The 55961-nt window shown below is 53.5% G+C and carries 59 protein-coding genes (1 of these 59 only partly in view); 29 read left to right on the forward strand and 30 right to left on the reverse strand.

All coding sequences use genetic code 11. The features are described 5' to 3' along the window. From MLD66_RS08985 to MLD66_RS09005, 5 genes are all read right to left on the reverse strand, one after another. Positions 1 to 1105, reverse strand: partial view of a type III-B CRISPR-associated protein Cas10/Cmr2 gene (locus MLD66_RS08985; RefSeq protein WP_247217111.1) — the start only. Its footprint begins 1907 nt before the window's first position; only the first 1105 of its 3012 coding nucleotides appear in the window; its start codon is at positions 1103 to 1105; its stop codon lies off the left edge, out of view. Between the two features lie 32 nt (positions 1106 to 1137). Then, complete coding sequence (gene csx2 / locus MLD66_RS08990; RefSeq protein WP_247217113.1) at positions 1138 to 2400, reverse strand: TIGR02221 family CRISPR-associated protein; 1263 nt, start codon at positions 2398 to 2400, stop codon at positions 1138 to 1140. Positions 2401 to 2418: 18 nt separating this feature from the next. Further along, positions 2419 to 3120, reverse strand: coding sequence for a Uma2 family endonuclease (locus tag MLD66_RS08995; protein WP_247217115.1), 702 nt, complete (start codon positions 3118 to 3120; stop codon positions 2419 to 2421). A gap of 213 nt (positions 3121 to 3333) precedes the next feature. Next, positions 3334 to 4401: a TIGR03985 family CRISPR-associated protein gene (locus MLD66_RS09000; RefSeq protein ID WP_247217116.1), complete on the reverse strand. Its 1068-nt coding sequence runs from the start codon at positions 4399 to 4401 to the stop codon at positions 3334 to 3336. 275 nt (positions 4402 to 4676) lie between these two features. Continuing rightward, positions 4677 to 5675: a hypothetical protein gene (locus tag MLD66_RS09005; RefSeq protein ID WP_247217117.1), complete on the reverse strand. Its 999-nt coding sequence runs from the start codon at positions 5673 to 5675 to the stop codon at positions 4677 to 4679. A 216-nt stretch (positions 5676 to 5891) separates the two neighbouring features. On the opposite strand from MLD66_RS09005, the gene crn3 reads away from it, so the two are divergent. From crn3 to MLD66_RS09020, 3 genes are read left to right on the forward strand one after another with little or no spacing between them, the layout of a single operon-like run. Then, the gene (gene crn3 / locus MLD66_RS09010; protein ID WP_247217118.1) at positions 5892 to 6815 is read left to right on the forward strand and encodes a CRISPR-associated ring nuclease Crn3/Csx3; all 924 of its coding nucleotides are present in this window, start codon (positions 5892 to 5894) and stop codon (positions 6813 to 6815) included. Between the two features lie 43 nt (positions 6816 to 6858). Further along, positions 6859 to 7797 (forward strand): NYN domain-containing protein, encoded by a 939-nt coding sequence (locus MLD66_RS09015; protein WP_247217119.1) that lies wholly within the window; start codon positions 6859 to 6861, stop codon positions 7795 to 7797. Positions 7798 to 7807: 10 nt separating this feature from the next. Beyond that, positions 7808 to 8395, forward strand: coding sequence for an HD domain-containing protein (locus MLD66_RS09020; RefSeq protein ID WP_247217120.1), 588 nt, complete (start codon positions 7808 to 7810; stop codon positions 8393 to 8395). A gap of 73 nt (positions 8396 to 8468) precedes the next feature. On the opposite strand, the gene aroA is transcribed toward MLD66_RS09020, so the two are convergent. Genes aroA through upp form a run of 3 tightly spaced genes read right to left on the reverse strand, consistent with a single transcriptional unit; the run spans position 8469 to position 10811 of the window. Continuing rightward, a complete protein-coding gene (gene aroA, locus MLD66_RS09025) occupies positions 8469 to 9812 on the reverse strand; it encodes a 3-phosphoshikimate 1-carboxyvinyltransferase (RefSeq protein ID WP_247217121.1) in 1344 nt (447 codons plus the stop codon). A gap of 13 nt (positions 9813 to 9825) precedes the next feature. Next, entirely contained in the window at positions 9826 to 10101 is a 276-nt protein-coding gene (locus MLD66_RS09030) for a hypothetical protein (RefSeq protein ID WP_247217122.1), read from the reverse strand. A 47-nt stretch (positions 10102 to 10148) separates the two neighbouring features. Next, on the reverse strand, positions 10149 to 10811 hold the full coding sequence (gene upp / locus MLD66_RS09035; protein ID WP_247217124.1) for a uracil phosphoribosyltransferase: 663 nt from the start codon (positions 10809 to 10811) through the stop codon (positions 10149 to 10151). Between the two features lie 80 nt (positions 10812 to 10891). On the opposite strand from upp, the gene MLD66_RS09040 reads away from it, so the two are divergent. Continuing rightward, positions 10892 to 11905: an agmatine deiminase family protein gene (locus MLD66_RS09040; RefSeq protein ID WP_247217126.1), complete on the forward strand. Its 1014-nt coding sequence runs from the start codon at positions 10892 to 10894 to the stop codon at positions 11903 to 11905. On the opposite strand, the gene MLD66_RS09045 is transcribed toward MLD66_RS09040, so the two are convergent. From MLD66_RS09045 to MLD66_RS09070, 6 genes are all read right to left on the reverse strand, one after another. Then, positions 11902 to 12897, reverse strand: coding sequence for a pentapeptide repeat-containing protein (locus MLD66_RS09045; RefSeq protein WP_247217128.1), 996 nt, complete (start codon positions 12895 to 12897; stop codon positions 11902 to 11904). The genes MLD66_RS09040 and MLD66_RS09045 overlap by 4 nt on opposite strands. A gap of 2 nt (positions 12898 to 12899) precedes the next feature. After that, positions 12900 to 14045, reverse strand: coding sequence for a hypothetical protein (locus MLD66_RS09050; protein ID WP_247217130.1), 1146 nt, complete (start codon positions 14043 to 14045; stop codon positions 12900 to 12902). A 56-nt stretch (positions 14046 to 14101) separates the two neighbouring features. Further along, positions 14102 to 14701 carry a hypothetical protein gene (locus MLD66_RS09055; protein WP_247217133.1) on the reverse strand — a complete coding sequence of 200 codons (600 nt, stop codon included), beginning with the start codon at positions 14699 to 14701 and terminating at the stop codon, positions 14102 to 14104. Continuing rightward, on the reverse strand, positions 14676 to 15164 hold the full coding sequence (coaD, locus tag MLD66_RS09060; RefSeq protein ID WP_247217135.1) for a pantetheine-phosphate adenylyltransferase: 489 nt from the start codon (positions 15162 to 15164) through the stop codon (positions 14676 to 14678). Before coaD ends, MLD66_RS09055 begins: the two co-directional genes overlap by 26 nt. Before the next feature lie 133 nt (positions 15165 to 15297). Next, positions 15298 to 16503, reverse strand: coding sequence for an FAD-dependent monooxygenase (locus MLD66_RS09065; protein WP_247217138.1), 1206 nt, complete (start codon positions 16501 to 16503; stop codon positions 15298 to 15300). Between the two features lie 80 nt (positions 16504 to 16583). Further along, complete coding sequence (locus MLD66_RS09070) at positions 16584 to 16922, reverse strand: hypothetical protein (protein WP_247217139.1); 339 nt, start codon at positions 16920 to 16922, stop codon at positions 16584 to 16586. Between the two features lie 289 nt (positions 16923 to 17211). Between MLD66_RS09070 and ftsY the strand changes: the two genes are divergently transcribed. The 3 genes from ftsY (at position 17212) to MLD66_RS09085 (ending at position 20440) form a co-directional block, all read left to right on the forward strand. Then, on the forward strand, positions 17212 to 18531 hold the full coding sequence (ftsY, locus tag MLD66_RS09075; RefSeq protein WP_247217140.1) for a signal recognition particle-docking protein FtsY: 1320 nt from the start codon (positions 17212 to 17214) through the stop codon (positions 18529 to 18531). A 300-nt stretch (positions 18532 to 18831) separates the two neighbouring features. After that, the gene (locus MLD66_RS09080) at positions 18832 to 19752 is read left to right on the forward strand and encodes a DNA methyltransferase (RefSeq protein ID WP_281438447.1); all 921 of its coding nucleotides are present in this window, start codon (positions 18832 to 18834) and stop codon (positions 19750 to 19752) included. Further along, entirely contained in the window at positions 19721 to 20440 is a 720-nt protein-coding gene (locus tag MLD66_RS09085; protein ID WP_281438448.1) for a DNA methyltransferase, read from the forward strand. The genes MLD66_RS09080 and MLD66_RS09085 overlap by 32 nt, the downstream gene beginning before the upstream one ends. 49 nt (positions 20441 to 20489) lie before the next feature. Here MLD66_RS09085 and MLD66_RS09090 read toward each other — a convergent pair whose 3' ends face one another. The 4 genes from MLD66_RS09090 to MLD66_RS09105 all read right to left on the reverse strand — a co-directional run bounded on the left by MLD66_RS09090 (position 20490) and on the right by MLD66_RS09105 (position 24645). Continuing rightward, complete coding sequence (locus MLD66_RS09090) at positions 20490 to 20999, reverse strand: pentapeptide repeat-containing protein (protein ID WP_247217141.1); 510 nt, start codon at positions 20997 to 20999, stop codon at positions 20490 to 20492. A gap of 70 nt (positions 21000 to 21069) precedes the next feature. After that, positions 21070 to 21789, reverse strand: coding sequence for a 2-phosphosulfolactate phosphatase family protein (locus tag MLD66_RS09095; RefSeq protein WP_247217142.1), 720 nt, complete (start codon positions 21787 to 21789; stop codon positions 21070 to 21072). Beyond that, entirely contained in the window at positions 21786 to 22445 is a 660-nt protein-coding gene (locus tag MLD66_RS09100; RefSeq protein WP_247217143.1) for a TPM domain-containing protein, read from the reverse strand. The genes MLD66_RS09095 and MLD66_RS09100 overlap by 4 nt, the downstream gene beginning before the upstream one ends. Positions 22446 to 22515: 70 nt before the next feature. Continuing rightward, positions 22516 to 24645, reverse strand: a complete 2130-nt coding sequence (locus MLD66_RS09105) for a polyribonucleotide nucleotidyltransferase (RefSeq protein WP_247217144.1) — start codon at positions 24643 to 24645, stop codon at positions 22516 to 22518. A 75-nt stretch (positions 24646 to 24720) separates the two neighbouring features. On the opposite strand from MLD66_RS09105, the gene MLD66_RS09110 reads away from it, so the two are divergent. The 5 genes from MLD66_RS09110 to MLD66_RS09130 all read left to right on the forward strand — a co-directional run bounded on the left by MLD66_RS09110 (position 24721) and on the right by MLD66_RS09130 (position 27785). After that, positions 24721 to 25188 (forward strand): hypothetical protein, encoded by a 468-nt coding sequence (locus MLD66_RS09110; protein ID WP_247217145.1) that lies wholly within the window; start codon positions 24721 to 24723, stop codon positions 25186 to 25188. A gap of 110 nt (positions 25189 to 25298) precedes the next feature. Continuing rightward, positions 25299 to 25589 (forward strand): hypothetical protein, encoded by a 291-nt coding sequence (locus MLD66_RS09115; protein ID WP_247217146.1) that lies wholly within the window; start codon positions 25299 to 25301, stop codon positions 25587 to 25589. Further along, positions 25586 to 25825 carry a membrane protein insertion efficiency factor YidD gene (yidD, locus tag MLD66_RS09120; protein ID WP_247217148.1) on the forward strand — a complete coding sequence of 80 codons (240 nt, stop codon included), beginning with the start codon at positions 25586 to 25588 and terminating at the stop codon, positions 25823 to 25825. Before MLD66_RS09115 ends, yidD begins: the two co-directional genes overlap by 4 nt. After that, entirely contained in the window at positions 25822 to 26712 is an 891-nt protein-coding gene (locus tag MLD66_RS09125) for an ABC transporter ATP-binding protein (protein ID WP_247217150.1), read from the forward strand. The genes yidD and MLD66_RS09125 overlap by 4 nt, the downstream gene beginning before the upstream one ends. Before the next feature lie 506 nt (positions 26713 to 27218). Beyond that, positions 27219 to 27785 carry a DUF4126 domain-containing protein gene (locus MLD66_RS09130; RefSeq protein ID WP_247217152.1) on the forward strand — a complete coding sequence of 189 codons (567 nt, stop codon included), beginning with the start codon at positions 27219 to 27221 and terminating at the stop codon, positions 27783 to 27785. A 7-nt stretch (positions 27786 to 27792) separates the two neighbouring features. On the opposite strand, the gene MLD66_RS09135 is transcribed toward MLD66_RS09130, so the two are convergent. Next, entirely contained in the window at positions 27793 to 28560 is a 768-nt protein-coding gene (locus MLD66_RS09135) for a hypothetical protein (protein WP_247217154.1), read from the reverse strand. Between the two features lie 93 nt (positions 28561 to 28653). On the opposite strand from MLD66_RS09135, the gene MLD66_RS09140 reads away from it, so the two are divergent. The 5 genes from MLD66_RS09140 (at position 28654) to MLD66_RS09160 (ending at position 34606) form a co-directional block, all read left to right on the forward strand. Continuing rightward, positions 28654 to 30729: an RNB domain-containing ribonuclease gene (locus MLD66_RS09140; protein ID WP_247217156.1), complete on the forward strand. Its 2076-nt coding sequence runs from the start codon at positions 28654 to 28656 to the stop codon at positions 30727 to 30729. Positions 30730 to 30808: 79 nt separating this feature from the next. Beyond that, a complete protein-coding gene (locus MLD66_RS09145) occupies positions 30809 to 32155 on the forward strand; it encodes an SLC13 family permease (RefSeq protein ID WP_247217158.1) in 1347 nt (448 codons plus the stop codon). A gap of 63 nt (positions 32156 to 32218) precedes the next feature. Continuing rightward, on the forward strand, positions 32219 to 32554 hold the full coding sequence (locus tag MLD66_RS09150) for a hypothetical protein (protein ID WP_247217160.1): 336 nt from the start codon (positions 32219 to 32221) through the stop codon (positions 32552 to 32554). A gap of 905 nt (positions 32555 to 33459) precedes the next feature. Further along, positions 33460 to 34137 carry a response regulator transcription factor gene (locus MLD66_RS09155; RefSeq protein WP_247217162.1) on the forward strand — a complete coding sequence of 226 codons (678 nt, stop codon included), beginning with the start codon at positions 33460 to 33462 and terminating at the stop codon, positions 34135 to 34137. After that, positions 34118 to 34606: a DUF192 domain-containing protein gene (locus MLD66_RS09160; protein WP_247217163.1), complete on the forward strand. Its 489-nt coding sequence runs from the start codon at positions 34118 to 34120 to the stop codon at positions 34604 to 34606. Before MLD66_RS09155 ends, MLD66_RS09160 begins: the two co-directional genes overlap by 20 nt. Here the strand turns inward: MLD66_RS09160 and MLD66_RS09165 are convergent. Genes MLD66_RS09165 through dacB form a run of 3 tightly spaced genes read right to left on the reverse strand, consistent with a single transcriptional unit; the run spans position 34566 to position 38236 of the window. Continuing rightward, a complete protein-coding gene (locus tag MLD66_RS09165; protein WP_247217165.1) occupies positions 34566 to 35972 on the reverse strand; it encodes a phosphoglucomutase/phosphomannomutase family protein in 1407 nt (468 codons plus the stop codon). The genes MLD66_RS09160 and MLD66_RS09165 overlap by 41 nt on opposite strands. 27 nt (positions 35973 to 35999) lie before the next feature. After that, positions 36000 to 36767, reverse strand: coding sequence for an FkbM family methyltransferase (locus tag MLD66_RS09170; protein ID WP_247217166.1), 768 nt, complete (start codon positions 36765 to 36767; stop codon positions 36000 to 36002). A gap of 44 nt (positions 36768 to 36811) precedes the next feature. Further along, positions 36812 to 38236, reverse strand: a complete 1425-nt coding sequence (dacB, locus tag MLD66_RS09175) for a D-alanyl-D-alanine carboxypeptidase/D-alanyl-D-alanine-endopeptidase (protein ID WP_247217167.1) — start codon at positions 38234 to 38236, stop codon at positions 36812 to 36814. Positions 38237 to 38672: 436 nt separating this feature from the next. Between dacB and MLD66_RS09180 the strand changes: the two genes are divergently transcribed. Both MLD66_RS09180 and MLD66_RS09185 read left to right on the forward strand, forming a co-directional pair. After that, complete coding sequence (locus MLD66_RS09180; RefSeq protein WP_247217168.1) at positions 38673 to 39110, forward strand: PIN domain-containing protein; 438 nt, start codon at positions 38673 to 38675, stop codon at positions 39108 to 39110. Next, on the forward strand, positions 39100 to 39324 hold the full coding sequence (locus MLD66_RS09185) for a hypothetical protein (protein WP_247217170.1): 225 nt from the start codon (positions 39100 to 39102) through the stop codon (positions 39322 to 39324). Before MLD66_RS09180 ends, MLD66_RS09185 begins: the two co-directional genes overlap by 11 nt. A 337-nt stretch (positions 39325 to 39661) precedes the next feature. Here the strand turns inward: MLD66_RS09185 and MLD66_RS09190 are convergent, their stop codons facing one another. Beyond that, complete coding sequence (locus MLD66_RS09190) at positions 39662 to 41422, reverse strand: NADPH-dependent assimilatory sulfite reductase hemoprotein subunit (RefSeq protein ID WP_247217172.1); 1761 nt, start codon at positions 41420 to 41422, stop codon at positions 39662 to 39664. A gap of 143 nt (positions 41423 to 41565) precedes the next feature. On the opposite strand from MLD66_RS09190, the gene cysH reads away from it, so the two are divergent. Together cysH and MLD66_RS09200 are read left to right on the forward strand one after the other, a co-directional pair. After that, positions 41566 to 42294, forward strand: a complete 729-nt coding sequence (gene cysH / locus MLD66_RS09195) for a phosphoadenosine phosphosulfate reductase (RefSeq protein WP_247217174.1) — start codon at positions 41566 to 41568, stop codon at positions 42292 to 42294. 86 nt (positions 42295 to 42380) lie between these two features. Further along, the gene (locus MLD66_RS09200; protein ID WP_247217176.1) at positions 42381 to 43304 is read left to right on the forward strand and encodes a CHAD domain-containing protein; all 924 of its coding nucleotides are present in this window, start codon (positions 42381 to 42383) and stop codon (positions 43302 to 43304) included. Here MLD66_RS09200 and MLD66_RS09205 read toward each other — a convergent pair. The 3 genes from MLD66_RS09205 to MLD66_RS09215 form a co-directional block, all read right to left on the reverse strand. Then, complete coding sequence (locus tag MLD66_RS09205) at positions 43237 to 43704, reverse strand: tellurite resistance TerB family protein (RefSeq protein ID WP_247217178.1); 468 nt, start codon at positions 43702 to 43704, stop codon at positions 43237 to 43239. The two genes, MLD66_RS09200 and MLD66_RS09205, sit on opposite strands and share 68 nt — an antisense overlap. Before the next feature lie 359 nt (positions 43705 to 44063). Then, positions 44064 to 44891 carry a sulfate ABC transporter permease subunit CysT gene (cysT, locus tag MLD66_RS09210; RefSeq protein ID WP_247217180.1) on the reverse strand — a complete coding sequence of 276 codons (828 nt, stop codon included), beginning with the start codon at positions 44889 to 44891 and terminating at the stop codon, positions 44064 to 44066. Next, a complete protein-coding gene (locus MLD66_RS09215) occupies positions 44891 to 45883 on the reverse strand; it encodes a sulfate ABC transporter substrate-binding protein (protein ID WP_247219048.1) in 993 nt (330 codons plus the stop codon). The genes cysT and MLD66_RS09215 overlap by 1 nt, the downstream gene beginning before the upstream one ends. A 78-nt stretch (positions 45884 to 45961) precedes the next feature. Here MLD66_RS09215 and MLD66_RS09220 point away from each other — a divergent pair, with 78 nt between their 5' ends. Beyond that, on the forward strand, positions 45962 to 46312 hold the full coding sequence (locus MLD66_RS09220; protein WP_247217182.1) for a hypothetical protein: 351 nt from the start codon (positions 45962 to 45964) through the stop codon (positions 46310 to 46312). On the opposite strand, the gene sfsA is transcribed toward MLD66_RS09220, so the two are convergent. After that, positions 46279 to 46992, reverse strand: a complete 714-nt coding sequence (gene sfsA, locus MLD66_RS09225) for a DNA/RNA nuclease SfsA (protein ID WP_247217184.1) — start codon at positions 46990 to 46992, stop codon at positions 46279 to 46281. The two genes, MLD66_RS09220 and sfsA, sit on opposite strands and share 34 nt — an antisense overlap. 36 nt (positions 46993 to 47028) lie before the next feature. Then, entirely contained in the window at positions 47029 to 47649 is a 621-nt protein-coding gene (locus tag MLD66_RS09230) for a Uma2 family endonuclease (protein WP_247217186.1), read from the reverse strand. A gap of 425 nt (positions 47650 to 48074) precedes the next feature. Here MLD66_RS09230 and MLD66_RS09235 point away from each other — a divergent pair, with 425 nt between their 5' ends. Further along, positions 48075 to 48218: a YbaN family protein gene (locus MLD66_RS09235; protein WP_247217187.1), complete on the forward strand. Its 144-nt coding sequence runs from the start codon at positions 48075 to 48077 to the stop codon at positions 48216 to 48218. A 34-nt stretch (positions 48219 to 48252) separates the two neighbouring features. Here MLD66_RS09235 and MLD66_RS09240 read toward each other — a convergent pair whose 3' ends face one another. Next, complete coding sequence (locus MLD66_RS09240; protein ID WP_247217190.1) at positions 48253 to 49035, reverse strand: ABC transporter permease; 783 nt, start codon at positions 49033 to 49035, stop codon at positions 48253 to 48255. Between the two features lie 141 nt (positions 49036 to 49176). On the opposite strand from MLD66_RS09240, the gene MLD66_RS09245 reads away from it, so the two are divergent. From MLD66_RS09245 to MLD66_RS09255, 3 genes are all read left to right on the forward strand, one after another. Next, positions 49177 to 51093, forward strand: coding sequence for an FAD-dependent oxidoreductase (locus tag MLD66_RS09245; protein WP_247217192.1), 1917 nt, complete (start codon positions 49177 to 49179; stop codon positions 51091 to 51093). Positions 51094 to 51345: 252 nt separating this feature from the next. Then, positions 51346 to 52221, forward strand: a complete 876-nt coding sequence (locus MLD66_RS09250) for a prephenate/arogenate dehydrogenase (protein WP_247217193.1) — start codon at positions 51346 to 51348, stop codon at positions 52219 to 52221. Positions 52222 to 52604: 383 nt separating this feature from the next. Then, a complete protein-coding gene (locus MLD66_RS09255; RefSeq protein ID WP_247217195.1) occupies positions 52605 to 52799 on the forward strand; it encodes a DUF751 family protein in 195 nt (64 codons plus the stop codon). Between the two features lie 138 nt (positions 52800 to 52937). On the opposite strand, the gene MLD66_RS09260 is transcribed toward MLD66_RS09255, so the two are convergent. Next, a complete protein-coding gene (locus MLD66_RS09260) occupies positions 52938 to 53369 on the reverse strand; it encodes a hypothetical protein (protein ID WP_247217197.1) in 432 nt (143 codons plus the stop codon). 180 nt (positions 53370 to 53549) lie between these two features. Between MLD66_RS09260 and MLD66_RS09265 the strand changes: the two genes are divergently transcribed. The 3 genes from MLD66_RS09265 to MLD66_RS09275 all read left to right on the forward strand — a co-directional run bounded on the left by MLD66_RS09265 (position 53550) and on the right by MLD66_RS09275 (position 55771). Then, complete coding sequence (locus tag MLD66_RS09265; RefSeq protein ID WP_247217199.1) at positions 53550 to 54044, forward strand: NYN domain-containing protein; 495 nt, start codon at positions 53550 to 53552, stop codon at positions 54042 to 54044. Positions 54045 to 54072: 28 nt separating this feature from the next. Beyond that, complete coding sequence (locus MLD66_RS09270) at positions 54073 to 54540, forward strand: DUF4079 domain-containing protein (RefSeq protein WP_247217201.1); 468 nt, start codon at positions 54073 to 54075, stop codon at positions 54538 to 54540. Between the two features lie 226 nt (positions 54541 to 54766). Next, the gene (locus MLD66_RS09275; protein WP_247217203.1) at positions 54767 to 55771 is read left to right on the forward strand and encodes a saccharopine dehydrogenase-like oxidoreductase; all 1005 of its coding nucleotides are present in this window, start codon (positions 54767 to 54769) and stop codon (positions 55769 to 55771) included. The last annotated feature ends 190 nt before the right edge of the window (positions 55772 to 55961 follow it).

Consider the following 55961-nt stretch of genomic DNA (forward strand, 5'->3'; position numbering starts at 1 on the left):
CCCAGTAGTGTTGCCATTGATGTTCTAGCCAGCCTTGCCAAGTCAAGTCCGATTCATCCAGCCTACGTTGCATCCAATATCTCTCTCGTAAAAAGTTAAATGTTAATTTGCCTAAATGTAGCCACTCTTCCCGTAATGTTTGCTGAGCCATTTGCATAGCGGCTTTAACTTTGTCCTCCGGTAACAACACCATAATCACATTCGGAAATCCGGCTGTTAGCAATTTTTCCGCCGACGGTTTTTTAACTAAATCTGAGAAATCTGGGTACTTCTCTAGTAACCAATAATCAATCAAGGGCTGAGCATATAAACTCGGATAAAGTAAGCAGTCCGGCCCGTATTTTAGGGCTAATTTCCAGCAAATTCTGGCTGATAGATAATGCAATAACCAAGACCCTGCCCAAAAGTCCCGCATTTTGCGACTGGCTTTGATGAGTTCTTGGATGGGACTGAAGGTAAATGTAGCCAGATAGGGACGGGTTTTCTGAGGCTCAGTATATCCTGCCAAACATCCCGCTAGCGCCGAGGTAATACTTGCATGACTCCAAATAGAACCATCCGGTAAACGCGTTTCCGCAGGCATGAGCATTAAACTATCGTCATTAAATTCTCGGCAAATTGCCTCTGGAAAACACCGCCAAAACCACCAAAAGACCTGTGGATAATCATTTTCTTCTTGTTTGATCCAATCGGGAACGACTGATTCCTCTCGTTGCCGTAAATACTCGGCACGATTCCCAGCTCTGCTTAAATCCCTATGGTTATCAGGTTGTAATTCCCAAAAAATTGTTCCTGCTGATAATAAATGGGTTATTTCCAGTCCAGTTCCAAGTGTCAAACCCCGGTCAATCGTTTGGTAATCAATAGCAACAGGTAAATTGCCAATCGCTGAACGGTCACTAGCAGATGCAACCAAATCCGCATCACCAATATATTTTTGATAATCAGAAGCATCACTCGATTTGGGAGAAACCCAATCCTGCATAACCTGTAATAACCGCCAAACTCCTTCCCTTCCCCGACCCGAAGCATCATGGAGAGCTTTCAAGGCTGGGTCATGCAGTAGTCCCCATATTTTGGCTTGCCAGTAATGTTTTTGAGACATGGTTGCTCCTTTTGGTTTCATGTAGTTTTAGATTAACAGTGATTAGAATCAACCTCTTCCAATTGCGATGATTGCGTTAAAGAAGGGAAAAGGGATTGTAGGGTGCATACTAATTTTTCTTGGACAAATTTCTCTAAAGCCTGACTATTGAGTGGCGATTCATTCATCTGCACATGGGCAATATCATTACGGTATTGAGTTAATTGTGACCAAAAGTTTGCTAGAGCTTTAGCGTCTTTGACGTGGGAAGCAATAGGTTGTTTAAGAGTAGGATTTTGATAGTCAATCATTTTGCCAAGTTGCTTTTCCACTGCCTCACGATGCTCCCGTTCTAAGTATTTATCACGTCCATCTAATAAGCATAAGGCAGAAACGACCCACTCCCGTGCCATTAATAGTGCATGAACGGTAAATCGCTTTTCTACATACCACTGCAAAAGCAAAAATTGCTTGTATATTTCCTCTTTTTTATCTGCATTAGCATTAGATAGAGCCAATGGCGTATAGCTCTGGCGCACCTGTTCTAACATCAGACCAAATGGCTTAGAAAATACCCCAATTTCTTGTTCGAGTTCTGGCGTGGAATGCCTTATCAATTTTGGCAAATCTTCCTGAAGTAAATGCATAGGTCGTATCAATTCAATCGAACGAGAGACATTATGAATCGCTCGACCAAAATTTTGTAATTTAGTTGGTTTCTGCATATCCATTGCCAGTTTTTGAGGACGGTAGAAATCCTGCTGTACTGTATCTAACAAATTCCCCAAATCAACCGAAGAACCCGTAGTAATGAATTTGTCCGTAGCGGTGAGCCAATCTAGTAAGGACAGGGCTGGGGTTAGGTCAACAATTGGACTTTCAGATGCCTCGCCACGATAGAGACCATAGTATAAACCTTGAATTTCCACATTTTTCGCCTTGCGTAATAATGCTGCACCTAGAAGCACCAACACCGGAATCGAACGAAACGCATGGGTAATATCAAAGATAATCTGGTCTTGGGGATCAATACTGTCAACTAATATTTCAAAAATGCGCCAAATTGCCTCTTCTGTTTCAAGCGAAGGTATATGGCGGTCTTGTACCTGAACCGTTGGCGGCAAACAGGATTTCAGAGATTCCCAATGTTTTTGTCGGGCTTCGGAAGTGAGTAGAACGATTACCTTTTCAATGGGAAAGATTTGACAGAAGGCTTGGGCAACATAACAGGTTTTTGCCGCTTTTTGGTCAGCAAAGTGATAAATTGTCGGTCTGTAGTCACCTGTGCCGATGGTGGTTAAAAGGGTTTTGGTCATGGTACACCGTGCTACTTTTTAGGATTCAGGGAGATTGATGCCGTGTTCCCGCAATAAACGTAGGTAATGGTCAGCCCGTTGCCGTTCAATTTCAGCCTGTTCTTCGCCAGTTAATAACAGGTTCCCATCTTCGTCACACCACCGTAGCCATTCGACGGTAACACCTTCATATTTACCGTTCCACAAAGTTAGCCCCAATCCTACCTTGGGCATCCAATTGGACTCGTACGGAACAAACGCAGTACCCTCCCGTTCAAAAATGGTTAAGGACGCCCCCTGTAACTCGGTTAATTGATGTAAAGGATCATAGACAATGTAGTAACCGACTCCGGCATGGGCATAGTCTCTCAATTTGCGACCTAGCTCATGACCCTTGCGGTTCGAGACAATTTCAATGACCACATCCGGCGGTTTTCCCATTTCCCAAACAAAGTAGGTGCGGTCTTCTTTGCGCTCAAAATTTTCCGGGCAAGAAACTTCTAAACTCACCATCACATCCGGTACCAAAGGAGGTGCTTTGAGGGTGTAAAAAAGCCCCACATTCGCCGTAACTAAAAAAGGAACCCCTGGTTTGAAGGAGGCATACAGAGCCGAGGTCAACAGCCGTTGCAACTTTTCGGAGTAAAGACTATCCACAGGCTGATCATCCTCAATCACCACATCACTAATGTCAGGGCGGACAGGAATAACCGCAAGCTCTTCAGCAGGGGGCAGTGTCATAGCAATTATTACGGGGGATAATTTTATGATACTCTAAAAAAAACACCAGTGGGTACTTCTATCAAGTCGGAATATTATCAATTCAGAATATGTGGTCGCAGAGCGACGCTAACTTGGTTCTAAATAAGATTTGATTATGATTAAAATAATTTTTTTCTAAGTGCCAACAAATGCAGGCATCCTGATGCTTAATATTAATTTTAGTATTGTTTTTTAACGCCTGTATAGGTCGAGTTCCTGAATTGCTTCCTGACGCATTTGTTCTCGCAATTTTGAGGGAGCAATCACTTCGCCGTTGGGTCGCCAATCCCGCAAACGCATCGTTAAATCGGTATCACCCAGCCGCACCTGAGCTTGATAGTAGGCATCATTCGCAGAACGTTGTTGCAAAATCTGTTGAATGTATTGCCGTTCTGGGTGATTACGAATTAAGTATGGAATTCTTTGGTAAGGAATTCTCTGAAATGTTGGGTGTCGTTCGGTTCCGTCAATATAACGGCGGGCAAAGTCTGGCTTAAACCGTAAAATCATCAGGGCTTTTTCCAGATAAAAATCAGTTCCCCAAGCCTCATACCAAGCCATTTGTACCTGTTCGGGTGTAGGTAATTTTCTGCGTTCTCTTAAGTTTGATAAATCTGGCATGATTCGAGCATCTGACCAGTCTAAAACCTTAAGTTTTTTTGATGTAATTCGGTCGAGACGAAAGTTATACCAACCTAAAGACTGATTCGGTGTTGTGCCGTAAGCACTCAAATATTTGGCTCTACGGGCATAAAATAAACACACCGGATAGGTAATCATTGGTTGTTGACCGTTCTGGCGGGTATTGTAGATAAATTCGATGGGATTAATCTCTGGTTGTGACCATATTTCATTGAGTTGATATTGGAAGTCGTCCACTTGGTCTTGGGTATTGGGTGAAAAAATAAAATCCAAGTGAATAAAAATCCGTTGCTCTTGCTGGTTATTCTCTTGTAAATTAGCAAGTAACAAGGATATACGGGGGTCAACAAAGGCAATATCATTTAACACATTAAGGCTATAAATTAGAGATAGTGCTTCAGAGTTATGTCCACGGGGTAGTTGGGGTAAATTATCTAGGGATAAGCGCATAAATTTAGCATTGGGAAGGGATTTTAGCCAGCCACTTTCCACTAAATGAGGTAAGGTTTTGCGAAGGGTGCGATGGGAATGGTGAAAGGGTTTTTCTACCAAATATTCTTCCCAGATTGGTTCAGGTATCGCTAGGGCGTGGCGTAGTTCATCAGCAATCGGTTCCACCCAGTAGCTTAATGGGATATGACAAATACATTCTGCATCAGGACAGAGAATTTTTTGTCCCTGACTGGGGTCTTGCCGGGGATGGGCAGGTGATAGTAACCGATCCCGAATATCGGTGTAGGTGAATGCTTCGGGTAAATCACTCCAACCCTGGTCAGAATCGTCATAAAGTTTGTGCAAAAGTACCCATAATCGCACAGAAAAACTCAATCGCTCGGCTAAACGATGCCCGGATAACCAATCCAAAACTGAGACGCTTAACGGTAAGTCAAAAGTCATCCGTGTAACCCCTTATCGAGCTTGTCAATCACAAAAATATCATGCTCAAAATGACCAAAGATACGTTTTGCATCCAAGTCACTCCAGGCATCGCATTCATGGGTTGAGGGTGGACAGGGATTCTTCTTAAGTGCTTTGAAATCTAGGGATTTGGGGTTATAATTTTGGTTTGTTTCCAAACAACGACTCAGTTGATCTAGGCGTTCGTTAACGATTTTTTTCCGGTCTGGCGATAGGGAAGCAAATGTTTTTTGGAAGGTTTCTGAATAACGGATTTTTGGGCTAAGAGGTTCGAGCAACTGTTCACTATAATAGTCGTCTTTGCAACGGTTCCAGAGTAATTTACCCCACTCAGAAAGTTCGACTTCATCCCCAACTTGATAAAGCAATGTTTCAGGAATGGCACGACACATTTTGAGGGGCAGAGTTTCACCTTGGGCTAAGCGACGAAAGATAGATAAATTTTCACGAATAATGCCCTCTGGGTCAAGTTTTACGGGCAGACGGGGAATCCGCAACAATTCGCTGGAGCTTTGAAAAATATACACACATTCATCGGCGTAAAACATTCCCATCGCCTGCAAAAAGCCATTCACACTTTTGAACCCGCCTGTGAGATTGAATACAATTTTATAATTACTTTTTCGATACCCTGGTAAGGTATTTTCTGCCCATTCAACTAACTCACTCATTGCCAAACGAAAATTTTCCGTATTATTCACATTTAAGTATTCAGAAATGCTCGCAATTTGGACGCAACACCCATATTTTTCTAACCAGGATTGAATGATGCCCGCCGTCTTTTGCCCTTGATAGGTGGCAGTTGCTAATAAAAAATGTATGTCTGTTTTGGGAGGAATCTGCCCCTGATAATAACTTAAAATGCCATTTAACTCGGCACTCCATTTGCGTACTTTAGCAATACTAGCTTGCAGAATTTCTGACCGTCGCTGATCAATGTATTGTTCTAAAATTAATTGTTGTTCTGGGGTCAAATCTTGCTCTTGGCTATCTGCGGTTTTATTGAGCAGTTCTCTTATCTCACCATCGGCTTGGTTCGTAAGGGTACTGGTGCCGCAGGGGGAAATCATTACAGTATGAGACATGGTTTACCTGCCTTTTCAGTTCTATCATCATAACCAGAGTACAAAGGGTTAGAACCATATCCTTCCAGAAAACTTTATGATTCCCTCTAGATTACACATTTGGTAATGATGATGTCCTCGCCTACGGTCTGTTTGCATTGGCGCCCGGATGTGACCCAAACGGGTTTGGCGTGTCAGGTGGTGGAAATTGAATTGTTGCGACCAGATCGGCTGATGTTTCCGCAGGATTTGTTGGAGTTGCGCCTGCCGTCTGAGTTGGAACCCCGGCGGGGCGTGATTCTCACGGGACGTGCCCCGATTTGGCTGTACGGTTGGCTGGTTCATGCCTGCCATCACACCCGTTGGGTCGCCTGTTATGACCCACGCCTGGGGGCAGTGGTTGTGAGTACCCATCACCCGGAAGTGCGGCTGGGGGAGGTGCTGTGGCTCCAATCCCAAGGGCAACGGACTCGGCTGGCGGCGGCGGTGATGGTCGTGGGTCCCCCGAACAGCGGCAAAAGTCTCCTGAGTCATGCCCTGTTTCAAGCCCTACTGCCCACCTGCCCCGAAGTGTACCTGCAACGGGCGCACTGGGATGGGGAGGGCAATTGGTTCCTGGAAATCCCCGACCCACAGCAGGGGCAAGCCCTCAAACAACAGTATCGGGGAACCGAAACACGGGAGTTTTTCCCAGTTCAAGCCCAAGCGATTCTCAATTTACGGCGGCAAAAACAACTGGTAATTGTGGATGTGGGGGGTAAGGTTGACCCAGCCAAACAACCGATTCTGGAAGCCTGCACCCACTATCTCATCGTTAGCTGTGAACCCCAAGCCATCCCCATTTGGCATGAATTTTGTGCGGAACGGGGCAATTTACAACTGCTGGGCATTGTCCATACCTACCTGGGCAAAGGTCAACGGGTGCGCCAGGAACTTCCCTATGTGGAAATCGAGTTGGGAATGCCCCTCGATACGGTGCCATCGCTCCTGTTCAACGTGATCCGCAATCTGGCTCTGCCCATGAAATTAGAAGGGTATATTTCCAATTAGAGGTATAAAGGGATTGTGGTAATCGTTTTATTGAGGAGGAACTATGAATGCGGTCGCAAAAGTGGGATGGTGGGGTGGTGCGCTGTTGCTGACCCTGTGGACAAGACAAGTGGTGTTTGGGCTGTTGCCGGTAGCAGTTCTTTTCCAGCGGCGGCAATGGCAACAAATTCACCATATTGTTGACCAAAAGATTGCTCAAGAATTGGGAACCAATCAGCATTTAATGACCCAATTGGCTGACCAAATTCACGGGTTACAAATCCAAGTGAATGATTTAACTACCAATGGTCATAGCTCTGCGGCAATTCGGCAGAATACTGTCCCGATTATTCAGCAAATTCATTTGATTCAGCAACGATTGCACCAAATGGAAGTGACAACAACGCCCCAAGTGCAACAGTTAAACAACCAAATGATGCAATTACACGCTCAAGTGGATATGCTGGCGCAGGGGATGATTCCTCGGCAGGGTGTGGGCGTATTTATTGATGGGGCAAATCTCCACGCCAGTGCCCGCCAAATGGGAGTGGATTTGGACTACGCTCAACTGCTTCCCCGTTTATTACCTAAGAATACCCCCGCCAGTGCCATTCACTTTTACAGCGGTTATGACCGGAATAATTTACAACAACGGCGCTTGCATCGGGATTTAGAACAAATGGGGGTGCAACTGCATCTAAAAGAAGTCACGCAATTTGCCAACGGCGCTACCAAAGCCAATTTGGATGGGCAAATAATTGTGGATTTGCTAATCAATACCTTTGCCCATGTGATTCTGATGAGTGGGGATGGGGACTTTGTGCCTGCTTTGGATCATTTACACCGGCAAGGGGTACAAATTACGGTGGCGGCTTTTGGGAAAAATACCAATCAAGAGTTACAGCAAAAATTCCCCTTCCGGGATTTAGCCAAATGTTGCCCAACTGCTGGCAAAGTCATTCCGTTACCGGCAAAACAAACCCGCAAATACGCTCATTCATGAGGTGGTCATCATGCTCAGTTCTCGTTTTTCCCAAGCCTTGGTTTATGCCCATGAATTGCATCAAAATCAGGTGCGAAAAGGCACTTCCATTCCCTACATCAGTCATTTGATGGCTGTGAGTGCGATTGCCCTAGAGCATGGGGCGAATGAAGACCAGGCGATTGCCGCTCTTTTGCACGATAGTTTAGAGGATGCTCCCCAATATAGCGGTCGTTCTCGCTGTATAATTGAACAGGAAATTGCCAATCAATTTGGCACACAGGTATTAGAAATTGTAAGGAATTGCACGGATACCAATAGTGAGGGGGAAAAAGAGGATTGGTGGGGAAGAAAAAAGGCTTATCTTCAACATTTAGAAGCGATGGATGATGCGGTTTTGCTCGTATCGAATGCGGATAAATTGCACAATGCCCAATGTATTTGGCGGGATTATCAAAACTTGGGAGAAACCCTTTGGTCACGATTTACGGCTGGCAAAACGGGCACACTATGGTATTACCAAAATTTGGCAGAACTATTCAACCGCCGCCGCCCGTCCCAACTGGCAACCGATTTGCAAAAAGTTGTGAACCAGTTAACCGATGCTTTGCCTGAATGATGTTAGGAGTGTAACTAACACTATCACATAGATAGATATGAAACACGCTGTAATTTGGTTACTCCGAAATAATTTATACTGCATCTGATGGAGTGGGGTTATTTTGGCACAACTGCTGGAGGGTTTCCCAGAATTGGGGATAGGAAATCTGGACACAACCCGCAGGGGCAAGGCGGGAGGCTCCCTGGGCACGGAGTGCGGCAATTGCCAACGCCATCGCAATCCGATGGTCATCATAGGTCTGCAATTCCGTACCCATTAAAGACTGGGAACCGCCGTGAATCGTCAAACCATCCGGGTGTTCCTCCACCATGACCCCCAGCCGGGTGAGTTGGGTCGCCATCGCCGTTAGCCGGTCGCTCTCTTTCACCCGCAGTTCAGCGGCATCCCGGATCACGGTTTTTCCCTGGGCAAAAGCCGCCGCCACCGTCAGAATGGGAATTTCATCGATCAAACGGGGGATCAACGCTCCGCCCACCGCTACGCCTTCCAGGGCACTGTACTGCACCCGTATATCCGCCAGGGGTTCCCCCGCCACCATACGTTGATTGTGACAGGTGATCTGGGCACCCATCGCCTCGAGGACTTCTAAAATGCCGGTGCGACTGGGATTGACCCCCACATTGGTGAGTAGAATATCCGCCCCCGGTGTAATGGCTCCCGCCACCAGCCAAAACGCCGCCGAACTCATATCCCCCGGTACAACCACCGACTGCCCCCGCAGGACGGCTCCCCCTTGTAAGGTTACCGTGCCATGTTCCCAGGTGATGTCCGCCCCGAAGGCACGCAACATCCGCTCCGTGTGATCCCGGGAGGGTGCCGGTTCCCGCACCTGGGTGATGCCATCACAGCCCAAACCCGCCAGGAGAATGGCTGATTTCACCTGCGCCGAAGCGATGGGACTGTCGTAGGCAATGGGTTTTAGCACCTGACCCTGTACGGCTAAAGGTGCCCGGGTGCCCCCTTGACGTCCCCAAATCTCTGCCCCCATCTGACGCAAGGGCGTGACCACCCGTTGCATGGGGCGACCCCGCAGGGAATCATCCCCAGTCAGACAAAAAAATTGCCCCGCCCGCCCCGCCAGGAGTCCCAACAGCAGGCGCATGGTGGTGCCCGAATTGCCGCAATCCAATACCTGCAACGGTTCCCGCCACTCCCCTGGTTGTACCAGCACCGGGTCAGCCGTCAGGGGGGAAATCTCATGCCCCAAATCCCGCAAACACTGCGCCGTACTCTGGGGGTCCGCACTGGGTAAGATGCCGGTAATGGTGGTGGTTCCCTGCGCCAAACAGCCCAGCATCAACGCCCGGTGGGAAATGGATTTATCCCCCGGCACCGCCACGGTTCCCCGCAAGGTCAGGTCAGAGGAGGGGTTAATCTGTACCCACTGCGGGGTGAGTTGGATCGGGGCAGGCATGGGCGGGTTCCCCTCAGGAGGGTTCGGCAACCGATGCCGGGGCGGGTTCGGGTTCGCTCGCCTGTGCCAGTTGATCCCGTACTTGCTCAATGGTTTCGTTGAGTTGGCTAATTTTTTCCTCCAGGTTTTGCCGCAGGTTCGCCGTGCCCACCCCGGACTTGACCCCCTTGGGACGGGATTCGCCACTCATGCGATTGGCAATGATCACCCCCAAGACACCGCCAATCACCCCGCCCAGGAGGGTGCCCACCACCAACCCTTTGCTAAATCCATCGCCACGGGGTTCCATGCCATCGCCTCCCATCACTAATACCAGTTTACATGGCTTGCATGGCTTTATCCGCCCTCGGTACCAAAACTCCGATCCCCCGCATCCCCCAGCCCCGGTACAATAAACCCCATTTCATTGAGGGTTTCGTCAATCCCGGCGGTGTAAATCTGCACCTGCGGGTACTGGCTGGTGATTTTTTGCAGGGCAGGCGGCGCCGCAATCACCGCTACCACCCGAATATGCGCCGGTTGTGCCCCCCGTGCCACCAGGGCTTCCAGGGCGGACATCACCGTGCCCCCGGTTGCCAACATGGGGTCAAGCACCAGCACCCGGGTCTGGGGGTCGAGTTGGGCGGGCAATTTATTTAGGTAAACCGTCGGTTCTAAGGTTGTTTCATCCCGCACCACCCCAAAGTGATACACCCGTGCCAGGGGTAAAAGATTTTGGCTCCCCTCCAACAGGGTCAACCCCGCCCGCAAAATCGGCACCAACACCACCGGCACCGTTGGGTCAATAAATGTAGCCACCGCCGTTGCCAAGGGGGTTTCCACCGTCGTCGCCGTCAGGGGCAACCAATCCCGCCGCACCGCCTCGTAGGTCAACCAACGCCCCAACTCACTCAGGGCTGGACGGAACAACGCCCCCGGGGTATGGCGATCCCGCACTACCCCCAACCAGTGCTGAATCAGGGGATGGGGGGGCACATAAACCGTCGCTCGCAGGGTCACAGGGGTAGGAAATACAGGGCTAAAAACATTATCCCCCAGGCGGTACAATCAATTCGCAAGCCATTAGGAGCGCAGACCGGGTGAATCGCCAGCGACGCTTACCGGCGGAATGGGAACCCCATCAGGCCACCTGGTTCTCCTGGCCCCACAACCGGGACACCTGGCCGCAACGGTTAACCTCAGCCACAGCGGCACTGGCTGAAGCAGTCAAGTATCTCAGTGGTGATGAAACGGTACATATTAACGTCCTGGATGCCCAACACGCCGAACAGGTGCGGGCACAGGTGGGAGAAAGTGATAACATTATACTGCATATTGTCCCCACTAACGATGCCTGGTGTCGGGATCACGGGGCAATTTTCATCCAGGAACAAACGGCGCAGGGCTGGGCATTGGTGGCGACCCATTGGCAGTACAACGCCTGGGGGGAAAAATACCCGCCTTGGGGGTGGGATCAACGGGTGGGACGGGCGATGGCGGAGATTCTACAGGTTCCCTGTGTTTCGTTAACGCCGGTGTTGGAGGGCGGGGCGATTGAATCCAATGGGGCGGGGATGTTATTGGCTTCCCACGATTGCCTGCTCCATCCCCGGCGCAATCCCGGTTTGACGACTCAAGATTGGGAGGGCTATTTCCGGGATTATTTCGGAGCAGAGCGGGTGATTTGGTTAAATGCCGAGATTCAAGGGGATGACACGGACGGCCATGTGGATGTGACCACCCGGTTTGTCGCTCCCGATACCCTGGTGGTGGCCCTGGAGACGAACCCGGATGACCCGAATTACCCCTCCCTGCGGGCGAATTGGGAACGGTTGCAATCCCTAGCACCGGCATGGCACTTAACCCTGATTCCCCTGCCCATGCCCCAGCCGGTCATCCACCAGGGGCAACGGCTCCCCGCCAGTTACGCCAATTTTTACATCGGCAATCGGGTGGTGCTATTACCGATGTTTCATGACCCCCAGGATGAGGTGGCTCGGGCAATTCTGCAAAAATTATTTCCCGAACGGCGGGTGGTGGGGATTGACAGCCGGGGCATTATCGAGGGGCTAGGGGGCTTGCACTGCCTGACCCAACCGGTACCGGCGGTTTAGTTCATGACCCGGCCATCGGGCATGGTGGCACCCCTGAGGTTGGCACCCGTGAGATTGGCACCGCCGATGTCGGCCTTGAGCAGATTGGCTTGGCTTAAATCCGCATCCCGCAGGTCGGCCTTGGTGAGGTAGGCTTCGTGGAAGACAGCCTGTACCAATTGCGCCTGCCGCAGGACTGCCAAGCTCAAGTCCGCCCGGGTAAGTTTCGCCTCGTGCATCTGGCACCGCAGGAAGACAGCTTTACTGGCTTTCGCTTCGGTGAGGTTGGCTTGGGTGAGCCGGGCATCGGTCAAATCCGCTTCCATCAGCACCGCCCGCACCATTTGCGCCTGGTGGAGTTGGGCACGGTTCAAAATGGCTTCGCTCAAGTCCGCATCGTTGAGGTTGGCCTCATGCAAAATGGCGTTGCTCAGGTTGGCATTGGCCAGGTTGCTGTGCAGTAATTTCGCCCCCTTGAGGTTGGCCCGGCGCAGGTCTGCCCAGGCGAGGTCGGCCCCTTGCAAATCCGCCCCCTGCAAATCCGCCCCTTGTAAATCCGCCCGCCGCAGGTTCACCCGGTCGCCCCCTTTGCGTGGGGAACTTAAATTGGCCTGGCGCAAACAGGCACCCCGCAGGTTCGCACTGGAGAGATTGGCACCCCGCAGGTCGGCTTCCACCAGGCTGGCATCCAGGAAATTGGCAAAAATGCCGTTGGTGCGGGAGAGGTTGGCCCGGTAAAGGACACTGCCGTGGAGTTGGGCCGTATTCAGGTCCGTGCCTGCCAGGTTGGCTTGGGCGAGATAGGCACCGCTGAGGTTGGCGTTATTCAGTTTGGCTCCCTGTAAATTCACCCGGCTCAGGTAGGCAAAGACCAGTTCCGCCCCGTGCAGGTCACACCGGGACAGGTTGATATTGATCAAATCCGCCTGGTTGAGGCGAATCCCCCGCAGGTCCTCCCCGGAAAAATCATTTTTCCCCTCGCTGTAGCTTTGCAGGAGTTCCGCCGCATCCATCCCTACTGCCCTCGCTCTTCTAAACGCTGGAGAATTTGGGCAAACCGGTCGGCCATGTCCTGCACCTGGGTGACAAATTGCTTCAGGTAACGGTAGCGGGTGGCGGGGGGCAAATGGCGGGTGGCGGTTTCCAAATCCGCTTCTAAATTCCGAAACACCTGTTCCATATCCCCAATCACCTGATGCACCGCCGTGGAGACCAACCGCCGCAGTTCCGCCTCAATCGAAAGTTCCTGCAATTCCCGCTGAAATAGGTCGCTCACCCGGGCCACCCCCGGTTCTGGCATGGCTGGTTCGGGAATATCGGGAATGTCTGCAATGTCTGCCACTACCGGCTCGATGGGGGGGGACTCCGGCTCGGGTACAGTTCCCATTGGTTCCACAGCCACCACTTCCGGCTCCGGGCCAACGACGACCACCGCCTCGACCGCTTCCCCAGCCGGGGGCGACCAGTTGGGCACCTCCGCATCCGAGAGGGTTTGGAGTTTGTGCAACCGTTGGTACACCGGTTTTAGCACTTCCAACAACGTGCCCACCACCTGTTGGTACTCCTCCGGTTCCTCCAACTGCGGGGCGATGGTTTCCAGGCGTTGACAGAGTTCCCCATAGTCGGGACAGGCCAGGAGTAAATCCGGGAGCAGGCGTTCCAGTTCCAGCCCCTTGACCGTCAACCAAGGTGCAGTGGGGGTCACGTCCCCTTGACGCAGGGCCCGGGCGATGAGGATTTTGATCCGCAGGGGGTTGGTGCGATTCACCAGTTCCAGCCGCAAATCAAACCACTCCTGGGGCGGCAAAACCGAGGTCTGGGGGCGGGGGGTTTGGGTGCGAAACCACTCGGTCGGGTCCTCATCCGGGTAAAGGGCGGCAATCGAACGCAAAATCGTTTCCGCCACCGGCAGGTATTCCACGGGTTTATTCAAACTGCGTACCAGATTTTCCAAAGTGGGGCGCAATTCCCGCATGGTGGGACGCACCTCCAAGGTCTGGGCGACCAAATCCCGCAGGTCAATCGCCGCCAAACGGTCAGGATTGGTTTCCCAAGTGCCGGTACAGGTAAAAATCAACAGTTTTTTGATCCGCAGGTAATGCGGACTCTGCTCCAGTTGGGCACTGACACTGGCAATGGTTGGCGCCTCGGCAAGAGTCATGGGTGAATTTCCTAACCATCCCTAATCTACACCGGGGCTGGAGCCAATGACTGCTTTTATTGGGAATGGCGTTGTTGTAATTTCTGCCGTCCCTGCTGTACCCGTTGCAGGTTTTCCCCCAATACCTGCTCCAAAAGGGTAAGTACTTGGTTGGCGTAGGTTTCCGCCCCCTGGATCAACCGTTGCCGCTCCGCCTCCGTTTGTTGGCGCAGTTGGGCGAGTTCCGCCTCGGTTTGCTGGCGTAAATGGTGCAGTTCCGCCACCGTATTTTGCCGGAGGGCGGCGCATTCCTGCTGGACCTGTCCCCGCAATCGCTGGGCTTCCTGTTGCGCCTGTTGGGTCAAAAGATGCTGGTCAAGGATGCGGGCGGCCTGCTGTTCCGCACTCAAGACGATCTGCTGGGCTTGGGTCTGGGCGTGGCGCAAAATCTCCTCCCGCCGTTGCAGTACCTGTTCCGCCTCCAACACCATCGCCGGTAACTGGTGCCGCAGGTGGTCCAATTGGGCGAAAATCATTTGCTCATTCACCAACACCCGGCCACTCAGGGGCACCCGGGGGCTATCTGCCACCAGGATTTCCTCCAGGCGGTCCAATTCCTGACGCAGGTGCAAAATCGCTAGTTGGGTCACATCATTCACGGGGGACGGGGAAAGCATCGTGTATCTCCGCAACGAGGGATGGGGGAACCAAATGGTCAACATGGCCGCCGAAGCGGGCAATTTCCTTGACCAAACTGCTACTTAAAAAACTGTACTCGGTGGTGGTGGTGAGGAACACGGTTTCAATCTGGGGAGCCAAACTGCGGTTGGTGTGGGCCATTTGTAGTTCATACTCAAAATCCGACAACACCCGCAGACCTCGGAGGATCACCTGCGCCTGACAGCGTTGGGCATAGGCCACGGTCAACCCATCGAAACTGTCCACCTTCACATTCGCCAAATGCGCCGTCGCCTGCCGAATCTGTTGCACCCGCTGTGCCACGGAAAACAGGGGCACCTTGCTGGGATTGGCCAAGACCGCCACAATCACCTGGGCAAACAGGCGACTACCCCGCTCAATGATGTCGAGATGACCAAGGGTAATCGGGTCAAAACTGCCCGGATAGACCGCAACGACCACAAATCCTACAAAAATACTGCGCTTAGCATAACATCTTACCCCCGGCAATACCAGTACAATTTTCTAAAAAAATCCTGCCCTCCCCCTGGGATAGGTGGGGATTAGGTAGGCAATGGCAGGGAACCACATCCGCCTACAAATTATCCGGCAGTCTGCCCCATAAACCGGCCATAAAGTGCAAGGAGAGACGGCGAAGCCCCCCCACCCTCTGCATCAGTCGCAACCCTGCCGCCCGGATGGACACCAACGGCCACCAGCCCTGGGAAAACACCCGGTTCAAACTATCAATAAACATCAGGGAAAGGAGCACCTGCGGCCATCGCCAGCGTTCATACTGATGCAGGACTTTTAACTGACCAATATCTTCACCCCGTTGGTGCGCCAAAACCAAAACCTCCCCCAGGGTCGCCGCATCCCGCAGACCCAAATTCAACCCCTGCCCTCCCACCGGATGACACCCATGCGCCGCATCCCCCACCAGGGCCAACCGGGGTTTGACATAACGGCTCGCCTGCCGCCAACCCACCGGGAAGCACCGCCGTTCCCCCGCCAAGACCATCTGCTCAAACGGCCCATAGGGAACCAACTGCGCCAAAAATTCCGCTACCGGAACCGCCACCAAACCCGCCGCCTGGGCATGGGGCAACGTCCAGACTATCCCCCACCGCCCCTGGGGCAAAGGCAAAAATGCCAGGGGTCCAGACGGCCAAAATCGCTCGTAGGCCACCGGGTCAGCGTTCGCCTGGATCACCGTCGTCAGACAGGATTGCCCATACCGCCAGCCCCACGTGCCGATCCCCGCCTGTTGTCGCACCTGGGAAGCCGCCCCATCCGCCCCCACGATCAAGCCCACGGTCACGGACAGGGACTGATCCGCCCGTTGCATACGGACTGTAACCTCTGTCGGCGCCGAATGAAAATCAACCAACTGGGTGGCATCCCAATAAGTAACGGTGGGAATGTGGGTCACGAACTCCCGCACCACCGGCCAGACCGTACCATGCTCCGCCACATACCCCAGAGCGTGCTTCCTGCCCAAATCCGCTGGCGTAAAGACAACCGCATGACGACCCTGATCCGATAAATCAATCCGGTTGTAGGACTGCACCCAGGGAACCAGCCGTGACCACAGCCCCACACTTTCCCAGATCATCTGCGTTAGGGGCATCAGGGCATAAACACGAGCCGGGGCCCCCGCCATCCCCCCTTGTGCCTCAATGACCAAAACCCGCAAGCCATTTTGCCCCAACCAAGCCGCCAGGGTCAGCCCGACCAGGGAACCACCCACAATCAGTACATCGTAATCCCAATTTTTATGAGTGTGATCTAGCCCCGTCATAGTGCTGACCGGATATTAACGAAGTTTCTTAATATAAATAATTATGACAGAATCAGCAGGAAATGCGGAGAATGATTGCCCTAGCGACTGCTGTGAATGCGGCAGGCCACCAGTTGTTCCTCCAGGGTAGCGATCCGGCTGTAGGCCGCCGTCAACTGGGCCATCAACCGCTGAATCTGCATTTCCGGGGGCAAATCCTGCCCGTCTTGGGCGTAGTTTTGTTGGGGTAGGGACTCGACCAAAATATCCCGATGCTCAGACATTCCCCCTAGATAATTGGTCTGCGGGGCGGACGGCGCCGGATGGTGTGCCAAGTCCAGGGAATTTAACAGTTCTAAGCGGAACCGTTCGATGAGTCCCTCCAAGGCTTCAACTTTTTGGCTGAGTTGTTCCAGTTGCGCTTCTAGGTGCCCTTGCATGGCAAACCCTCATATTAGGCTTGAATTTATCCTAGGCACTCATCCCCAAAATTCCCTCAGAATCACGGAATCATTTAACCTTTATATGGATACGTTATGGACACCTTATATCCCATCCCACCCAATTGGTGAACCAATATTTGCGATATTTGCGAGAACCCAGCCCGTCGGGAATGCCTGCAACCCCTGATTCCCCATTCATCATTCCTCATGTTCACCCGTGTTGGACACCAGGGGAGAAGTGGGTGGGTATGCTAAAATCTGGTCACACCGGGAACCCGATTGCCCCATGAGCTTGAACTGGTTTGAACGGGGTATTGCTACCGCACCCACCGCCGATGCCCCAGCGGATTATGTGGCCTGGGCAAAGCGAGCCTATGAGCATATCCGGCAACAACAGCAGAGCGAACCCGCACCAGCACCCCCAGCCGAAGCCCCACCCCCCCCGGAGGAGGCTGAATCCCCAGCGCCCACTTCGTTTTTAGCCCGTGCCGCCGCTTTGCGTCAGAGTCGGTTGGCGGCCTTGAAAGAATCCCTGGCACCCCCAGCCCCCGCTCCAGAGGAGGCACCCCCCCAGCCCGCCCCAGTCCCCCCCGCCGTCGAATTGGATGAGGGGTTTTTGTGGTCGGCGGAAATTTTAGCCGCCCAAGGCCGGAAACCGGAGGAAGTCACCCTTGAGGAAATCAACTGGCTCCAAAAACTGCGCCAGGGCTTAGCCAAAACCCGCCGCAATCTGCTCAACCAACTCAAAGCCATTGTCGGACAAGGCCCCCTAGACGAACGGGCGGTGACGGAACTGGAAACCCTGCTGTTGCAAGCGGATGTGGGGGTGACGGTCACGGACTGGGTGATTCAGCAAATCCAAGCCCAAATTCGCCAAGAGGCATTGCCCCCCGAGGTCGCCCTGAAACTGATGGGGGGGTTACTGCGGCAGGTGTTGGAACGTCCCTACCAGCAGGGGCATCCCCGCAATTTAACGCCACTGCCGGGGCAGTTGAACCTCTGGCTGATCACCGGGGTGAATGGGGTAGGCAAAACCACTACCATTGGCAAGTTGGCCCACCTGGCGACCAAATCCGGGTACAAGTGCCTGATTGCCGCCGCCGATACCTTCCGAGCCGCCGCCGTGGAGCAGGTCAAGATTTGGGGAGAACGAGCCGGGGTAGAGGTCATCAGCAATCCCAGCCCCAATGCCGACCCCGCCGCTGTGGTGTTTGATGCGATCAGTGCGGCGCAAGCCCGGGGGGTAGAATTACTTTTGGTGGATACGGCAGGACGGTTACAAAATAAGCAGAATTTGATGGCCGAATTGCAAAAAGTCCGCCGCATTATTGATAAAAAAGCGACCAACGCCAAAGTAGAATCTCTTTTAGTTTTAGATGCCACCCTGGGACAAAATGGTCTGCGCCAAGCCCAAGTCTTTACCGAGGCGGCGCAATTAACCGGGGTAATTTTAACCAAACTCGATGGTACCGCCCGGGGGGGGATTGCCCTCGCCATTACCCAGGAATTGGGTTTACCCATTCGCTTCATTGGTGCCGGGGAAGGGATGATGGATTTACGCCCGTTTTCGAGCTATGAATTTGTGGAAGCGTTGATGGGAATTTAGGGGTGGGTTTGGTCTAAATTTAAGCCACAGTGGGCGCAAAAATTAATCCGCCATCGCCCGTGACCATTGGGACGTAAATGGGACGATTCCTGTGAGTAATAAGGCTATATAGCAATCCTAACTAAGTTTAGAACACGGGTCGCAGGGGCACCGCCCCCGTAAAAGAAGCACCTGCGGTGTATGGTTCTGGAGAATTCCTGTTGCGTCATGGTTGAGGATTGCTATATTTTGGATATGACATCCTTGACATCCTTGGGAGACTTGGAACAATGGTTGGCTGATGTTGTTGGTTAAAGATAGATGCCAAATCAATTATTTTATGGGGATAATTTAGAAGTTCTCCGCCGTCATATCCGGGATGAAACGGTGGACTTATGTTATATTGATCCGCCGTTTAATTCTAAGCGCAATTACAATCAAATTTACTTGAATCAGGGCAAAGAAGACCAGGCACAAGCCCAAGCATTTATTGATACTTGGACATGGGATGACCATGCCAATCAAGGGTTAGGGGAAATTCAAGAGAATACTCAAGGGCGATTTACAGCGCAACTCATTGCGTTAATCAGTGGGTTGGTGAACGTGTTGGGGCGGGGTTCGTTATTGGCATATTTGATCAGTATGTCTCTGCGAATTGTGGAAATTCATCGGGTGTTGAAACCAACGGGGAGTTTTTATTTGCATTGCGACCCAACGGCAAGCCATTACTTGAAATTGATTTTAGACGCAATTTTTTGTCCGCAAGGTGGCGACTTTCGTAACGAAATTATTTGGCATTACAGAAGGTGGACAGGAAAAGCTAAAAAATTTCAAGAACTGCACGACGTTATTTTTTACTATACGAAAAGTAAAAATTATACTTTTAATGTTCAGTACATAAACTATACAGAAGGTTCAAAAGACAGAAAAAAGCAAGGTGTTTTACACAGATTTAAAAAAGGTGAAGAACCTTATTTGGTTAGTAATGGAACATTAGATGAAAAAGGAGTTAGAGATAATGATGTTTGGCAAATTCCATTTATAGTAATTTCAAACAAGTTTGCGACATTCGCCTTTACCTGCAAACCCTTTCCTAGAAGGGGATACAGTGATTACCAGTGCTTCAAAGTGTTGCATTTTCTTGTGAAACGACTATATTGCCCCATCAGCAAAGGAAAGATTAGGTTATCCTACTCAAAAACCCGAAGCATTGTTAGAAAAAATAGTAAAAACAAGTTCTAACGAGGGAGATATTGTTTTAGACTGTTATTGTGGTTGTGGCACCACTGTTGCCGTAGCGCAAAAATTGAACCGGCAATGGATTGGCATAGATATTACCTATCAGAGTATTAGTTTGATCCTCAAACGCCTCGAAGATACCTTTGGCAAGGGCGTATTAGATACGATTAACATTGCTGGCATTCCTAGAGATATGGACTCTGCCATCGCACTAGCGAATAAAAAAGACGACCGTACCCGTAAAGAATTTGAAAAATGGGCAGTTTTAACCTATTCCAACAATCGAGCCGTGATTCAACAACGCAAGGGTAAAGACCAGGGCATTGATGGGATTGCTTATTTTAGTTCTGATCGTGATAAACAAGAAAAGGTGATTTTTCAAGTAAAATCCGGGAACGTCAAATCCGGTGATATTCGAGATTTACGGGGAACGATGGAACGAGAAGGGGCGGTCATTGGCATTTTTATCACCCTCAAGCCTCCCACCAAAGATATGCTCAAAGAAGCTAAAGAAGCGGGCATTTATCAAAGTCAATACATGAATCAACCCGTGGATAAAATTCAAATCGTTACCGTGCAAGAAATTATCGAAGAACAAAAACGATTTAATATTACCCTGATGCTAGAAGTCCTCAAATCTGCGGAACAAATTACTGAGATTGGCACTCAAAAAGAACTGGATTTAGAATGAAATTAAATGAGGTAATCCCCTGATGACCCCTAATTTTTTAGCTCCCACCCTAGGGCAGTAATGCCCCATCCAATAAAACTTGTTTCAAATCCACCCCGGTCAATTTGGCACCCCGCAGGTCAGCCTCGGTCAAATCCGCCCCCCGCCAGCGCACTTCCGTCAGATTGGCATCCCGCAGGCGAGCCAGTTTCAGCACCGCATCCCCCAGATTGGCACTGCTCAGGTCGCATTCACTCAGGTGGGCACGGGTGAGATTCGCCCCCCGCAGGTAGGCACGCCGCAGGTCAGCCCCCCGGAGTTGGGTGTCAATCATATTCGCCCCGCTCAGGTTACAGTTGTACATCCGTGCCAAGTTGAGGGTCGCCCCCTGAAAATTCGCCCCCAAAAAATTGGTACCGGTCAGGTTCGCCCGCTCCAGGTAGGCATCCACCAGGATAATCCGGCTGAGAATACAGTTGCTTAAATCCACATCCCCCAGGTAAGCACCACTGAAATCCCGCTCCCCTTCCGCATAGCGTGCCAGTAACTCTTCTCGGGTCAGGTGTCGGGGCGCAGGCATGGATGAGGTCAGCAACCCAAGGCGAAATTACCCAAAAAGTATAACATCCGCAGGCTCCCAGTGATTTACATCACGCCTCAGCGGTCAGAATGCCCGGTTCACTTTGGCGGGGTACGGTGGTCAAAGTATCCATCTGGGCACAGAACTCTAAATCCGCCCCCTGCCCTAACCCCAATAGCCGCTGACCGTGGCTGGCTCGTTGGAGTAATGGGAGTAAATCATTTTGCCATTGTTGGTACAAGGCGAGGGCACTCACCGCCTCGTCATTGCCGGTCGAAACCTGACTGCCCAACCCCGCCAGCAGGGCACCAGCGCACACCGTGTCCTCCAGGGAAAATGCCCCTTCCCACCCGGAAGCCACCACCCAGACCCGCTCCGGTTGGTGTTGGTGCAAACGGGCTACCACCGCTTGGCGGTTCACCAGGGCGCAGGTGAGTACTTGGGGGGCAGACTGAACCCGAGTCAAGGCCCGGGTGCCATTGGTGGTACTCATGAATAACCGCCGCCCTTTCACCCGTTCCGGGGTGCAATCCAGGGGAGAATTGCCCAGGTCAAAGCCGTTCACCACCTTGCCGCCCCGTTCCCCCACCCGCAAGCGTTGCGCCTCTGGCCAAGCCTCACTCACCTGAAGCAGTTCCTCCAAATCCGCAAACACCTGCACCGCCGTTGCCCCCGCCGCCAAGGCCACCGCCATCGTGGTCGTCGCCCGCAGGACATCCACCACCACCGCACAGTCGGGCAATTCCCCGGTGGGCACCTGCTCCGGGGTATGGTACACCCAGAGTTTCATCGCAGGACGTACCAGTAATAGGTGACCATAGGAATCACGGTCGCCAAAATCAGTAAAACAATCACCACGGCTGTGGAAAAATCCTTCTGTTTACGGGTTTCCTCGATGGTGGCAAAATTCCCTGCCGTGGGTTCCACCACCTCCGGGGGCGGCCCGGGGTCGGGTTCGCCACGCAAAATCAAGCTCAACCGTTGCACCGTGTCCACCAGGGCTTGGTTGTAAATGTTCTGGCGCACGGGTCGGAGCAGGGTTTCTTCAGTGATACTTAGGGCGGTGGCCGGGGGAAGTAGGGGTACCACCTCCGCACCGGCTTGCAAGTCGGCGGTGGCCGTGCGGGCAACCAGCGTGATTAATACCTGTTTGGCACCCCCGTCGGGAAACCAACGTTGAAACAGCTTTTCCCCAAAACTGGTAGCCGTCTCCCCGTAATCCAATCGCCGCAGGCTGACCAACCGCACCTGCACCCCTGTATCCTGGTTGAGTTGGGTCAGGGTGCGATTCACCTGGTTGACCGTGCTGGGGCTGAAGACCTCCCCCTGGTCTAATACCCATTGGGGCGGGGTGGCGGGCAATTCACTCACCGCCGTTGCCCAGGCGGCTCCCATGTTGCCAACCAGTAACATCAGGGCTAAACCCAACCCCCATAGCCAGCGCATTGCTCCTCCCCCAAACTTTAACTGAGAATCCCTATGACAAAGTATAAAGTCTGGGGGGTCATCCTGCGGGTTAGGTTCCCTGGCGGGCGGTGGCGGCCTCATCCGGGTGAATCCCCAAACGGGTCAGGTTGATCCGACCCCGGCTGTCAATCTCCCGTACCCGTACGATCACCTCATCCCCCACGGAAACCACGTCCTCCACCTTGCCGACCCGGTGTTCCGCCAACTGGGAAATGTGGATCATCCCCTCTTTCCCCGGCAGGATTTCCACAAAGGCACCGATGGGAATAATCCGGGTCACCCGTCCCGTATAGACCTCCCCTTCGTTCAAACGCCGGGTCATGCCGTCAATCAACCGGTAGGCTTTTTGCGCCCGTTCCTCATCAGCGGCACTGATGGTCACCGTACCGTCATCCTCGATGTCGATCTTGGCACCGGTTTCCTCCGTAATCCCCCGGATGGTTTTGCCGCCGGGGCCAATCACCGCCCCGATCAACTCCTGGTCAATCTTAAGGGTCAACAGGCGTGGGGCATAGGGGGACAGTTGGGAACGGGGTGCCGCCAGGGTGGCCAGCATTTTTTCCAGGATAAACAACCTGCCCGCCCGGGCCTGCTTGATCGCCTTCCCCAGGGTCGGCACATCCAGACCGGTGATTTTCATATCCATTTGCAGGGCGGTAATCCCCGCATCCGTGCCCGCCACCTTGAAGTCCATATCCCCCAGGAAGTCCTCGATGTCCTGAATGTCCGTCAGCACCTGCACCTGGTCCCCCTCTTTGATCAAGCCCATCGCCACCCCACTCACCGGGCGCAGGAGGGGCACCCCCGCATCCATCAACGCCAGGGTGGAACCACACACGGAACCCATCGAGGTGGAACCATTCGAAGATAAAACTTCCGACACCACCCGCAGGACGTAGGGAAACTCGGTTTTGCTGGGCAAGACCGGCAGTAACGCCCGCTCCGCCAAAGCCCCATGCCCAATCTCCCGGCGCGACGGTGCCCGCATCGGTTTGGCTTCCCCCACGGAATAGGGCGGAAAATTGTAATGGTGCAGGTAGCGTTTTTCGTCCTCCGGGTGCAGGTCATCCGCCAAATCCTGGGCATCCCCCGGCGTCCCCAACGTCACCGCCGAAAGCACCTGGGTCGAACCCCGTTGGAAGACCGCCGACCCATGCACCCGCCGGGGCAATACCCCTACCTCACAGTGAATCGGGCGCACCTCATCCACCTTCCGACCGTCCACCCGGATGCCTTTCTCCAGCACATGGCGGCGCATGAGTTTCTTGGTCAGGGATTTGAACAAAGCCTCCACGGTTTTGGGGGTACCCGCCACCCGCCGGGGGTCTTCCTCCGGCAAAGCTTCCAACGCCGCCGTCACCTGGGCTTTCACCGCTTCTAGGGCTTGATTCCGCAGTTGCTTATCGGCAATCGTCTGATCCAAAACCGCCTGAATCCCCTCTGCCGCCGTTTCCTCCAGCAAGCGCACCAAATCCGCCGGGGGTTCCGGGGGGGGAGGCACGGTCAAGGTCACCCCCAGTTCCGCCAAAAGTTCCTGTTGCGCCCGGATCAACTCCTGGATCGCCTCATGCCCAAAATCAATCGCCTCGATCATGTCCGCTTCCGGCAATTGATTCGCCCGGCATTCCACCATGATCACCCCCTGGGGCGACCCGGCCACCACCAGGTCCAATTCCCCCGCCTCCACTTCCGCATAGGTGGGATTGATGATAAATTCATCCCCCAGGAGTCCCACCCGCACCGCCGCCATCGGTCCCAGGAAGGGAATCCCCGCCGTCGCCACCGCCAAGGAAGCCCCCAAAGCCGCCAAAATATCCGGGGGCACCTCCTCATCCAGGGATAGGGTCGTCGCCACCACCTGCATATCCTCCCGCAACCAATCCGGGATCAGGGGACGCAGGGGACGGTCAATCAAGCGGCTGGTCAAAATCACCTTTTCGGGGGGACGGCCTTCCCGGCGCAAAAACCCCCCCGGAATCCGTCCAGCGGCGTACAACCGTTCCTCGTATTCCACCATCAGGGGCAGGAAATCCACCCCCTCCCGCGCCGTGCCTTGGGTAGCGGTCACCAATACCGCCGTATCCCCGCACTCGACCAGCACTGAACCACCCGCCTGCGGGGCCAACTCTCCCAGGCGCAGACGGATTTCCCGTCCGTCAAACGTGATTGACTTTTGCATTGTTTGCTCTCTTTTTTAATCAATCGTTATCCTAACATTGGATGAGCGGGGGACTCCATCACCCCGGGAGGGCAAATGTCGCTGATCCGTCAGGTTTGGTCAGGGGTGGGGGTAAACGCCTGGAGTTGGGCTGTTTGGACAACGCTGGCGTTAATCGCCTGGATGCCCCCGGTGGGGGGGACAACCGTTTATCTCAATCGCCGGTGCCAACGGGTCAACAGCCCCCAGGACGCTTGGCGGGTGGACTTCCGGCGCAACCTGTCAGCGGGTAGCAAACGCTATTGGTTTTCCCTGGCTCGCTATCTGGATGGCTCAGCCCTGTTGTGTTTAAGCCAACCCAATTACACCCAAGGGCAACCCCTGGCGGTGCCAACCCTGCAACATCAATTTATCCGAGAGATCCAACAGGAACAGCCGGAAACTTCCTTTTTAATCACCGTAGCCGACGGCAATGGTCGCAACGTGCGCCTCACCCAATTTCGTCTCCAGCTCAACAATCCCACCCAACCCGCCCTGTCCAAGGTAAAAGAATGGCGCAATTAACCGGGTGGGGTTGATTGCCCTTATGCAACCCCAAACCCAGGCATCGCCAGAGTATGATATATGGATAGGTCAGTATCTGCTACTGTCATCGTTTTGGAGCCGGAAAAGCCATGACCTTTTCCACCCCGTCCGCCCCCCCTGCCCCACCAGAATTTGCCCAGGGCAGTACGGTTTACCTCAAAGATGACCATTGGTCCCACGAAGGCCCCTGGGTCATCCTGGATACGGAAGAAACCTCCCGGCACATGGTTCTCTGCCTGCGCCAGAAATTTTACCCCCAAGACCTGTATCGCTCCGTCTGGTTACGGCGGGAACTGCTTTCGGCCCAACCCTGGCCCTCGGAATCGCCCCGCCCCCGTCCCACCGCCCCTGTTAGAAAACCGCCACGCCCGACCCCATGAAATCCTTGTGTTTGGGGGCAATCCGGGGCTACCAACGGTGGATTTCTCCCCTCAAGCCCCCCAGTTGTCGCTTTTATCCCACCTGTTCCTGCTATGCCTACACGGCTATCGAACGGTTTGGTGTGGTGGCGGGGGGCAAGCTCGCTTTAATGCGTCTGGGGCGATGTCATCCGTTTAGCCCTGGGGGATATGACCCCGTACCGGCCACCCTGTCTGAAGGCAAGGAGCCAGGATGAACCCCAGTCCCCATCCCCACCTCAACTGCCAAACCTGCGCCACCGCCGTTTGTTTGCAGGGGGTTTACAAGGTTTACAACCGCAAACCCGTAGTGCAAGATTTAACCCTGGCGATTGAGCGGGGGGAAGTCTTTGGGTTGCTGGGGCCCAACGGGGCAGGCAAATCCACTACCATTCGCATGGTCACCACCCTCACCCGCCCCAGCGAAGGGGATATTTGGGTCGCCGGGTGCAATGTGGTCAAACAGCCCTTGGAGGTACGCCGTCGGATTGGCGTGGTGCTCCAACAGGTGAGCGTGGACGGGGATTTGACCGTGTGGGAAAACATGGAATTTCACGGTCGTCTGCACCATATTCCCCTGGCGGAACGGCGGCGACGGATTAATTATTGGCTGGACTATGTGGAATTGACCGAGCGGCGGGATGATCCAGCCAAAATCCTCTCCGGCGGCATGAAACGGCGACTGCAAATTGCCCGTGCCCTCTTGCACCAGCCGCAAATTTTATTCCTAGATGAACCGACGGTGGGACTCGACCCCCAAACCCGCCGGAAGTTGTGGGCCATCATTCGCCAATTGAACCAGGAGGGCATGACCATCGTTTTGACCAGCCATTACATGGAAGAAGTGGAATATCTCTGCCAGCGGGTGGGCATCATTGACGGGGGAAAATTAATTGCTCAGGGGAGCGTGCCGGAATTACGGCGGCAGTTGGGGGAAGGGTTGGTGGTGAAACAGTTGGGCGACCGTTGGGAACATAAATTTTTCCCGGATTTGGCCGCCGCCAATGCCTACTTAGCGACTTTTGAAGACAAAACCGGACTGCTGGTTCGCCCCTCCAACCTGGAGGATGTGTTTGTGGAATTGACTGGCCATCAATTGGATTAGGGATGGGAGCGCAGGGTAGATATATAGCAATCCTAAATAAGAATGGAACAGGGGTCGCAGGGTATCGCCCCGTGCTTGCTTCTTAGGAATCTGGTTCTTTCTACCAATCATCTCAGATTGTCCTAGGAGAATAGGGGTCGCAGGGCATCGCCCCGTGCTTGGTTCTTAGGAATTTGGTTCTTTCCATCAATCATCTCAGATTGTCCCAGGAGAATAGGGGTCGCAGGGTATCGCCCCGTGCTTGGTTCTTAGGAATCTGGTTTTTTCCATCAATCATCTTAGATTGCCGTACAGCTATTTCCCAATTCTGGAGGATGACTTATTCACATTGTTCAATTTAGTAACTTTAGGGCACTTCTAAGAATGGGTCGCAGGGGCGTAGCTCCCGTTGTTGGTTTTCGATAGCATGGGCATTTTAGCTAGGTAACCGCCAATGGGTGCAAACAAATAGAGGTGCCCTTTAGTAAATTAGCTATCCTAGAATAACCAGGTTAATTTCAGCAGACATGATACCGGTATTAGCCGTGTTGGCGGCGGCGGCGGCGGGTGGATTTCGTTTAGCAATGCCCCTGTTGTTGGTCTTAATTTTACGGCGGGAAGATGGGTGGGAACAAGTGCCGATTTTGGGGCAATTTTCTCCGCAGGTGACCCTGGGCATCCTCAGTGCTTGGACGGTCTGGGAACTGTTAGTGACGATACAGCCCTGGGGGATGCGGTTGATGCAACCTTTGCAGGTGTTGTTTAGCCCGTTTGTGGGCTGGATATTGGGGGTGATGACGGCGCAGGTGGTGGGGATTCCTACGGGTCTGTGGGATGTGATGGGACTGATGGGAGGTGCGCTGGCGCTACTGTTGCAGTTGGTGCAGGTGGGGTGGTTTTACCGATGGGGACGGTTCCCCGCCTGGGTGATTTTGGTGCAGGATAGCCTGTGTGGTTTGTTAGCCGTATTTGCCCTGCAAGCCCCGCAACAGGGGGGGTTGATTGCCCTGCTCCTGCTCTGGTTGGCTCTGCGGATGTCGAAGGATTGGCAACGGCAGTTTCAACGCCACCGGCGGGCACAGGCTCCGGATTAGGGAGCGTTCACCATTGGGGATAGCCGGTTTTGGGGTCCATCGGTTGATACCGTTCTGGGGGGGGCAAGTCCCCCGGTTTCGCCACGTGCCAAGCCACTTCCCCCCGCTTTTTCCCCACCCGCACAAACACAAACCCGGAATCCTCAAACAGTTCCCCGTGTTCGGTGATGGTACGAGGGGAGACCCGCAGGAGGTGCGCCACCTCGGACGTGCTCAAAATCCAGCCATTGCGATGGGCTTCTTCCAGGGTGCGGAGGTATTCCAGGGGGTCGGTGGTGGGTTGGAGTTGAGCCAGACGGGTAGCGACCGCATCGGCAATCACCCCGGCGGTGGAGCGCATACTGGTGACCACGGCTCCGGCCACCGCATCGGCAACCGTGCCAATCAAATGGCTGAGATTGACGGGAATCTCCGTGCGGTTGAGGCTCAATTCGGTGGGGGGGGTGGGTTCCTGGGCGAGAAAATCGTTGATGGTTCCCCCCTGTTGCAGATGGCTGTGCAGTTGATCCAACCGTTCCAATTCCTGGGTGGTAATGTAGGCCCGCCGACTGACTTTGAAGGGTTTGATCCCCAAGCCCTTGAGCCGGTTGTACAGGGCATTGTGCCCCAATTGGTAACGGTCTTCCAGAAGTTCGACGGGGAAACTGTCAATTTGGGTGTCGGAATCAAACCCGGCGGGGTCAATCCGATTGTCCGGGTGATGTCCATTGGCTGGGGCAGGCATGGCACTCCTCGGTTGGGTAGCATGAACGGGATGGGTGATGGGAATTCCCATATCATTTCCCACTATGGTAGCAAGTGGGGAAGAATCTGCCAAGATGGGGGGATGGGAATGGTACAGTGAAACCAGGAAGATGCGGGGACAGCTATGCCGTTTTCGATTGCTGAGTTATTAGGAAATCTGCCGGAAGACAAGTTAATTGCCCCCAAGGTGTTGGCGAAAAAACTCTTTTGTGAGGATGAAAACGACCGTCTGCGTTTGAAAATTGCCCTGGATGCCCTCACCAAGTTAGAGTTGGTCACGGAGGAGTTTGGCAAATACCGGCGGGTGACTGTGCCGGATGTGGTCAAAGCCCGGTTGCGGTTTTCCCGGGGCAGTTTTTGGGCGATTCAAGAGGAACCGGGGGCGGCGGATATTTACATTCCGGCCCGCTACCTGGGAACCGCCTGGCATGGGGACCGGGGGTTGATCAAGGTGATGCGGAAGGGGCGCAACCGCCGCAGTCCCGAAGGGGAAGTGTTCGTGGTGTTGGAGCGAGCGATTACGGCTCTGGTGGCGCAGGTGCAACGGACAGAGACGGGCTATGTGGCCAAACCGATGGATGAACGGTTGAATATCACGGTCGCACTGCCGGAGACGGTGGCCGAATGGGAGGAGCAGTTGGTCTATGTGACGATTGCCCGTTATCCCCTGGCTCAACTCCCGGCCCAGGGGGTGGTGAAACGGGTTTTGGGGCCAGATGCGGGCAGGGCCGACCCCGCCACCTTGGTTTTGTGTAAACACAACCTCCTGTCGGAAATGCCGGAGACTTTGCCCAAGACGTTGGCGCCGACGGGGGATGAATTGCCCCGCCAGGATTACCGGGAGCGGGTGACGTGGGGGCTGGGGCATTTGGCGGTCTCCTGGGAACCGGGGGCGGATGGGGGGCGTTTGCTGGGAATCCATATCCCCGATGCCACTGGGAGTATCCCCCCGGAAACCCTAGTGGATTGGTATGCCAGCCAGCAGGGGGCGAGTTTTGGTTTGGCGGAAACCCGAGTCCCCATGACTCCGCCTCTGCCGGTTCGCACCGAATGGCCGAGCCTTTCCCTGTGGGTGGCGGTGGATAGCACGGGGGAAATTGGTACGTACCGCCTTGAACCGGGGTGGGTACGGGTGACCGCAACGCCCCCAGCAGAATTGGTTCAGGGGGTGACCGAGTGGGTGATGGGTACCCAAACGGCACCGGGTTTGACCTTGGCGGAACCCCAACTGACCCCGGATGAGCATCCCACCGGGTTTCCCTTGGCTCAGTTAACCGGGGAGCAGGCGGTGGCCCAGCGGCTGGCAATCTTGGCGAATCATCTCTTGGCACGGCACATGCAGGCGTTACAACTGCCGGGTCTATTCCGGGTGCAACCCCCACCGGATGCGGAAGCCTGGGAACGGTATCGCTTTCTCTTGACGGAATTGGGGCTGAACCCCCCGGAGCAATTGGATACCCGCATTCTCTTACCGATGATCCAAGCGCATGAATGGGCACCCCTACTCCAGGATTTGTTCCTGGAAATCCTCAAGCCTCCCACCGATAGCCTGCAACCGGGGGCGCATTTTGGGGTAGGCAGGGAGCCGTATTTGCATGGGGTGGCCGCCTTTGACCGCTACGCCGATTTACACAACCAGCGGGTGCTGTGGGCCCTATTTACCCAGGGGAAAGACCGGAAAAGTCCCCGCTCGAAGGAGACGATTGACCCCCGCAGTAGCACCTGTCATGGGCGGGTGGATTGGCCGGTACTGCCCCCCAGCGTCCAGGAGGAGTTGTACCACCGGGCGCAACAACTGCTCCCCCAACTCCAGGAACGGGAACGGGCCCACCGGCAGGCACGGGAGGACTACCGCCATCTGGTGTGGTTGCATCGCTGTCAGCTCAGCCCAGGGCAGACCGTGCGGGGCTTGGTGGTGGGGGTGGAATCCTACGGCTTTTTTGTGGCAATTCAGCATACACCCCTACAGGGGCTGGTGCACGTGACCGCCTTGAAAAATGACTGGTACGAATTTCGCCCCAAACAACAGGCCCTAGTGGGACGGAAAACCAATGCGACCTTTGCGGTGGGAACGGTGCTGGAGGTGGTGGTCAAGGGCATTGACTATTACCGGCAACAGGTGGACTTGGTACTGCCGCCGGAGATGACCACACCAGCGGAACTCCCGGATGCCATTCCCCCGGATACAGCCGCCGAGTGATTGACGTTTCCCAGCGGGACTGGCTAACGTAACGACAATTGGCAGAGACGGTTTCCACCCAGGCACGCCAGGGAGGTTTATGGCAACGTGGCAGATAACGGTGACAGGCATGACGTTCCTGCTGGTCTTGGTGCTGATCATGACCGAGTGGGTGCATCTGACCGTGGCGGCACTCCTGGGGGCAATGGTCTTGGTTTTTGTCCATGTCCTCAGTTTGGGGGAGGCGGTGGGCTATATCGGCCAAAGCTACAGCACCCTGGCCTTGTTTTTTGGCGTGATGGTGTTGGTACGGGCGTTTGAGCCGACCAAAATTTTTGAATACTGGGCGACCCAGATGGTGCTATTCGCCCGGGGGCAGGGAAAACGCCTGCTGTTGGGGGTGGTGGGGCTGACAACGGTGGTGACCGCCTTTTTGCCCAATGCCACGACGGTGATGCTCCTGGCTCCCCTATTCCCCACCTTGGCGGAGGAGATTGGGGTGGATTGTGTCCCCCTGTTGATTTTGCTGGTGATCACGGCCAACAGTGGCAGTTTATTGACCCTGGTGGGGGACCCGGTGACCTTTATCATCGGGGATGCGATCGGCATGGGTTTTCTGGAGTATTTCTGGCGGTTGAGCCTAGCGGGGGTGGTGGCGGTGGGAACTATCTTGGTGATGTTGCCCTGGTTGTTTCCCAAAACCTGGCGCAAGCAGTTGACCAATTTGGAGCAGTTGCCCCATCCCCAGGTGAATCATCCGCTGATGTTGACGGCGGGGAGTGTAATTGTTTTATTTGTGTTGGTCTTTTTTGTGGTGGGGGAATATTTGCCCGTGCCCATGACCCCAGCGGGGGTGGCCTTGATGGGGGCGACCTTAGCCCTGCTGTTGGCGCACAATAGCAAAATTGATACGGTACACAACATTCTGCGGGATGTGGATTGGAGTACCCTAATCTTTTTCATGTCTTTTTTTGTGTTGATTGGCGGTCTGGAAAAAGCGGGAATTATTCAACAACTTTCCCAAGTCATGGCGCAGGTATTGGGCAATAATATGGCGTTGAATGCCCTATTGATTTTGCTATTGACGGGGGTCCTTTCCAGTTTGGTGCCCAATATCCCCTTAGCAGTTGCCATGCTGGCGTTGCTCAATGCCTATTTGGTGCAGGAGGGGTGGGTGAGTGCGGCGATTTTAGAACCCGGGGCGCAGAGGGAACTGCCGGCGGCGGTACAGCCCCTCTTTTTCGCCATGATGATCGGGGGCACCTTGGGGGGCAATGGCACGTTGATCGGCGCTTCCGCCAATATCGTAGCCGCTGGGGTGGCGGAACAACATGGCCGTCGCATTTCCTTTGGCGGTTTTTTGCTCTACGGTCTGCCCGTGATGATTGCCCAGTTGGGCACGGCGGCGATTTTTTTGTTGGTGCGGTTTTTCCTCCTGCCGAGTTGAGATTGTCCCCGGTGTCCCCTTCCGCTAAAGTACAGGTAGTCCTGCCCCTGGGGAAGTTTGCCAATGCTTGAGCGTTTCAAAAAGTTACTTAGAAAAGACCCGCCACAACCGGCTCTGCAACCCCAACGGGAAGCCCTGGTGGATTTGCTTTTGTTGGGGATGTACACGGATCATCTGCTTTCGGTGGCGGAGGGGGATTTGTTAGCGGCAAAACTGGGGGATTTACCCTGGGAATCGGGGCAAGCCCTGAGCATTTATCTACAGGTCAATATGCCGAAAATTCGCATGGCCTATGAAAATTTGCCCAGCCGGTTACAGCTTTTGCAGTCCATTCGTGACCGTTTGCCAACCCTGGAAACTCGCCAGGGGATGCCTACCAAAAATTGCAGGAATTTTTAGCGGTAGATGGGGTCGCTAATAATGAACAGGAATTTTTGACCCAAGTGCGGACGGTTTTGGGAATTTGAACAAGTTCGATGATTTATTATTTAGGGCACCTCTATCAATTCAAAGTTAGCGGTCGCAGTGCCCTTGGTTCTGGGTAATATGGACATTCCCACGATGGGATTTATGATTGGTTCAAATAAATAGAGGTTCCCTTTATTTATCTGATTGGCAATCACCTTGGAATGGCTAGAGAAGTTGGCTCTCTTAGATTTAGGGTGATAATTTTTTCTAATGAGAGAATGGGGCTAAGGTGCTCGCCCGGAAGTTGTCAAAATTTGAAAAGCTATGGGCTTGTCTCTTAAGGGCACTTCTAAAAATAGGTCGCAGGGGGCACCCCCGCCCTTGGTTCTGGAGAATTTCTATATGCCTACGGCACGCCAGCTAACGTTAATCAAGTCGGATTGCTATATAGAGCAATGCTAAATGAGAATAGAATAGGGGTCGCAGGGGCACCGCCCCCGTCCTTGGTTCTGGGTAATATGGGTATGCCAAGGATGAGATGTTAGCTTGGCTCGAATAACATAGAGATGCCCTTAATAACAAGAGTGAACATGAGCCGTTTTTTTGCCAATGGCTCTATTAATTCCCATGAAAATTTCCATTTTTTAGGATGTTTTAATCCTCTCACAACTTAACTACGAAATGTTACAGTTTTGGTAGCTCCCATGCTGTATTATGTTCTAACGGATTAACAATTTTTTATCTCATGGACCTACCCCTCGATTTATGATTGGCAGTGGTCAGGAACCAGATGGTCAACTTTCAGTCTTGCTTTCACAGTAGTACCATGATGTGCCATGCGTTTGTGCCCAAAGACCGGTATAGTAGCAGATATTTGGGCCCCAGGAATCACCCCTATGACCGAACCTAGTGCGGCCCGTATCTTGCTCGTCGTTGGGGATAGCACCCTGCGGCAACGCTTGATGACCGACCTGAGCGAAGCGGGGTATCCCTGCCAACCCCTGGCGGAACCCAGTGAGGTGTACCCCTATTTGGCTACGCATTCCGTTAGTTTGCTCATTGTAGCCACCAGCCCCGCCGGGTTGACCCTCTGCCAGCAGGTCAGCAGAACCCATCCCCCGTTGCCGATCCTGCTCCTCACCGAGGGGGATACCCTGGAGGAACGGGTGACTTGTTTGGAGTCTGGGGCTTGGGACTACCTCAGCCCGCCCTATCCCCGCAAGGACCTGCTCCACTGGCTCAAACTTTATGTGCAACCCCAGACCGACCCGGCGGAACGTTTGACCTTTGCGGACTTGACCCTGGATTTGAATACCCGCATTGCCCTGCGCCAAGAACGGCAAATCCAACTGACGATGAAAGAATTTGACCTGCTCAAATTTCTCATGCAAAATCCGGGGCGGGTACTCACCCGGGAAGAAATCATGGAACAGGTGTGGGGTTACCAGTCGGTGCATGAATCCAATGTCATTGAAGTGTATGTACGTTATCTGCGCTTGAAACTGGACCAACCTGGGGAAAAGCATCTGATTCAAACCGTGCGGGGGGTGGGCTATGTCCTCCGGGAACCTTAAATCCTGGCTGTGGGGGGCTCTGCTCTGGGGTTGGCTGGGGGGGAGTTCCATCGCCTTTGCCCAAACCCCCCAAAATTTGCCGGTGCGGGCCCAATTTAAGCACAACGGCCAGCAGATTCTCCTGGAAGTGGCGTGGACACCGGAGCAACAAGCCCTGGGGTTGATGTACCGGGAACGCCTGGAACCCAACCGGGGGATGTTCTTTCCCTTTCAGCCCCCCCGGCCGGTCAGCTTTTGGATGAAAAATATGCGTACCCCGATTGATATGGTTTTTCTCCATGAGAATAAAATCCTCGCCATTTTCCCCAAGGTGCCGCCCTGTACCACCCCCCGTTGCCCCACCTATGGCCCGGATGGCTTGGTGGATAGCGTGATCGAACTGGCACCCGGTCGGGCAGAACAGTTGGGTCTCAAGGTCGGCGATACCCTCATCGTGCGCTGGATTCCGCCCAGTGGCGTGCCCAAGTGAGCATGGTTTGTCCCTGTTCTGGGGTCGGCGATTCGCAGTACAAGCGCAGGAGTGGTTCCGTGCCACTAAAGCGAATGAGCAACCAACTTTGGTCATGGAGATAAAATTTATACCCATCGCCACTCCAGGTTTTGACGACGGGCAGACCGGCAATTTCCGTAGGCGGTTGGGTCGCCAGTTGGGCGAGTAAAGCATCCCGTACCCCCTGGTCGGCTAAAGGCACATCAATCCGGTTGTAGGTACTGACAAAGTTTAGCTTTTGTTGGAGTTCCTGGTACTGCACCTCCAGGGGTTTTTGGGTGACGGCAATGGCTTCGAGCAGATACAGCGCCGACAGCAGAGCATCCCGTTCCGGTAGATAATGCCCGTACCCAATGCCGCCGGATTCCTCCCCGCCCAACAGCACCCCCCCCTGGAGCATTTCCTGGGCAATGTACTTAAACCCAATGGGGGTTTCCACCACCGGCAACCCGTAATACGCCGCCGTTTTGGCAATCAATTCCGAACCGCTAATCGTTTTCACCACCCGCCCGGTCAACCCCCGGTGTTGCGCCAAATGTTGAATCAAGATGGGAATCAGCACCTGGGGCGAGAGAAAATTTCCCTGCCCGTCCATCGCCGCAATCCGGTCCCCATCCCCGTCAAACACCAGCCCCACCTGGTTACCCGGATGACTTTGTAAGGTACGCCGCAATTCCTCCAAATAAGCAGGCAAGGGTTCCGGCGGATACCCCCCAAACAATACATCCCGCTGGGTCCGCAATTCCTGTACACAGGTTCCCAGGATGCGGGTCAACCCCCCTGCCGCCGCCCCGTGCATGACATCCACCCACACCCGCCAGTGGGTCAAACCGGCTTGAATCTGCGGTACATCCACCTGCTGTTGTAAGGCATTTAGATAATCGGGCCAAGGGTCAAACGGCTGAATCCCACCGCCAGAACGCTGGGGGAGCATTTGTTCTAACTGGGCTTCGATTTGCTTGGTAATTTCCGGGGCAACCGAGCCGCCAAAACTGCCTTTGACCTTCAACCCGTTGTATTCCGAGGGGTTGTGGCTGGCGGTGATCACCAAGGCCCCCATCGCCTGTTGCTGGCGCACCTGATAACTCAACGCCGGGGTGGGAGCCGGTTGGGTCGCCAAACGTACCGGGAATCCGGTTTGCGCCACCGCCTGCGCCGCTGTTTGGGCAAATTCCGGGGACAAAAACCGCCGGTCATAGCCGACCAAAATTGGTGCTGTGGTATCCCCGTAGGTTTGGGCTAAAACGGTTGCCGCCGCCTGTGCTACCTGGGCGAGCCGGGCGAAGGTAAATTCCCGGGCGATCACCCCCCGCCAGCCATCCGTTCCAAAGCGAATTGGTTCCATGTGCGTTGCTCCCATACCGAATTGATTTTATTTTAAGCATTTATTTTTGAGTAAAACATCACCACTAAAGCGGTAAATTAATTGGAAATTAGGTAGTAACCGAAGCATATCTCGCAGGCAAACCTGTCCTTCGTACAACTCCTCATTGGCATATTCCGTATAAAAATAACGGGTGTGCGCTAAAGCAGTCTTGCCGCCTTGAATCAGATCAATTTCTGCCCCCTGGACATCTGCCCAAATAAAATCAATGTGTTGAATTCCCGCCCTTTGCAACCAGGTGTCCAAGCGATGGGTAGGGACTTTGATTGTTTGCTCAAAGGTACACCAGGGAAATACTTCCAGATGTTTTTTGGGTTTTCTAATGGAGCTAGACATATCCCAGTGAGCAGGTATATGTTCCGATGGTCTGCTATCGCTCATAAAAAAATCAATTTCCCCATCTATTGCAGAAATCGCTATCTTTTCTAACACGACCCTGGGGTCAGTGCCTAATCTCTGCTGAAACTTCTCACACGCACGGGGATCAGGTTCAAAGGCATAGATTTTCGCCCTGGGAAAAAGTTCTAAAAACAGAGCCGTATGGCTCCCATCATTGGCCCCAACTTCCAAGATCACCGGGTCATCGTTACCTAATAATGTCACCAATTCGTCTAGGTCAAACGTCCCGCTGGTGATTGGGGTTAATTCGGGTCTGAAAATACTGGCAATTTTGAGTAAGTTTCTTTTGATGCTTTTCAAAACCTGCTTGATATAGGGAAAATGATTGAGCCAATTTTTTAAGGTCTTAACCAGCATGGGGTACCTCTATTTATTTACATGGCAAGCAGATCAAGATTATTTTATTTTGTGATCAGAAATGCAGACAATGCCTGCCCATAGGTGGCCTGGGCACAATTTCCCCATTGGTCAGGGGGAGAATTTTCCGCCCAATCATGCACCGCCATCACCATCTGGTCAATGCCCCGCCGGAGGTTCGCCGCCGGTTGTTCCGACAGGTTCACCACAATTGCAAATACCAATCGGGGACGATGGCGGGGTTGTAGATAACCCGATAGAGCCGCAACCCCCGCTAGGGTGCCGGTTTTCGCCTGTAGGTCAATGTCCGTCTGGGTAAACCGCCGACGTAGGGTGCCCGGCAGTCCCGGAACCGCCAAAGAATCAGCATAACTGGGATGGGCAACCGCCATGCCCTGCAAGAGCTGTACCAACGCCAGGGGTGTCACCCGGTTGTGGCGAGATAACCCGGAGCCGTCACTTTGGAGTACCCCGCCAGGGCTAACCCCCAGACCCGCCAACACGTTTTGTACCGCCTGAATCCCGGCGAAATCACTGGGAATCCGGGGATTGCTGACCGCCCCCAAATGCCGCAACAGGGCTTCCGCATACAAATTGTCACTGAGTTGATTGGTCTGGGTTATCAACTGCGCCACCGGCACCGATGCCACCGCCGCCACCTCCGTCCCCAAATTGGCTGGCAGTACCGTTCGTCGCAAGACCACTTTTTTGTTAGGAAAAAGCCGGGTCACTGTCTGCATAAGATACTGATCCGTATCCAAAATAGGCACAGTAAAACTCAGGGGTTGCGGGGTCACATCCCCCCGCAGATGCAACTGGGGTAACCCCGGCGGAATCCAAATGTTCACCGGCTGGGTGGGCGTGGTAGTACTGCGGGTGGTGTTGATAATTTGCCAGTAACGCCCCGCAATCGGGTCAGACCAGACAACCCGTGCCGGTTTGCCGGAAGTTTGTGCCACCAGCCGCACCTGACTCTCATTGCGATTCAAAATTAAATTATTCACCGGCACCATATCAGTAGTGAGAATATCCTGCCATTCCCATTGGTCATTAAAATTAGGGCCTTGAAAATAGCCGGTTTGAATCACAACGGTATCAAAAGTTTGCCGTTGACTGGGGGTAATTTTTTGCGCCAATTGTTGCAATTTAAGGGTTGTCAAAGTCGGGTCGCCCTGCCCCACCAAATGCAACTGCCGCCCCTGTTGATAAAATACGGTTCGCAGGCGATGTTCGCCCCCCAAACGGACAAAAGCCGCCGCCGTAGTCAGGAGTTTAGTAGTAGAAGCAGGTAGAAAGAACCGCTGGCTTTGGTGGTCATACAACGTGCGGGGTGGATTTTCCTGGGTCTGAATTAAAATTCCCCAATGCGCCTTTTGGTACTCCGGTTGCTGACGGATTTGATCCAATGTATTGGTTAAAGAGGTGCGACACAATTGTACGGGCGTGGGTGGATTAGCAAGAAACATCATGACTAGCTCAGCAGATATAGCAATCCTACTTGATTTACATTAGCTGGCGTGCCGTAGGCATACACAAAGTTTCCAGAACCAAAGACGGGGGCGATGCCCCTGCGAAACCCTGTTCCCAATTCATGTAGGATTACTATAGCCCATACATTGTACCAGTGATGATATACTCCACGTTGTGAAACTCTTGTGTAGCCTAAACAATAGTCTCTATCTTCCACGACGTAGCTCCTTTTGATACTCTCTAGCCTCCCTCCAGGGCACGGACTGATAGCCCTCAGAACGACTCTTATCCACTTGCCAATGCTAATAAACGCCCGGTGATAGAAAATATATGTAGAGAGGCAGGATACCAACCCTCGATTATCGGTACACCAAAGGTAATGTCAGGGGAGGTTCGGGTAAAAGGTGCTGAGAAAATGGCGGAGGAAGTGCTGTAGTGAGGGTTTACCTAGACACTAGCGTTTTTCACCGCCCATTTGATGACCAATCCCAAGCTAAAATCTTTTTAGAAACTCAGGCTATTATATTAATTTTTCAAGCCATTGAGAGTCGACAAATAGAACTTATCATTTCTGAGGTATTAGAATATGAAATCAGCCGTAATCCCAAACCAGAGCAAACCTTATTTGTCCTTACATATTTTCAGTTTGCCACTCACCACCAGACACTTACACTAGGGATTAGAGATCGTGCTAAAAAACTACAAGAAAGAGGAGTAAAAGAATTAGATGCCTTGCACATTGCCTGCGCTGAAGCCGCAAACTGTAACTATATGCTAACCTGTGATAAACGGCTCATCAACCGTTGTACGAGCTTGACCATTTCCGTTCTTAATCCAGTAAATTTTATTTTGGAGTTGGGCAATGAGGGTTAACTTAGCAGACGATCAACAAATCCTAGCAGAAGCTCTAAAAATTTTAGTCAAAGAAATGGAGCCTTGGAAAGTTGCCCGTTTTGTTGCTTATTTAGGCTTAGGAAGTGGCGACTATCTCCAAACTAAAGATAAACTATTTACAGGCGAAACGGTAGATAGTTTGTACGAAAAAATCCAAGCCTTCGCACAAAGAAAACAAAACAACGGTGAATAACACGGCGATTCACTTCTTACCCAAGCTGATGTCAGGGGAGATACGGGTAAAATCTGTAGAGAAAATGGCGGGGTCAATCGCTGTCTTTACAGTCACACTCATCATACGTCATAGAATCTAAGACTCCTAAAGCTTAACATCTAAAACTTTGTTGTTGGTGTGCTTTTTTCCTTGTCGTGTAGTAAGATATTGGGGTCTCCAGAATGCCCCTGCGAAGCCCTATTCCCTTCTCATTTGGTATTGCCATAGAGCCATTGCCCCTGAATGGTCATAAGGGTTTAGAGCAAACCGTACCCCGCCCTGATTCGGAACCGTATTTTTAGGGATGGTTATCTGGTTAACCGCTGACGCTGGGGGCAAACCGCTGTTGCAATTGGCTCAATCCCACCCGGTGACAAAAATCCCCAAACCGCTCACCCATGTACCGCTCTTGTTTGTAAAATGTAAACACTGGTTTCAGGGCTTGGGTTAAATTTTCTAAGGGCATTTTTTCCCAGAGCACCTGGGCGAGACGGTCCCCATTGGCACTGGCTCCCACCCACACCTGGTAATAGCCGGGCAAGGCACCCACCAAACCCAATTCCGCCAAGTAGGGACGGGCACAGCCATTGGGACAGCCGGTCATGCGGATAATCAAGGGGGTATCTGCCAAACCCACCTCGCCCCAGAGGGTTTCCACCTGCTGTACAAAATCCGGGAGTACCCGCTCGGATTCGGTGATGGCCAAACCACAGGTGGGCAGGGCAGGACACGCCATCGCCAAACGGGTGAAGGGGGACAGGTCATCCGGCAAGGGCACCCGATGCTGACGGAGTATGGCAGTGATTTTCTCCCGCCACTGGGGGTCAATGTCCCGGAGGATCACATCCTGGGTGGGGCTGAGTTGCAGGGGTAGGGCAAATTGCTCATTGATCAAGCGCAGGGCGGTTTTCAGTTGGCTGTCCTCGGTGTCCCGAATCCGCCCGTTGGGAATGGAAAGACCCAAAAATAACTTGCCGTCCCCCTGGGGTTGCCAGCCGAGGTAATTCAAGCCTGCGGGAAAGGGGGGAATTTTGTGCCAGGGTTTGAGTTTTTGCCCCGCATATTCTTGCACCACCTGGCGGAATTTACGAATGCCCCAATTGTGGACAAGATACTTCATGCGGGCTTGTTTGCGGTCCTGCCGGTTGCCGTGATCCCGTTGGACAGCCAGGATTGCCTGGATCACCGTTTCAATCTGTGCCGCCGGGACAAATCCCAAGGGTTGCCCCAACAAGGGGAACGTTTCTTCTTTGTTGTGGGTGCGCCCCATGCCCCCCCCGACCAGGATATTAAAGCCCCGCAATTCCCCCTTGGCATCGGTGATGACGATCAAGCCAATGTCCTGGGAATAAATGTCCACCGAATTGTCATCCGGGACGGTAATGGCGCATTTGAATTTGCGGGGCAGGTATTGGTTGCCATAGAGGGGTTCCACCGGGTCGTCCAAATGGATTTTGGGCAAAGGGTTTAGCGCCGGTAATGCCGGAATGTCCACCTCCTGGTCGTCAATCCACAACTCGTAATAACTGCGAGTGCGGGGCAACAGCAAATCCGATAACCGCTGGGCGTAGTCCTGGGCGTGGCGATAGCTGGGGCGGTTCAAAAAAGGTGCCGGGGGTGCCATCACATTCCGGTTAATATCCCCGCAGGTGGCGAGGGTCGTGCCCATGTTCCGCACAATTGCTTCAATCACGGTCTGCACATTCGCCTTGAGCACCCCGTGCATCTGAAAGGTTTGCCGGGTCGTCACCCGCAGGGTACCATTCCCATAAGCATCCGCTAGGGCATCTAGGGTGCGGTAGAGGGGTGCCGGGACGTAGCCCCCCGGTTGACGGGTGCGGAGCATCAAGGAAAAATCCCGCTCTAACCCCTGTTGGCGCAATTCCTGCCGTTTGTCCCGGTCATCCTGCTGGTAGGAGCCGTGAAATTTCAAAATCTGCACCGCCGCTTCGCTGAAATGGGTGGTGGGTTGGCGGGCTTCCGTGGCAAGGGGTTCCCGGAGATAATCGCTGGCAACCTTGACCGCCTCACTCCGGGGCAAACGCACCTGCGCTTCGGTGGGGGGAATGGAAGTCATTATGTCGCTAATTCCGGTCGGGTTTTGTTGGTTTCTCTAATGTATCATTTTTTTGTGGTCACACTCTTAAGGGAAGCTAAATGAATCCGGCTCAGTCAATCCAGACCCCGTATGGTGGTAAAACGAATGCCCCTACGGAGCAGATGATGTTCGCTGAAGTGATGCAAAAAGTACAGGCTTTAGATTTGGCGGTGCTCAACCAGGAATTAGAGGCGGCGCAACCCCGGGAAATTTTAGCCTGGGCGACCGAGACCCTGCCGGAGGGGTTGGTGCAAGCCAGTGCCTTTAATGTGGATGACATGGTGATTACCGACCTGCTTTACCGAGAATTTCGCCCCCGGCATCCGGTACCCGTTTTATTCCTCGACACCCTGCACCATTTCCCGGAAACGCTGGAGTTGGTCGCCCGCAGTACCCAGCACTACGATCTGAACCTAAAAATTTACCGGATCATGACGGTGGATTCCCGGAGCGCCTTTGCCCAACGCTACGGAGACAAACTCTGGGAAACGGATATTGAGCAGTTCCATTACCTGACTAAAATTGAACCCCTGCAACGGGGGCTGGCGGAGTTGGGGACGGTGGCGTGGATCACCGGGCGCAGGCGGGATCAGGCGCACACCCGCTCGGATATGCCCATTTTGGAGTGGGATAAACAGCAACGCTTGAAAATCAATCCCCTGGCTAACTGGACCCGTACCCAAAGCTGGCAGTACGTGATGGAGCATCAGGTGCCCTACAACCCCCTGCACGACCAGGGCTACGCCAGCATCGGCGATGAACCCCTGACCACCCCGGTCGCCGAAGGGGAGGATGAACGGGCAGGGCGCTGGCGGGGTACCGGCAAAACCGAGTGCGGCATCCACATTTAAGGAACCAACCCATCTGGCGAGTCCCCCATGCCCTATCTATAATGAACGGATATGGGATTAACCAGTTCTTAACCTTGGGGGGAGCGATGACACCAACGACCCTGGGACAGTGGTTGCATCCCCATCTCCGCCGGGCTTACCAGCGGTGGGGCAAGCAGGAGGCGGGGGTGCGCCGGGGGGATGACCCGGAGGCGATTCACCAGATGCGGGTGGCGCTACGGCGGATACGGGCGGCGATGACCGGGTTTGAGGCTGTTTTAGACCTGCCCCGGGTGACCCGCAAGGTGGGGATGATCAGCCGGGTCTTGGGGCAGGCGCGGGACGGGGATGTGATGTTAGCCCGTTTGGAGCAGGATTATCTGCCCGGATTGCCCCCTGAGGAACAGGCACCGCTCCGGGATTTTATCCGGGGTTTGCGGCGGCAACGGCAGGACGTGCAACGGGAGGTGGTCGCCCTGTTGAATTCCGCTACTTATCAGCGGGTCAAGGAAGCCTGGGGGAAATGGCTGGATCATCCCCGCTGGCAGTCCCTGGGGAATGCGTCGGTGGCGGGAACCGTACCGCACCTTTTGGCAATTGCCTGGGGGGAACTGGCACTGCATCCGGGCTGGCGGGTGACAACCCCGGAGGCTGATCCAGAATTGCTCCACGACCTACGCAAAGCCATCAAACGCACCCGTTACCTGTGGGAATTTGCCGACAACTCCCTGGATATTGGCTTGAGCGAACCGTTGGGCTTATTGCGGGAGGCGCAGGAGGTGCTGGGGCATCTGCAAGATGGATTTGTGCTGGCTTCCCAGATCGGCAATGCTTGTCCCACCCTACAGGAGCGTTTAACCCAACAGCGGGGGGAACACTGGCAGACCTGGCAAACCCTGCGGCGGCAACTCCAGAGCCGGGCAATCCAACAGCAGGTCTATCACACCCTGGGTGATTTGGGACTCAATGGGGCAGATCAAGTTCCCCCAAAGGACGAAATCGCTCATCCTGCTGTAATTCCTCTTGGATAATCTGCTCCAGGCGAGACTCGCTTACCCCCAGGACGTGGATGAGGTCAATCAGCAGGGTATTTTCTTCAATCAGCACAAACCCATCCGCCAGGGCAATCCGTACCGCCAACCGCATCGCTACTTCCGCCTGTTTGGTATCCGCTAATGCCCGACAGGCGGCTCCCCCCAGAGGTGCCATTCCCTCTTGTGCCAAAACCTGCAACGCCTTATGGATAGCCGCCTGCGCCGTCGCCACCGGCACCCCCTGCTGGACGAGAAATTCCACCAGTTGGTCTTCCTCCTCCGGGGCGGTATCCTCATCCGCCGTCATCATCAGCACACCCACGGCGGCAATCCCTTCCCACAGGCTCAGGCTCGCTGAGGAGGGAGTGGTAGGGTCAAATAGGGGTTTTCCCGTCACGGACTTGATGGGGTAGGTGTTCCTTTCTAGTAAATCAGAAATTGAGCTTATTTATAGCAGTCCTACTCGATTCACGAACAAACATTCTCCAGAACCAAGGACGGGGGCGGTGCCCCTGCGACCCCTATTCTATTGGGAACCTCTATCTATTTGAGCCAATCATCAATCCCATCGTGGGAATGCCCATATTACCCAGAACCAAGGGCGGGGGTGCCCCCCTGCGACCCCTATTCTATTCTCATTTAGGAGTGCTACATATTGAGGTGCCCTCTATCTTATTGGCATTACCAGCAGGTTATCACGCTGGAATCCCGATACTATCGAGAACCAAGCACGGAAGAACCCCTATTAGGGCGTGACTATACTGCTGATGTGGAGGGCATCACCCACCGTTGGATGGCAGAAGTCAGGGCAAATAGGGCTAAAGAAGCCGCCAGCAGTACCAGGGAAATGACCGTTGCCGCCGGATAGTTAAATTCCTCCAACTGTTGATACACATAAACCGTCGCCGCCAAAGTTTTGTAGGGGATATTCCCGGAAATGATCACAATCACCCCAAATTCCCCAATCCCCCGCGCCAAAGCCAGGGTAAACCCGGTCACCAAAGCGGGCACCACCGGCGGCAGAATCACCCGCCAAAAACACAGCCAATCCCCCGCCCCCAGGGTATGAGCCGCCTCCTCCACCTCCGGCTCCAACTCCAATAGCACCGGTTGCACCGTCCGCACCACAAATGGCAGGGTGACAAACAACTGCGCCAACACCACCGCCCCCACCGAAGCAGTGAAATTCAGGGGGATCACCCGCCCCAAAGGGGTGCCCTCGTCCCAAAATTGCCCCAACACCCCCCCCGCCCCGTACAAGGTCGCCAGGGTAATCGCCGCCACCACCGAGGGCATGGCAAAGGGTAAATCCACCAGACTATCCAACAGCCGCCGCCCCGGAAACCGATAGCGCACCAGCACCCACGCCAGGATAAACCCGAAGATTGTATTCAAGACCGCCGCCGTCAACGCCGTCCCAAAGGTCAACTGGTACGCCGCCAGAGCCATCGGGGCAGTAATCAACGACCAGACTTCCTGCCAGGGATATTGCAGTCCCGTCCCCACCAACGCCCCCAAGGGCAACAGCAACAAAAACCCCAGGTAGGTGAACATCACAGCGACCAACCAGGGGGAACGCCGCATCACCGCCCCTGCGCCGCCAACCGCTGTGCCTGGTCAAACAACGCCCCATCCGCAAACAACAGGGCATTCACCTTCCCCCAGCCCCCAAAATCGCCAATTTTATAGATGCGATTCACACTTTGAAAGTTTTTGGCAAACCGCTGGCGTACCTTCGGGTCAAAGGGGCGATACCCCGCCTCGGCGTAAAGTTCTTGACCTCTAGGAGTAAATAAAAACTGGGCAAATGCCTCCGCCACCTGACGGGTACCCCGTTTGTCCACCGTCCGGTCAATCACCGTCACCGGGAAATCCACCTGCACATTGGGAGAAGGAGCCACATAGGGATAATCCTGCGGGATGGATTCATTCAAAAACAGTACCTCATTTTCAAAATTGATCATCACATCCCCAAGGCGGTTTTTGACAAACTTATCCGTCGCATCCCGCCCGGAGTTTGCCAACACCTTCGTATTCCCCACCAACCGTTGCAGATACTCCTGCGCCTTCGCCTCCCCAAACCCCCTTTGCATGGCACCAAACCCCGCCATAATTCCCCAGCGGGCATTCCCTGCCGTTTTCGGATTAATCAACAACACCTCCACATCGGGACGGGTCAAATCGCTCCAGGTGCGGATATTTTTCGGGTTGCCGGGGCGGGTCACCAATACCATCACACTGGTCGCCGGAATCGCCTGGTTGGGTAACCGTTTATTCCAGTCCGCCCGCACAAAGCCCTTTTCCACCAGCGGGTCAATGTTGCTCTGGATATTCTGCGCCAAAATGTCCGCCTCCAAACCGCCCAAAATCGCCCGGGTTTGCGCCCCCGAAGCCCCATAGGACTCCTTAAACGTCACCCGTTGCCCCGTGCGGGCTTGCCACTGCTTCTGAAACTCCGGGATTAACTTAGCAAACACCGGTTTCGCCACCGCATAACTCACCAGGGTCAACTCCGTCGCCCGTTGCGCCCGAGCCAACCAACCCGGCAAAACCGCCATTGCCGCCCCCGCAACCATTGCCACGAATCCATAACCCCATTGTTGCGCACCCATTGTTAAACCTCCAAATCCGATAGGAATAGGGGTGATTGTAGCATGAAGGGGCAGGCATTGGATAATGGGGGCATGATTTGGCTGGTCATTGGGATTAATTTGGGTATCAGTTGGGGGTGTTGGCGGTTGGTCGGCATTCTCATCGGTTTGCGCAAGACGATGGTGGGGGTGACCCGTGCCATTGAGGGGGCGGATCGGGCGACCCATAACCTGTTGGCGGGGGCACCAGACGCAATTCTGCTAGGTCACACCGGCGCACGGTCACTAAGGCGGCACATCCCCGGTTTAGCCCAGTATCTCAGCAAAGTCCGGCAGGTGCTTACCGTAGCCCTGTGGTTACAACGGCAGTTAAAATTGCTTCAATCCAAAACCAGGGGCAACCGCCCCGCATAGCTGATGCCAATAGGGTTCACCCGAAACTGACAGGGCAACACCTCCACCCCCGCATTAACTGCTTGGCGCAACAACCGACCATACTCCGGGTCAGCCCGATCCCCAGGGGCAAAGTGGGTACAGTCTTCCCGCCCAATGAAATAAATAATCAACGCCCGACACGCTGGCACCAAACGCATCAATTCCCGCAGGTGTTTTTGCCCCCGCACCGTGACCGTATCGGGAAAAAGGGCTAAATTCCCCTGCACCCAAGTGGTATTTTTCACCTCGATATAAATCGGTCGTGCCCCCCCGGTCAAACAAAAATCAATCCGGCTCCCTTCCGTCCCATAGGTCACTTCCGGGGTAATGTGCTGATAATCCTGCACTTCGGGTAAACCGTGAACCGTTAATAATTCCCGCAGTACCGGGTTGGGGCGGGCGGTATTGATATTCACCCAGGTGGGGGTCGTGTCCTCCAGATGGATCAATTCCCAGGTGTAGGCTAATTTACGCTTGGGGTCGGGGTGATGGGACACCTGCACCGGGCGACCCGGAACCGCCACCCCCGTCATGGGTCCAGTATTCGCACAATGGGCTGTGACCACCTCCCCCGTATCCAAAAGAATATCCGCCAAAAAGCGTTTGTACCGTTTTTGTAATGTGCCTGGATGCAAGGGTGGGTAGGTGTAGAGGAGCATGGGGGGGGTAACATTTTCCTAAAAAAGCGGGGCAGTTTAATCGGAACCTGCCTGAAAAACCTGTGCCACCGTCAGCAGGAGTTCTGGAAAGGTGGGAGAAATCAGCCGCTCCTGTTCCCGAAACGCACTCACTTGATATTCGCCATCAATAAATTCATGAATAAATATGGTTGGTTGCTTCGGATTACCCAGGAAACGCCGTCCCCCCAACCCCAAATAATCCACCAACCAGTATTCCCGAATCCCCATCTCTTCGTAGTCTTTCACTTTAGTCAGATAATCAACCCGCCAATTATTACTCACCACTTCAATGATTAAGGGAATAGACGCTCCCAAGGTCACGGTGGAGGCTTTTGCCCAGAGCGGCTCATGGATTAAATTGGGACGATTTAACACTAAAACATCGGGTAAATAGGCAGATTCCGCATCGGGCTTTTTAACTAAAGCGTGTTTGGGTATTCGATAGGGCAAGTTCAAGCGCAGATACTCAGCCGTCACCTGCTCAGCGAGGAAGCTGGCAATATCCTCATGTTGACCTAAGGGTTGGGGCATCTCAATGGGTACTCCATCATACAATTCGTAGTGACTGCCATCGGGTTTCCATTCGATAAACTCGCTGAAGGTGAGCCGTTGAATTTCCGTTTTAAGTTGTTGCATCGGAAGACTTTGACCTAAGATAATGAATTTCGCACTTTAATTCCTATTTTACAAATATAGGGCACCTCTATTTATTGGCACCCCTCGAAGGTTATCTCGTTAGAATGCCCATGTTAATGGCTACGCTACGCAGGCTAATGGCTACGCCACGCAGGCTATCGAAAACCAAGGACGGGGGCAACGCCCCTGCGACCTATTTTTAGAAGTGCCCTATAGCAACATGATATGCCTTACGAATAAAAATTCCGCAGAACCAGAACGGGAGGCGGTGCCCTGCGACCCTTGGCTTTCTAAATCTTTCTAAGTACAGAATTTCTACTCACAATTTAGATGAGATGGCTATATTCCTCGGTATCTCTCCCACCGTAGGACAGCCCGCCTGCAAACCAGTATAATTATCACTGGTGTTTCTAAGGGTCATACACATGAAAGCTGTCAAAAATACCGTCCTGTCCGTTTTGGGTGGCGTATTGACCGTCGTGGGGGTGATTGCATTCATTTTACCCTTTGTTCCTGGCACCCCCTTGCTGTTGTTGGCGGCGGCTTGTTTTGGAGCCATTGAGTCCTAGGATAATTGACCGCATGGTTTGGGGGTGGTCACTGCTAAAGTTGCCGTTCTCTTTGCACCATTTGCAAATAGGACAACCAACCCCCTATCACCATTACTCCAGTAAATACGGCTAAATAACCCAAGTTTTCCCCAACCTCTTGCCAGGAATACCCCTGGATTGCCACCCCCAATAACCCCTGATTCATGTGATAAACCGGCGTATATTTCGCCACTGCTAAAAGATTTTCTGGAAATAGGGTGGTGGGCAAGAATGTCCCCCCAATGATCACAAACGGCAGACCGACAGCGGCGACCAATGCATTTACATCATCTGTACGTCTTGCTAATTGCGTACCCAAGATAAACCCCGCCCCCACATAGCCCGCTACGGTCAACGCAAACAACAGCAGACCCAACAGTACATTGCCGTGATACCTTGCCCCCAGGTAGGCTGCCACCCCTGCCACCAAAACCACCTGCGCCGTCGCTACGAGAATATAGGCGAGAAAAATTCCCAAAAAATAGGACAACCCGCTCATGGGTGAGAGAAATAACCGTTTCAGGGTGCCCTGCTCCCGTTCCGCCACGATGGTCGAAACCGTGCCCCCCACGCCACTGAAGAAAAAACCAGAACCCACTAAAGCAGCCACAGCCGCCTGCTCAAAGGCTTCCGGGATGGTCAAATCCGTGCGCCCGGTCAAGATCATGCCAATTAATAAAAGGATCGACACGGGGAAAAACCCCCAAAACGCCAAACTGCGCTGACGGCGGATCAATTCCGTGAGAATCCGCCGCGCCACCGCCCAGGTTTCCCGTCCCACCCGTTTTATCCCCATTTCTGAGGAATTGCACCGATTTCTTGACATTTCTTCATATTTTATGGCTAGATAGCAGAGGGAGTTTGCACCATCGGCACAGTACAATCCTAGTCTATGGTACTAACCACAACCCTGTGAGGAGTCCGTTCGTTCCTGATCATGAATCAAAATTTTGAACCCAACGGCCATTTCTCCCGCCGCCAGTTGCTCAAGCTGTTTGGGGTGGGAGGTGTGGGTGCCGCCATCGGCTATTCCCGTTTTGTGAAACCTGAACCGGCGGTATGGCAACCGGATACCCTGGCGTTACCCTGGCGTTTGGAAAAACCCATCCGGGTGACAGTGGTGGGGGGTGGTTTGGCGGGTTTGGCCTGTGCCTACGAACTCAGCCAACGGGGGTTTCAGGTCACCTTATTAGAACGGGCGCCACAATTGGGAGGAAAAATCGCCGGGTGGCCGATTGAGGTGAATGGGGTGTCCCTGCAAATGGAGCATGGGTTTCACGGTTTTTTTCCCCAGTATTATAATCTCAACCGTCTGGTGCAGGAATTGGATTGTGATGGGAATTTTGTCTCCCTAAATTCCTATGCGGTGGCCTACAAAAATGGCTATGCGGCGGAGGTTTTTCGTCCCAGCCATTCCGCGTTTCCCTGGAATATCGTGGATTTGGCGGTCGCTTCGGAGAATCGTTGGCGCTGGGGTCTGAATCTCACCAGTCCGGGGCATTGGGGTGTATTCCGGGAAATTACCGGCTTTGACCCGGTGCAGAGCTATCAACGGCTGGATCACCTGTCCGTGCTGGAATGGGTGGGCAATGATTTTCCCCAGGGTTTGTTTGATTTGTACTTTTTACCCTTTGCCAAATCCAGTTTGAATGCCCCGGATCGGCTGAGTGCCGGGGAATTGATGCAGTTTTTCCACTTTTATTTCTTTGGCAATCCCGAGGGGCTGGCCTTCCGGGGCACCCGCCAGGATATGCGCCGCTCCCTGGTGGAACCGATTGCCGCCAGCATCCGTGCCAATGGAGGGGTGGTACGCACGGGGGTCACGGTCACGGGCGTGGACTGGCAGGGGGGCAAAATCGCCGGGTTGGAGGTGCAAGCCGCCGGTCAGGGGAGTGCTGCGCCGTTTTGGGTGTCAGCCAATCCCGTGTTACCAAGGGGGTTCTATGGCGCCGGGGATGCGGTCTATCAAACCAAGGGGAACCAAGCCCTCTGCCTCACTTGTCCGCACCAGGGCTGTACGGTGCAAGTGCAAAGTAATGGCGGTTATCGCTGTCCCTGTCACGGGGCGGAATTTACGGCGCAGGGGGAGGTAGTCAAAGGCCCGGCCACCCGCAATTTGAGTACATTTACCATCCTTACCGAGTCTCCGGAGCGGGTGCAGTTGGTGGCGCAAAATATTGCCCATGAGGGACTTGAGCGGCTCGAATCCGAATACTATGTCCTGGCCGCTGATGTTCCCGGCGTGCAACAAATCATCCGTCTGAGTCGGGGGGAACCCAACCCGGAGGTGGTGGCACAAATTGAGGGTTTAACCGTGGCGGACCCGTTTGCTGTGGCTCGGTTCTGGTTTGACCGGGATTTTGAATGGCAGTACAGTGACTTTACTTCCCTGTCCGGTTATCGCTTGACGGATAGTATTACGTTGTACCACCGTATCCAGGACGATTACAAAGCCTGGGCCCAGGCCACCGGCGGCAGTGTGGTGGAGTTACACGCCTATTGTTACAAGGAAAAGGAATTTCCCAACCAGGAGGCTTTGCTGACTACGTTTGAACAGGAATTGTACGAGGTGGTACCGGCTTTGCGGGGGGCGACCATTTTGCATCGGGAGTTGGTCAACCAAAAGAATTTTTCCGGGTTTCCGCCCCACAGTTACGACCAGCGTCCCACCAGTGCCACAGCGGTACCTAATCTATTCCTGGCGGGGGATTGGGTGAAAATGCCCTTCCCCTGTGCGTTGATGGAGCGGGCGGTGAGCAGTGGTTTTTTGGCGGCCAACGAGATTATCAGCCAGGAAGGATTGCAACGCCGTCCCCTCTATTCCGTGCATCCCCGGGGGTTGTTGGCGACCTAGACATACCAAAACCCAATCAATAAAGGGCACCTCTATCTATTGCCACCACTGGCAGATTATTTCACTAAAATGCCCATATCATCGAGAACCAAGAACGGGGGCTACGCCCCTGCGACCCATTTTTAGAAGTGCCCTAAATCATATCCCTAAAAAATAATTGCTCTGAAATGCCCATCATTCCATAATGATTGAGAAATTGAGGATGAGGGATGGGGATTTGCCCCGGCGAACTATTTCTTTTAGAGGCGTTCTATGCACATTGGCATCGTGGGTTTGGGTTTAATTGGGGCTTCTTTGGCTTTGGATTGGCGGCGGGGGGGGCACAGGATTACGGGGGTCAGTCGCAGTGAAACAACGATTGCCATTGCTGGGAAACGGGGGGTGATTGACCAGGGTGGCACGGCGGTTTCCCTACTCGCTGGCTGTGATGTGGTGGTCTTGTGTGTGCCGTTGGATCGCTTGGTACCTATGGCGGCGGCGGTCTGTCCCCACCTGCAACCCGATGCTATCTTGACGGATGTGGGTTCGGTCAAAGCCCCGTTGGTAGAGGCGATTATCCCTTTGTGGTCGGGATTTATCGGGGGGCATCCGATGGCGGGAACGGCAGAGCAGGGCATTCAAGCCGCCCAGTCCCAACTTTTTCGCCAGCGTCCCTACGTGTTGACCCCTACCGCCCAAACCCAGCCCCAGCAGTTGGCGCAATTACAAACGTTGGTAGAGGAATTGGGTGCTCAGGTGTTGCTGTGTGACCCCCATGTCCATGACCGGGCGGTGGCGTGGATTTCTCACCTGCCGATTTGGGTCAGTGCCGCCCTATTGGGGGCTGTGCAGCAGGAATCCGACCCGGAAATTATTGCCCTCGCTCAACAATTAGCCAGTTCTGGTTGGCGGGATACCACCCGGGTGGGGGGCGGAAATCCTGAATTAGGGGTATGTTTGGCGCATTATAACCGGGAGCATCTCCTGCGGGGGTTATACCAGTACCGGCAGGAATTAAACCAGGTAATCGCCATGATCGAACAGCAGGACATGACCGCTCTGACCACCTATCTCCAAAAAAACCAACGGACACGAACCCAGTTTGAGGATAGGCATCAGACCCAAGAACAGGATAATAATCATATTTGAATTGCGGGAAGATTTTATCTTCAGAAAGTTCAATAGTCCTAGGGCGCTACCCCGCACTGGTTTTTAGTAATTTTAGTATTCATACAGACAGCAATTATAATTGCGTTTAGAACAAGGGTCGCAGGGCACCGCCCCGTACTGGTTTTTAGTAATTTTAGTATTCATACAGACAGCAATTATAATTGCGTTTAGAACAAGGGTCGCAGGGCATCGCCCCGTACTGGTTTTTAGTAATTTTAGTATTCATACAGACAGCAATTATAATTGCGTTTAGAACAAGGGTCGCAGGGCATCACCCCGTACTGGTATTTAGTAATTTTATTATTCCCATAGATCATCTAAGATTGCTGTAGAAAACAGAGTTGCGATAAGGGGTAACACAGATGGACGGTTTTTGGACGAATGTCGGTCGTTACATGAGCTATTTCGTCACCGTCATTTTGGGAGTATTGCTGACCCTAGCTCGGGGGCTGGGGCGGCTTTGGCAACGTCCGGTCACAGCGGTGGCAACCGTATCCCTCCTGGTGAGTGGCATTAGTCTATTGTACTTCACCCTCCTAGCCATGCTAGGGCAATAAAAGCGAAAGAGCCGGTCGCCCGACTCTTTTGCCCCTGTGGAATGCCGCTCCAGTCGACATCTATCTTTAGTTTCGGGGCAGAGCCACCTGTCCGCAGTGACGCATCCTAGGGGAGGCAAGTGCCCTGGATCACCAACCTTACCAAAACCAATCCATTGGACTGATTTCCGGCAACCGCTGACCCGCCTGCACCTCAACCACAATCGGCTGATGGTCTTGGCAACGAATATGCAAACCACAGGCGACCGCCGGGGAATAGTACGCCCGATAATTTCCATAGGTGGCATAAACTCGATAACGCCCAGGGGGCACCTGGAGTTGGTAGCCCACCCCATACTGGTACTGGCTTCCCTTCACTTGAGTTTCCGTACAATGGAGGTCTTTTGTTGTCACTTCTTCAGCACAAACCGTCAAGGGGGGGATATGATGCCCCGGATAGCTCAGGGAGCCTTCCAGCCGAGCCAAACCAGGGGGCAAATATTCCAAAGTGGCGGCGACTTTTTCCTCAGCCCAGGCGGGGTGAACCAAACCGAACAGGGCGAGACCAAGGGCAAAAACCGTTGCTTTCATGGGAGGGCGGGCAGGAACAGAACTGGTGTACCGATTGTTCCGACCGGGCTTATTTCTATTCTGGGCAAAATCCGATGGGAGGAAAGTGATGACCATCTCGGTGATCGAGTGACGTGGCTCACTTGGGGAGAGAAGGTTAGAATAATTATTACAATCATTAAAATTTTATCCTCCCAATTTATGGCACCCAATGTCCTCATGGTTGTGGATGGTTACAATGTCATTGGGGCGAAATGGGATGTCACCCAGGGAGATTGGGAGCAATGGCGGCAGGAATTGATCGAAGCCCTATGTAATTACAGTGCCTTGCATGATATCCTCACCCACATCATTTTTGATGCCCATCAACGCCGCCAACCGGAGACTTGGGAAGAGGTCACCGACCAAGTGCGGGTTTGTTACACCGGGTATGGGTTGACCGCTGATGCCTATATTGAGCGGTTTTGCGCCCGCCATCGGGGACGGGGACAACGGTTGATTGTGGTCACCTCCGACCGCCTGGAGTGGATGACCGCTACGGGTTATGGGGCGGAATGGCTATCCTCCTCGGCTCTGTGGCAAGCAATGGCACAACCCCCCCCACGCCAGACCATGCGGGCAACGGCGGGAAAAACCAGACGGGGCTTACCGGCGGCTATCCAAGACCGGCTAAGACAATGGCGCAATAAGCTATGATACGTCTGTGTATCCACTGAGTGGCATTATGATTGAGGTTCCTACTTGGCTGAAGCCAGTTTTACCTTTCTTTCATCCCTTGTTAATGTGGCTCTTGCTGGCTTTGAGTATTTACGCTTTGTACACGGGTATTCAGGTCATTCGGGTACGCACGGCGAAAGGGGAGGAAAAAAGTCGTCTCCTCAAAGGTAAGTTCCGGGAGGTACATTATCAAGTCGGTTCTGCATTGCTGGCTCTGATGGTGCTGGGCACTTTGGGGGGCATGGCGGTCACGTTTATTAACAATAAAAAGCTCTTTTTGGGTCCCCATTTGCTGGTGGGTTTAGCCATGACGGGTTTGATTGCCATTTCTGCATCCTTAGCTCCACTGATGCAACAGGGAAATCAATGGGCACGGGTCACCCATATTACGATCAATGGTATTGTGTTGGGGTTGTTTGGTTGGCAAGCAGTGACGGGGATGCAAATTGTCCAAAAGATTTTGGGTTCCACCTGAGGACTAGAAATTTTCCCAATCCTGTAGCTATCTCGATGAATAAATATGAGCAGAGTCGAGTTCTGTTGCTGTACCAATTCCACTCAATTGGTGAACAAATGTTCAGAAAAACCAAGTCCGGGGATGTCCTGTGATCTGGTGTCCCTAAATAAACCAGAAATAAACCTGCCTCTTGTCCGGGGTAAGCTAAAGGTTTATAGTTTTAGACAAATTGCTTAGGAATGTGATGACGCAGGAACAGGATGCAAACCAACCCCTCGCCCTGGGCATTTTAGGGTACGGGGGATTGGGGCAAGCGATGGCTCGTTTGGTGGCTCGGCGGCGGCAAGTGCAGTGGGTGGCGGTGGCTGACCGTAAGGGTTACGTTGTGCATCCCGACGGCTTAAACCCATCCCTATGTCAGCGGGTGTATCAGGAGCGGGGTTCCGTGGGCTATCTGGAGCCGGGGGGGGTTCTCAGTGAAACCAGCATTGCCGAGGTCATTGCCCAGCCTGGGGTGAATGCCTATTTCCTGGCGTTACCGAATCTCCCCAACACATTTATTGCCACAGTGGCACAGCAGTTTTTGGCGCAGGGCTGGCGGGGTGTGCTGGTGGATGCCATTAAACGCACCAGTGCGGTGGAACAATTGCTGGCGATGAAGTCATCCCTGGCGGCTGGGGGCATCACTTATCTCACGGGTTGTGGCGCGACTCCAGGCTTACTCACGGCGGCGGCGGCTTTAGCGGCTCACAGTTACGAGGAAATTCTCCAGGTGCAGGTGACCTTTGGGGTTGGGATCGCCAACTGGGAATCCTATCGGGCGACCATTCGGGAAGATATTGCCCATTTGCCCGGTTATGATGTCGCTAGAGCGCAGGCAATGACTGATGCAGAAATCGAGGAATTGTTGAACCGTACCGACGGCAAACTGTATTTAGAAAATATGGAACACGCTGACGATGTAATTTTGGAATTGGCAGGCATTTGTCCCCGGGAACGGGTCACGGTGGGGGGGGTCGTGGATACCCGCAATCCCCGCAAGCCTTTGAGTACCCATGTGCAAATTACGGGACGCACGTTTGAAGGGAAAATTGCTTGTCACACCTTTACCTTGGGGGATGAAACCAGCATGGCCGCTAATGTTTGTGGTCCAGCTTTAGGTTACATTCAAGCGGGTTGGCAGTTGCATCAACAGGGACATTATGGTCTATTTACCTGTGCGGAAGTGATGCCCCGCTGGGTGCATTAAATAAAGGTTCCCCCGACCCTGCCAATGGGTAGCGACTTAGTTATGGTCATTTGAGAAGAAAGCGGGACACTTTTGCAGTCCTGTTAACTACTTTGTGCCCTTTTGAAAAAGGATTTGAGAAGCAAGAGGAATGTTTCAAAGTTCTTGGAAATGACCACAGGGAAGCTCTATAGCAATCCTACTTGATTAA

The organism is Synechococcus sp. C9, assembly GCF_022984075.1.
GTDB lineage: Bacteria > Cyanobacteriota > Cyanobacteriia > Gloeomargaritales > Gloeomargaritaceae > Gloeomargarita.

Excerpts from the sequence above, each read along its gene's own strand:
- MLD66_RS09115 (WP_247217146.1), top strand. The coding sequence starts at position 25,299 with ATGACCTTTTCCACCCCGTCCGCCCCCCCTGCCCCACCAGAATTTGCC.
- MLD66_RS09240 (WP_247217190.1), bottom strand. The coding sequence starts at position 49,035 with ATGGGGATAAAACGGGTGGGACGGGAAACCTGGGCGGTGGCGCGGCGG.
- MLD66_RS09065 (WP_247217138.1), bottom strand. The coding sequence starts at position 16,503 with ATGACGGGGCTAGATCACACTCATAAAAATTGGGATTACGATGTACTG.
- csx2 (WP_247217113.1), bottom strand. The coding sequence starts at position 2,400 with ATGACCAAAACCCTTTTAACCACCATCGGCACAGGTGACTACAGACCG.
- MLD66_RS09125 (WP_247217150.1), top strand. The coding sequence starts at position 25,822 with ATGAACCCCAGTCCCCATCCCCACCTCAACTGCCAAACCTGCGCCACC.
- crn3 (WP_247217118.1), top strand. The coding sequence starts at position 5,892 with ATGATGATGTCCTCGCCTACGGTCTGTTTGCATTGGCGCCCGGATGTG.
- MLD66_RS09185 (WP_247217170.1), top strand. The coding sequence starts at position 39,100 with ATGAGGGTTAACTTAGCAGACGATCAACAAATCCTAGCAGAAGCTCTA.
- MLD66_RS09260 (WP_247217197.1), bottom strand. The coding sequence starts at position 53,369 with ATGAAAGCAACGGTTTTTGCCCTTGGTCTCGCCCTGTTCGGTTTGGTT.
- MLD66_RS09250 (WP_247217193.1), top strand. The coding sequence starts at position 51,346 with ATGCACATTGGCATCGTGGGTTTGGGTTTAATTGGGGCTTCTTTGGCT.
- sfsA (WP_247217184.1), bottom strand. The coding sequence starts at position 46,992 with ATGCTCCTCTACACCTACCCACCCTTGCATCCAGGCACATTACAAAAA.
- MLD66_RS09020 (WP_247217120.1), top strand. The coding sequence starts at position 7,808 with ATGCTCAGTTCTCGTTTTTCCCAAGCCTTGGTTTATGCCCATGAATTG.
- MLD66_RS09070 (WP_247217139.1), bottom strand. The coding sequence starts at position 16,922 with ATGCAAGGGCACCTAGAAGCGCAACTGGAACAACTCAGCCAAAAAGTT.
- MLD66_RS09215 (WP_247219048.1), bottom strand. The coding sequence starts at position 45,883 with ATGGTTGCGGGGGCGGCAATGGCGGTTTTGCCGGGTTGGTTGGCTCGG.
- MLD66_RS09270 (WP_247217201.1), top strand. The coding sequence starts at position 54,073 with ATGATTGAGGTTCCTACTTGGCTGAAGCCAGTTTTACCTTTCTTTCAT.
- MLD66_RS09190 (WP_247217172.1), bottom strand. The coding sequence starts at position 41,422 with ATGACTTCCATTCCCCCCACCGAAGCGCAGGTGCGTTTGCCCCGGAGT.
- MLD66_RS09165 (WP_247217165.1), bottom strand. The coding sequence starts at position 35,972 with ATGGAACCAATTCGCTTTGGAACGGATGGCTGGCGGGGGGTGATCGCC.
- MLD66_RS09100 (WP_247217143.1), bottom strand. The coding sequence starts at position 22,445 with ATGCGCTGGCTATGGGGGTTGGGTTTAGCCCTGATGTTACTGGTTGGC.
- MLD66_RS08995 (WP_247217115.1), bottom strand. The coding sequence starts at position 3,120 with ATGACACTGCCCCCTGCTGAAGAGCTTGCGGTTATTCCTGTCCGCCCT.
- MLD66_RS09200 (WP_247217176.1), top strand. The coding sequence starts at position 42,381 with ATGACACCAACGACCCTGGGACAGTGGTTGCATCCCCATCTCCGCCGG.
- yidD (WP_247217148.1), top strand. The coding sequence starts at position 25,586 with ATGAAATCCTTGTGTTTGGGGGCAATCCGGGGCTACCAACGGTGGATT.
- MLD66_RS09145 (WP_247217158.1), top strand. The coding sequence starts at position 30,809 with ATGGCAACGTGGCAGATAACGGTGACAGGCATGACGTTCCTGCTGGTC.
- MLD66_RS09130 (WP_247217152.1), top strand. The coding sequence starts at position 27,219 with ATGATACCGGTATTAGCCGTGTTGGCGGCGGCGGCGGCGGGTGGATTT.
- MLD66_RS09030 (WP_247217122.1), bottom strand. The coding sequence starts at position 10,101 with ATGGAACCCCGTGGCGATGGATTTAGCAAAGGGTTGGTGGTGGGCACC.
- MLD66_RS09080 (WP_281438447.1), top strand. The coding sequence starts at position 18,832 with ATGCCAAATCAATTATTTTATGGGGATAATTTAGAAGTTCTCCGCCGT.
- dacB (WP_247217167.1), bottom strand. The coding sequence starts at position 38,236 with ATGATGTTTCTTGCTAATCCACCCACGCCCGTACAATTGTGTCGCACC.
- MLD66_RS09275 (WP_247217203.1), top strand. The coding sequence starts at position 54,767 with ATGACGCAGGAACAGGATGCAAACCAACCCCTCGCCCTGGGCATTTTA.
- MLD66_RS09045 (WP_247217128.1), bottom strand. The coding sequence starts at position 12,897 with ATGGATGCGGCGGAACTCCTGCAAAGCTACAGCGAGGGGAAAAATGAT.
- MLD66_RS09050 (WP_247217130.1), bottom strand. The coding sequence starts at position 14,045 with ATGACTCTTGCCGAGGCGCCAACCATTGCCAGTGTCAGTGCCCAACTG.
- MLD66_RS09235 (WP_247217187.1), top strand. The coding sequence starts at position 48,075 with ATGAAAGCTGTCAAAAATACCGTCCTGTCCGTTTTGGGTGGCGTATTG.
- MLD66_RS09110 (WP_247217145.1), top strand. The coding sequence starts at position 24,721 with ATGTCGCTGATCCGTCAGGTTTGGTCAGGGGTGGGGGTAAACGCCTGG.
- MLD66_RS09095 (WP_247217142.1), bottom strand. The coding sequence starts at position 21,789 with ATGAAACTCTGGGTGTACCATACCCCGGAGCAGGTGCCCACCGGGGAA.
- aroA (WP_247217121.1), bottom strand. The coding sequence starts at position 9,812 with ATGCCTGCCCCGATCCAACTCACCCCGCAGTGGGTACAGATTAACCCC.
- MLD66_RS09265 (WP_247217199.1), top strand. The coding sequence starts at position 53,550 with ATGGCACCCAATGTCCTCATGGTTGTGGATGGTTACAATGTCATTGGG.
- MLD66_RS09160 (WP_247217163.1), top strand. The coding sequence starts at position 34,118 with ATGTCCTCCGGGAACCTTAAATCCTGGCTGTGGGGGGCTCTGCTCTGG.
- MLD66_RS09245 (WP_247217192.1), top strand. The coding sequence starts at position 49,177 with ATGAATCAAAATTTTGAACCCAACGGCCATTTCTCCCGCCGCCAGTTG.
- MLD66_RS09090 (WP_247217141.1), bottom strand. The coding sequence starts at position 20,999 with ATGCCTGCGCCCCGACACCTGACCCGAGAAGAGTTACTGGCACGCTAT.
- MLD66_RS09105 (WP_247217144.1), bottom strand. The coding sequence starts at position 24,645 with ATGCAAAAGTCAATCACGTTTGACGGACGGGAAATCCGTCTGCGCCTG.
- cysT (WP_247217180.1), bottom strand. The coding sequence starts at position 44,891 with ATGCGGCGTTCCCCCTGGTTGGTCGCTGTGATGTTCACCTACCTGGGG.
- cysH (WP_247217174.1), top strand. The coding sequence starts at position 41,566 with ATGATGTTCGCTGAAGTGATGCAAAAAGTACAGGCTTTAGATTTGGCG.
- MLD66_RS09015 (WP_247217119.1), top strand. The coding sequence starts at position 6,859 with ATGAATGCGGTCGCAAAAGTGGGATGGTGGGGTGGTGCGCTGTTGCTG.
- MLD66_RS09255 (WP_247217195.1), top strand. The coding sequence starts at position 52,605 with ATGGACGGTTTTTGGACGAATGTCGGTCGTTACATGAGCTATTTCGTC.
- MLD66_RS09155 (WP_247217162.1), top strand. The coding sequence starts at position 33,460 with ATGACCGAACCTAGTGCGGCCCGTATCTTGCTCGTCGTTGGGGATAGC.
- MLD66_RS09150 (WP_247217160.1), top strand. The coding sequence starts at position 32,219 with ATGCTTGAGCGTTTCAAAAAGTTACTTAGAAAAGACCCGCCACAACCG.
- MLD66_RS09220 (WP_247217182.1), top strand. The coding sequence starts at position 45,962 with ATGAAGGGGCAGGCATTGGATAATGGGGGCATGATTTGGCTGGTCATT.
- ftsY (WP_247217140.1), top strand. The coding sequence starts at position 17,212 with ATGAGCTTGAACTGGTTTGAACGGGGTATTGCTACCGCACCCACCGCC.
- MLD66_RS09140 (WP_247217156.1), top strand. The coding sequence starts at position 28,654 with ATGCCGTTTTCGATTGCTGAGTTATTAGGAAATCTGCCGGAAGACAAG.
- MLD66_RS09135 (WP_247217154.1), bottom strand. The coding sequence starts at position 28,560 with ATGGGAATTCCCATCACCCATCCCGTTCATGCTACCCAACCGAGGAGT.
- MLD66_RS09055 (WP_247217133.1), bottom strand. The coding sequence starts at position 14,701 with ATGCTTTCCCCGTCCCCCGTGAATGATGTGACCCAACTAGCGATTTTG.
- MLD66_RS09230 (WP_247217186.1), bottom strand. The coding sequence starts at position 47,649 with ATGCAACAACTTAAAACGGAAATTCAACGGCTCACCTTCAGCGAGTTT.
- MLD66_RS09170 (WP_247217166.1), bottom strand. The coding sequence starts at position 36,767 with ATGCTGGTTAAGACCTTAAAAAATTGGCTCAATCATTTTCCCTATATC.